This window comes from Micromonospora sp. WMMD1128 (assembly GCF_027497235.1).
Taxonomy (GTDB): Bacteria; Actinomycetota; Actinomycetes; order Mycobacteriales; family Micromonosporaceae; genus Micromonospora.
Map to the genome: position 1 here is coordinate 280,253 of NZ_CP114902.1, position 54,706 is coordinate 334,958.

General features: G+C 73.2%; 57 protein-coding genes and 2 pseudogenes (2 of these 59 cut by a window edge). 38 read left to right on the forward strand and 21 right to left on the reverse strand.

Translation table 11 applies throughout. From position 1 onward, the window contains the following. From O7602_RS01370 to O7602_RS01390, 5 genes are all read left to right on the forward strand, one after another. Positions 1-457: the 3' portion of an FABP family protein gene (locus O7602_RS01370; RefSeq protein WP_281586438.1), read on the forward strand. The gene continues 134 nt to the left of window position 1, outside the view; 457 of the gene's 591 nt are visible here — the last part of the coding sequence; its start codon lies beyond the left edge, outside the window; the stop codon is at positions 455-457. A 57-nt stretch (positions 458-514) separates the two neighbouring features. Beyond that, complete coding sequence (locus O7602_RS01375; RefSeq protein WP_281586439.1) at positions 515-946, forward strand: Fur family transcriptional regulator; 432 nt, start codon at positions 515-517, stop codon at positions 944-946. Continuing rightward, positions 943-2,052: a folate-binding protein gene (locus O7602_RS01380; RefSeq protein ID WP_281586440.1), complete on the forward strand. Its 1,110-nt coding sequence runs from the start codon at positions 943-945 to the stop codon at positions 2,050-2,052. Before O7602_RS01375 ends, O7602_RS01380 begins: the two co-directional genes overlap by 4 nt. A 91-nt stretch (positions 2,053-2,143) precedes the next feature. After that, positions 2,144-2,971 (forward strand): 3-keto-5-aminohexanoate cleavage protein, encoded by an 828-nt coding sequence (locus tag O7602_RS01385; RefSeq protein ID WP_281586441.1) that lies wholly within the window; start codon positions 2,144-2,146, stop codon positions 2,969-2,971. A 94-nt stretch (positions 2,972-3,065) separates the two neighbouring features. Then, the gene (locus O7602_RS01390) at positions 3,066-4,025 is read left to right on the forward strand and encodes an asparaginase (protein WP_281586442.1); all 960 of its coding nucleotides are present in this window, start codon (positions 3,066-3,068) and stop codon (positions 4,023-4,025) included. 47 nt (positions 4,026-4,072) lie between these two features. Here O7602_RS01390 and O7602_RS01395 read toward each other — a convergent pair whose 3' ends face one another. After that, on the reverse strand, positions 4,073-4,870 hold the full coding sequence (locus O7602_RS01395; protein ID WP_281586443.1) for an alpha/beta hydrolase: 798 nt from the start codon (positions 4,868-4,870) through the stop codon (positions 4,073-4,075). 111 nt (positions 4,871-4,981) lie between these two features. Between O7602_RS01395 and O7602_RS01400 the strand changes: the two genes are divergently transcribed. The 6 genes from O7602_RS01400 (at position 4,982) to O7602_RS01425 (ending at position 9,191) form a co-directional block, all read left to right on the forward strand. Beyond that, on the forward strand, positions 4,982-5,581 hold the full coding sequence (locus O7602_RS01400; RefSeq protein ID WP_281586444.1) for a helix-turn-helix transcriptional regulator: 600 nt from the start codon (positions 4,982-4,984) through the stop codon (positions 5,579-5,581). Then, on the forward strand, positions 5,578-6,198 hold the full coding sequence (locus O7602_RS01405) for a hypothetical protein (RefSeq protein ID WP_281586445.1): 621 nt from the start codon (positions 5,578-5,580) through the stop codon (positions 6,196-6,198). The genes O7602_RS01400 and O7602_RS01405 overlap by 4 nt, the downstream gene beginning before the upstream one ends. 72 nt (positions 6,199-6,270) lie before the next feature. After that, positions 6,271-6,585, forward strand: a complete 315-nt coding sequence (locus O7602_RS01410; RefSeq protein ID WP_281586446.1) for a DUF2516 family protein — start codon at positions 6,271-6,273, stop codon at positions 6,583-6,585. Next, positions 6,582-7,469, forward strand: coding sequence for an alpha/beta hydrolase (locus tag O7602_RS01415; RefSeq protein ID WP_281586447.1), 888 nt, complete (start codon positions 6,582-6,584; stop codon positions 7,467-7,469). Before O7602_RS01410 ends, O7602_RS01415 begins: the two co-directional genes overlap by 4 nt. An 11-nt stretch (positions 7,470-7,480) precedes the next feature. Beyond that, positions 7,481-8,218, forward strand: a complete 738-nt coding sequence (locus O7602_RS01420) for an alanyl-tRNA editing protein (protein WP_281586448.1) — start codon at positions 7,481-7,483, stop codon at positions 8,216-8,218. 58 nt (positions 8,219-8,276) lie between these two features. Beyond that, the gene (locus tag O7602_RS01425; protein ID WP_281586449.1) at positions 8,277-9,191 is read left to right on the forward strand and encodes an SDR family oxidoreductase; all 915 of its coding nucleotides are present in this window, start codon (positions 8,277-8,279) and stop codon (positions 9,189-9,191) included. Here O7602_RS01425 and O7602_RS01430 read toward each other — a convergent pair. Then, entirely contained in the window at positions 9,182-10,180 is a 999-nt protein-coding gene (locus O7602_RS01430) for a WYL domain-containing protein (RefSeq protein ID WP_281586450.1), read from the reverse strand. The genes O7602_RS01425 and O7602_RS01430 overlap by 10 nt on opposite strands. Positions 10,181-10,288: 108 nt before the next feature. Here O7602_RS01430 and O7602_RS01435 point away from each other — a divergent pair, with 108 nt between their 5' ends. Both O7602_RS01435 and O7602_RS01440 read left to right on the forward strand, forming a co-directional pair. Next, positions 10,289-11,080 carry an EI24 domain-containing protein gene (locus O7602_RS01435; protein WP_281586451.1) on the forward strand — a complete coding sequence of 264 codons (792 nt, stop codon included), beginning with the start codon at positions 10,289-10,291 and terminating at the stop codon, positions 11,078-11,080. Position 11,081: 1 nt separating this feature from the next. Continuing rightward, positions 11,082-11,600 (forward strand): O-acetyl-ADP-ribose deacetylase, encoded by a 519-nt coding sequence (locus tag O7602_RS01440; RefSeq protein ID WP_281586452.1) that lies wholly within the window; start codon positions 11,082-11,084, stop codon positions 11,598-11,600. On the opposite strand, the gene O7602_RS01445 is transcribed toward O7602_RS01440, so the two are convergent. The 7 genes from O7602_RS01445 to O7602_RS01475 form a co-directional block, all read right to left on the reverse strand. Further along, entirely contained in the window at positions 11,593-12,498 is a 906-nt protein-coding gene (locus O7602_RS01445) for a GNAT family N-acetyltransferase (RefSeq protein WP_281586453.1), read from the reverse strand. The two genes, O7602_RS01440 and O7602_RS01445, sit on opposite strands and share 8 nt — an antisense overlap. Positions 12,499-12,591: 93 nt before the next feature. Continuing rightward, on the reverse strand, positions 12,592-13,599 hold the full coding sequence (locus O7602_RS01450; RefSeq protein ID WP_281586454.1) for a LacI family DNA-binding transcriptional regulator: 1,008 nt from the start codon (positions 13,597-13,599) through the stop codon (positions 12,592-12,594). 19 nt (positions 13,600-13,618) lie between these two features. Beyond that, positions 13,619-14,986: a GH1 family beta-glucosidase gene (locus O7602_RS01455; RefSeq protein WP_281586455.1), complete on the reverse strand. Its 1,368-nt coding sequence runs from the start codon at positions 14,984-14,986 to the stop codon at positions 13,619-13,621. Continuing rightward, complete coding sequence (locus tag O7602_RS01460) at positions 14,983-15,816, reverse strand: carbohydrate ABC transporter permease (RefSeq protein WP_281586456.1); 834 nt, start codon at positions 15,814-15,816, stop codon at positions 14,983-14,985. Before O7602_RS01460 ends, O7602_RS01455 begins: the two co-directional genes overlap by 4 nt. Next, positions 15,813-16,802, reverse strand: coding sequence for a sugar ABC transporter permease (locus O7602_RS01465; RefSeq protein WP_281586457.1), 990 nt, complete (start codon positions 16,800-16,802; stop codon positions 15,813-15,815). Before O7602_RS01465 ends, O7602_RS01460 begins: the two co-directional genes overlap by 4 nt. Positions 16,803-16,871: 69 nt before the next feature. Further along, entirely contained in the window at positions 16,872-18,179 is a 1,308-nt protein-coding gene (locus tag O7602_RS01470; protein ID WP_281586458.1) for an extracellular solute-binding protein, read from the reverse strand. Positions 18,180-18,355: 176 nt separating this feature from the next. Then, a complete protein-coding gene (locus O7602_RS01475) occupies positions 18,356-19,111 on the reverse strand; it encodes a maleylpyruvate isomerase family mycothiol-dependent enzyme (protein ID WP_281586459.1) in 756 nt (251 codons plus the stop codon). Positions 19,112-19,238: 127 nt separating this feature from the next. Here O7602_RS01475 and O7602_RS01480 point away from each other — a divergent pair, with 127 nt between their 5' ends. Further along, positions 19,239-20,273: a UDP-N-acetylmuramate dehydrogenase gene (locus O7602_RS01480; protein WP_281590056.1), complete on the forward strand. Its 1,035-nt coding sequence runs from the start codon at positions 19,239-19,241 to the stop codon at positions 20,271-20,273. 306 nt (positions 20,274-20,579) lie between these two features. Here the strand turns inward: O7602_RS01480 and O7602_RS01485 are convergent, their stop codons facing one another. Beyond that, complete coding sequence (locus tag O7602_RS01485) at positions 20,580-21,359, reverse strand: class I SAM-dependent methyltransferase (RefSeq protein WP_281586460.1); 780 nt, start codon at positions 21,357-21,359, stop codon at positions 20,580-20,582. After that, positions 21,359-22,123, reverse strand: a complete 765-nt coding sequence (locus O7602_RS01490; RefSeq protein ID WP_281586461.1) for an SDR family oxidoreductase — start codon at positions 22,121-22,123, stop codon at positions 21,359-21,361. The genes O7602_RS01485 and O7602_RS01490 overlap by 1 nt, the downstream gene beginning before the upstream one ends. Positions 22,124-22,294: 171 nt before the next feature. Here O7602_RS01490 and mshA point away from each other — a divergent pair, with 171 nt between their 5' ends. From mshA to O7602_RS01505, 3 genes are all read left to right on the forward strand, one after another. After that, the gene (mshA, locus tag O7602_RS01495; protein WP_281586462.1) at positions 22,295-23,656 is read left to right on the forward strand and encodes a D-inositol-3-phosphate glycosyltransferase; all 1,362 of its coding nucleotides are present in this window, start codon (positions 22,295-22,297) and stop codon (positions 23,654-23,656) included. A 49-nt stretch (positions 23,657-23,705) separates the two neighbouring features. Continuing rightward, complete coding sequence (locus O7602_RS01500) at positions 23,706-24,239, forward strand: YbjN domain-containing protein (RefSeq protein WP_281586463.1); 534 nt, start codon at positions 23,706-23,708, stop codon at positions 24,237-24,239. A gap of 77 nt (positions 24,240-24,316) precedes the next feature. Beyond that, the gene (locus tag O7602_RS01505; protein WP_281586464.1) at positions 24,317-25,189 is read left to right on the forward strand and encodes a hypothetical protein; all 873 of its coding nucleotides are present in this window, start codon (positions 24,317-24,319) and stop codon (positions 25,187-25,189) included. Between the two features lie 371 nt (positions 25,190-25,560). Here the strand turns inward: O7602_RS01505 and O7602_RS01510 are convergent, their stop codons facing one another. Both O7602_RS01510 and O7602_RS01515 read right to left on the reverse strand, forming a co-directional pair. Next, entirely contained in the window at positions 25,561-26,808 is a 1,248-nt protein-coding gene (locus tag O7602_RS01510) for an MFS transporter (protein ID WP_281586465.1), read from the reverse strand. A gap of 58 nt (positions 26,809-26,866) precedes the next feature. Beyond that, the gene (locus O7602_RS01515; RefSeq protein WP_281586466.1) at positions 26,867-28,192 is read right to left on the reverse strand and encodes an MFS transporter; all 1,326 of its coding nucleotides are present in this window, start codon (positions 28,190-28,192) and stop codon (positions 26,867-26,869) included. A 150-nt stretch (positions 28,193-28,342) separates the two neighbouring features. Here O7602_RS01515 and O7602_RS01520 point away from each other — a divergent pair, with 150 nt between their 5' ends. Then, positions 28,343-29,110, forward strand: coding sequence for a phosphoglyceromutase (locus O7602_RS01520; RefSeq protein ID WP_181570547.1), 768 nt, complete (start codon positions 28,343-28,345; stop codon positions 29,108-29,110). A gap of 96 nt (positions 29,111-29,206) precedes the next feature. On the opposite strand, the gene phoU is transcribed toward O7602_RS01520, so the two are convergent. Next, positions 29,207-29,851: a phosphate signaling complex protein PhoU gene (gene phoU, locus O7602_RS01525; protein ID WP_281586467.1), complete on the reverse strand. Its 645-nt coding sequence runs from the start codon at positions 29,849-29,851 to the stop codon at positions 29,207-29,209. Positions 29,852-30,130: 279 nt separating this feature from the next. Here phoU and O7602_RS01530 point away from each other — a divergent pair, with 279 nt between their 5' ends. The 3 genes from O7602_RS01530 (at position 30,131) to O7602_RS01540 (ending at position 33,262) form a co-directional block, all read left to right on the forward strand. Then, the gene (locus O7602_RS01530) at positions 30,131-31,345 is read left to right on the forward strand and encodes an ATP-binding protein (RefSeq protein ID WP_281590058.1); all 1,215 of its coding nucleotides are present in this window, start codon (positions 30,131-30,133) and stop codon (positions 31,343-31,345) included. 20 nt (positions 31,346-31,365) lie between these two features. Continuing rightward, on the forward strand, positions 31,366-32,049 hold the full coding sequence (locus O7602_RS01535) for a response regulator transcription factor (protein ID WP_281586468.1): 684 nt from the start codon (positions 31,366-31,368) through the stop codon (positions 32,047-32,049). Positions 32,050-32,707: 658 nt separating this feature from the next. Beyond that, the gene (locus O7602_RS01540; RefSeq protein ID WP_281586469.1) at positions 32,708-33,262 is read left to right on the forward strand and encodes a hypothetical protein; all 555 of its coding nucleotides are present in this window, start codon (positions 32,708-32,710) and stop codon (positions 33,260-33,262) included. A gap of 43 nt (positions 33,263-33,305) precedes the next feature. Here O7602_RS01540 and O7602_RS01545 read toward each other — a convergent pair whose 3' ends face one another. After that, positions 33,306-33,959, reverse strand: coding sequence for an NAD(P)-binding domain-containing protein (locus tag O7602_RS01545; protein WP_281586470.1), 654 nt, complete (start codon positions 33,957-33,959; stop codon positions 33,306-33,308). Between the two features lie 125 nt (positions 33,960-34,084). Between O7602_RS01545 and O7602_RS01550 the strand changes: the two genes are divergently transcribed. Then, positions 34,085-34,663 (forward strand): TetR/AcrR family transcriptional regulator, encoded by a 579-nt coding sequence (locus O7602_RS01550; RefSeq protein WP_281586471.1) that lies wholly within the window; start codon positions 34,085-34,087, stop codon positions 34,661-34,663. 45 nt (positions 34,664-34,708) lie between these two features. On the opposite strand, the gene O7602_RS01555 is transcribed toward O7602_RS01550, so the two are convergent. Further along, the gene (locus O7602_RS01555; RefSeq protein ID WP_281586472.1) at positions 34,709-35,515 is read right to left on the reverse strand and encodes a hypothetical protein; all 807 of its coding nucleotides are present in this window, start codon (positions 35,513-35,515) and stop codon (positions 34,709-34,711) included. Between the two features lie 73 nt (positions 35,516-35,588). Between O7602_RS01555 and O7602_RS01560 the strand changes: the two genes are divergently transcribed. After that, the gene (locus O7602_RS01560) at positions 35,589-36,533 is read left to right on the forward strand and encodes a Ppx/GppA phosphatase family protein (RefSeq protein WP_281586473.1); all 945 of its coding nucleotides are present in this window, start codon (positions 35,589-35,591) and stop codon (positions 36,531-36,533) included. 76 nt (positions 36,534-36,609) lie between these two features. Further along, positions 36,610-37,416, forward strand: coding sequence for a sugar phosphate isomerase/epimerase (locus O7602_RS01565; protein ID WP_281586474.1), 807 nt, complete (start codon positions 36,610-36,612; stop codon positions 37,414-37,416). A gap of 64 nt (positions 37,417-37,480) precedes the next feature. Here O7602_RS01565 and O7602_RS01570 read toward each other — a convergent pair whose 3' ends face one another. Further along, complete coding sequence (locus O7602_RS01570) at positions 37,481-38,047, reverse strand: CGNR zinc finger domain-containing protein (RefSeq protein WP_281586475.1); 567 nt, start codon at positions 38,045-38,047, stop codon at positions 37,481-37,483. A 138-nt stretch (positions 38,048-38,185) separates the two neighbouring features. Between O7602_RS01570 and O7602_RS01575 the strand changes: the two genes are divergently transcribed. Next, a complete protein-coding gene (locus O7602_RS01575) occupies positions 38,186-39,106 on the forward strand; it encodes a proline dehydrogenase family protein (RefSeq protein ID WP_281586476.1) in 921 nt (306 codons plus the stop codon). Position 39,107: 1 nt separating this feature from the next. Here O7602_RS01575 and O7602_RS30940 read toward each other — a convergent pair. After that, a pseudogene (locus O7602_RS30940) lies at positions 39,108-39,565 on the reverse strand (VOC family protein). Positions 39,566-39,641: 76 nt separating this feature from the next. On the opposite strand from O7602_RS30940, the gene O7602_RS01580 reads away from it, so the two are divergent. The 11 genes and pseudogenes from O7602_RS01580 (at position 39,642) to O7602_RS01630 (ending at position 50,356) form a co-directional block, all read left to right on the forward strand. Then, positions 39,642-40,436 carry an alpha/beta hydrolase gene (locus O7602_RS01580; RefSeq protein WP_281586477.1) on the forward strand — a complete coding sequence of 265 codons (795 nt, stop codon included), beginning with the start codon at positions 39,642-39,644 and terminating at the stop codon, positions 40,434-40,436. After that, on the forward strand, positions 40,429-40,998 hold the full coding sequence (locus tag O7602_RS01585; protein WP_281586478.1) for a TetR/AcrR family transcriptional regulator: 570 nt from the start codon (positions 40,429-40,431) through the stop codon (positions 40,996-40,998). The genes O7602_RS01580 and O7602_RS01585 overlap by 8 nt, the downstream gene beginning before the upstream one ends. A 44-nt stretch (positions 40,999-41,042) precedes the next feature. Continuing rightward, positions 41,043-41,363 carry a YrdB family protein gene (locus tag O7602_RS01590; RefSeq protein ID WP_281586479.1) on the forward strand — a complete coding sequence of 107 codons (321 nt, stop codon included), beginning with the start codon at positions 41,043-41,045 and terminating at the stop codon, positions 41,361-41,363. A gap of 506 nt (positions 41,364-41,869) precedes the next feature. Continuing rightward, complete coding sequence (locus O7602_RS01595; protein WP_281586480.1) at positions 41,870-43,762, forward strand: hypothetical protein; 1,893 nt, start codon at positions 41,870-41,872, stop codon at positions 43,760-43,762. A 42-nt stretch (positions 43,763-43,804) separates the two neighbouring features. Further along, entirely contained in the window at positions 43,805-45,202 is a 1,398-nt protein-coding gene (locus O7602_RS01600; RefSeq protein ID WP_281586481.1) for an HlyD family efflux transporter periplasmic adaptor subunit, read from the forward strand. Further along, positions 45,199-46,023 (forward strand): annotated as a pseudogene (locus tag O7602_RS01605) (ABC transporter ATP-binding protein); the annotation flags it as partial. The gene O7602_RS01600 and the pseudogene O7602_RS01605, both read left to right, overlap by 4 nt. 140 nt (positions 46,024-46,163) lie before the next feature. Then, entirely contained in the window at positions 46,164-47,348 is a 1,185-nt protein-coding gene (locus O7602_RS01610) for an ABC transporter permease (protein ID WP_281586482.1), read from the forward strand. A 192-nt stretch (positions 47,349-47,540) separates the two neighbouring features. Next, positions 47,541-47,750: a helix-turn-helix domain-containing protein gene (locus O7602_RS01615; protein ID WP_013288759.1), complete on the forward strand. Its 210-nt coding sequence runs from the start codon at positions 47,541-47,543 to the stop codon at positions 47,748-47,750. Between the two features lie 220 nt (positions 47,751-47,970). Next, entirely contained in the window at positions 47,971-48,072 is a 102-nt protein-coding gene (locus O7602_RS01620) for an AURKAIP1/COX24 domain-containing protein (protein ID WP_007465623.1), read from the forward strand. Between the two features lie 119 nt (positions 48,073-48,191). Beyond that, positions 48,192-49,265, forward strand: a complete 1,074-nt coding sequence (locus tag O7602_RS01625; protein ID WP_281586483.1) for an NAD-dependent epimerase/dehydratase family protein — start codon at positions 48,192-48,194, stop codon at positions 49,263-49,265. A 209-nt stretch (positions 49,266-49,474) separates the two neighbouring features. Then, positions 49,475-50,356, forward strand: a complete 882-nt coding sequence (locus O7602_RS01630) for a lysophospholipid acyltransferase family protein (RefSeq protein WP_281590060.1) — start codon at positions 49,475-49,477, stop codon at positions 50,354-50,356. A 27-nt stretch (positions 50,357-50,383) separates the two neighbouring features. Here O7602_RS01630 and O7602_RS01635 read toward each other — a convergent pair whose 3' ends face one another. From O7602_RS01635 to O7602_RS01645, 3 genes are all read right to left on the reverse strand, one after another. Then, on the reverse strand, positions 50,384-51,259 hold the full coding sequence (locus O7602_RS01635; RefSeq protein ID WP_281586484.1) for an HAD-IB family hydrolase: 876 nt from the start codon (positions 51,257-51,259) through the stop codon (positions 50,384-50,386). A gap of 98 nt (positions 51,260-51,357) precedes the next feature. Continuing rightward, positions 51,358-52,212: a DUF5667 domain-containing protein gene (locus O7602_RS01640; RefSeq protein WP_281586485.1), complete on the reverse strand. Its 855-nt coding sequence runs from the start codon at positions 52,210-52,212 to the stop codon at positions 51,358-51,360. 290 nt (positions 52,213-52,502) lie between these two features. After that, positions 52,503-53,471 (reverse strand): ECF subfamily RNA polymerase sigma factor, BldN family, encoded by a 969-nt coding sequence (locus O7602_RS01645; protein ID WP_281586486.1) that lies wholly within the window; start codon positions 53,469-53,471, stop codon positions 52,503-52,505. Positions 53,472-54,059: 588 nt separating this feature from the next. Here O7602_RS01645 and O7602_RS01650 point away from each other — a divergent pair. Both O7602_RS01650 and O7602_RS01655 read left to right on the forward strand, forming a co-directional pair. Continuing rightward, positions 54,060-54,314 carry a glutaredoxin family protein gene (locus O7602_RS01650; protein WP_281586487.1) on the forward strand — a complete coding sequence of 85 codons (255 nt, stop codon included), beginning with the start codon at positions 54,060-54,062 and terminating at the stop codon, positions 54,312-54,314. A gap of 14 nt (positions 54,315-54,328) precedes the next feature. After that, positions 54,329-54,706: the 5' portion of an HAD hydrolase-like protein gene (locus O7602_RS01655; RefSeq protein WP_281586488.1), read on the forward strand. It continues 273 nt past the right edge of the window; the window shows 378 of its 651 coding nt (coding positions 1-378); the start codon lies at positions 54,329-54,331; its stop codon lies off the right edge, out of view.

Genomic DNA, 54,706 nt, shown 5'->3' on the forward strand with positions numbered 1-54,706 from the left:
CGGGGTGTGGCGCGGCCGGGGTCGCGGCGGCTTCCCGACGATCGAGGACTTCGACTTCGCCCAGGAGATCCGGATCAGCCACGACGGCCGACCGTTCCTGCTCTACGAGTCCCGCGCGTGGATCCTGGACGAGCAGAGCCGCCCGGTCCGCCCGGCCGGTCGCGAGGTGGGCTGGTGGCGTCCGGTGCTCGACGGCGACCGGGTCACCGACGAGATCGAGGCGCTGATGAGCGTGCCGACCGGCGTGATGGAACTGCACATCGGCAAGCGCAGGGGCACCCAGATCGAGTTCGCCACCGACGCGGTCGTCCGTACCGCCACGGCGAAGGAGGTCACGGCCGGCGCCCGCCTGTTCGGCATCGTCGAGGGCGCCCTGCTGTACGCCCAGGAGATGGCTGCCATGGGCCACCCCCTGAGCCCGCACCTCTCCGCCCGCCTGACCCGCGTAGCCGGCTGACCCACCCGGCCCGCCACGGGCGCAGGGCAACTGCGGCGGCCGAACTATGATCGGAGGGTGTCCGAATCCTCCCTCGCGGAACTGCTCCGCTCGCGCGGGCTGCGGCTGACGGCGCAGCGGCAGTTGGTCCTCCAGGCTGTCCTGGATCTCGGGCACGCCACCCCGGAGCAGGTGCACACGGCGGTCCGTGAGGTGGCGGCCGGGGTCAACATCACCACCATCTACCGCACGCTGGAGCTGCTGGAGCGGCTCGGCCTGGTGACGCACACCCACCTGTCGCACGGCTCGCCGACCTACCACGCGGCGGGCGAGCACCAGCACGTGCACCTGGTGTGCCGGGAGTGCGGGGCGATCGACGAGATCTCCCCGGAGATGCTCCGGCCGCTCGCCGACCAACTGGCACGGCAGCGCGGATTCCAGGTCGACATCGGGCACGTCGCGCTCTTCGGGGTCTGCGGCAGGTGCGTACAGGACGAGGAACAGAGATGATCGACATCGCGGGCGCGGTCGCCGCCGACGCCATCGACGAGCAGACCCGGGACCAGCCCGAGCCGGCCCACCGGGCGGCCGGGGTCGCCCCGGTGGCCGCGCACTACGGCGACCCGATGCGCGAACAGCGGACGCTCGCCACCGGCGTGGGCCTGGTCGACCGGTCGCACCGGGGCGTGCTCGCGGTCCCCGGCGAGGAACGGATCGCCTGGCTGCACACGCTGACCAGCCAGCACCTGGCCGGGTTGGCGCCCTGGCAGGGCACCGAGCTGCTGGTGCTCTCCCCGAACGGGCACGTGGAGCAGCACGCGCTCGTCACCGAGGACGGCGAGACCACGTGGCTGGACACCGAGCCGGGGATGACCGGCGGACTGCTGTCGTACCTGGAGAAGATGCGCTTCTTCAGCAAGGTCGACCCGCGCGACGTCACCGCCGACCACGCGTTGCTCTCGCTTGTCGGGCCGGACGCCGCCGGCGCGCTCGACACCCTGGGCGTCACCGGGCTGGCCGCGCCCGACCTGGTCGGGGTGCCGGGTCCGAAGTTCCGCTCCGGCGAGCTGCCCGCACGACCCTCCGTGGTGTACGACGTCAAGCCGCTGCCGACCGGCGGCTGGGCCCGGCGGGTGGCGCTCGGCGTCGACCTGCTGGTGCCGCGCCCGGCCATGGCGGGCGTGGTGGCCGAGCTGCGGGACGCCGGCGTGCCGGTGGCCGGGCTGTGGGCGTACGAGGCGGTCCGGGTGGCCGCCCGACGGGCCCGGGCCGGGGTGGACACCGACCATCGCACCATTCCCGCCGAGGTGGACCTGATCGCCCCGGCCGTCCACCTGGACAAGGGTTGCTATCGGGGGCAGGAGACGGTGGCCCGGGTGCACAACCTGGGCAAGCCTCCGCGCCGGCTGGCGTTGCTGCACCTGGACGGCGTGGCGAGCGACCAGCCGCCGGCCGCCGGCACGCCGGTGACGCTCGACGGTCGTACCGTCGGTTTCGTCGGCACCGCCGTGCACCACTACGAGCTGGGTCAGATCGCGCTCGCCGTGCTCAAGCGCAACACCCCCGACGACGCCCGCCTGATGGTGGGCGACTCCGCCGCCGCCGTCGACAGTTAAGGCGGGGCCCCCGCTTAACGCCTCCGGTATAGGCGGGGCCCCCGCTTAACACCTGCGGGGCGGTGCGACGGCGGCCGTCTAGGATCCGGGCATGACGACAGGGACGTTGATCACGGTTGCCCCCACCGGCGCGGAGTCGGCCAAGGCGGAGATGCCGGCGCTGCCGGTGACGCTCGACGAACTGCTGCTGACCGCCAAGGAGTGCGAGGCGCTCGGCGCGGCCGTGATCCACGTCCACATCCGCGACGACGAGGCGCGGCCGACGCTCGACCAGGGCCGGCTGCGGGAGACCGTCTCCGCGTTGCGGGAGAGCACCGACCTGATCGTGCAGCTCTCCTCCGGCGGCGCGGTGACCGATCCGGAGGCCCACCGGCTCGCCGTGCTGGACGCCGCGCCGGACATGGCCTCCTGCACCATGGGCACGGTCAACTTCGGGGACGACGTGTTCCTCAACCGCTGGGAGTTCATCGTCGACCTGCACACCCGGATGCAGGAGCGGGGCGTCGTCCCCGAGTACGAGATCTTCGAGCTGGGTCACCTCACCGCGTTGCAGCGGCTGCTCGGCAAGTACGGCCTGCCGCACGGCGGGCACGTCCATGTCGACTTCGTGATGGGTGTGCCGGGCGGCATGCCGGGCACCACGGCCACCCTGGTCGCCGCCGCGCAGATGCTCCGCGACCTGCCCGCGGGCACCACGTTCTCGGCCACCGGCATCGGACGCAGCACCATCCCGGTGATGCTGGCCTCGCTGTCGGCCGGCGGTCACCTGCGGGTCGGTATGGAGGACACGGTCACCTACGCGAAGGGCCGCCCGGTGGAGTCCAACATGCAGCTCGTCGCCCGGGCGGTCGGCTTCGCGCAGCTCGCCCAGCGTCCGCCGCTCACCACCGCCGAGGCGCGCGCCCTGCTCGGCGTGTAAGCGGCAGGCAAGCTCACGCCCCTGTACGGGCAGGGTCGACGTCGCAGGTCACCCCGCTGCGGAACCGCCGCGCCCCGTCGGTACCGTCCATCCTGTGGGAAAGACGTACGAGGGCGGCGTGCCGCTCGCCGAGGTGGTCCGGTCCGGGTTCGTGGAGGGCGTCCACCGGGGTTCCGTGGTGGTGCTCGACGCCGCCGGCTCACCGGTCGCCGGTGCGGGTGACGTCACCTCGCCGATCTTTCCCCGCTCGTCCAACAAGCCATTGCAGGCGGTCGGCATGCTCCGGGCCGGGCTGCCGCTGACCGACCCGGCCGACGTGGCGCTCGTCGCCGCCAGCCACGCGGGCGAGGAGTTCCACGTCGAGCGGGTCACCGCGCTGCTCCGGGGCGCCGGCCTGGGCGAGGACGCGTTGCACTGCCCGGCGGACCTGCCGTTCGGCGAGACCGCCCGGGAGGCGGTGCTGCGGGCCGGCGGCGGTCCGTCCCGGGTGCTGATGAACTGCTCGGGCAAGCACGCCGGCATGCTGCTCACCTGCCTGGCCGCCGGTTGGCCGCTGGACGGTTACTGGCGGCCCGAGCATCCGCTCCAGCAGCGGGTGACCGCCACCGTCGAGGAGTTCACCGGCGAGCCGGTGGCGGCGGTCGGGGTGGACGGTTGCGGCGCGCCGGTGCACGCGGTGTCGTTGACCGGGCTGGCGCGGGCCTTCCGGCGGCTGGTCACCGCCGAGCCGGGCACGGTGGAGCGGGGTGTCGCGGACGCGATGCGGGCGTACCCGGAGATGGTCGGCGGCACCGTGGCCGACGACACCCGGCTGATGCTCGGCGTACCCGGATTGCTGGCCAAGATCGGCGCGGAGGGTGTGATGGCGGCGGCGGTCCCGGGGGTCGGCGCGGTCGCCCTGAAGATCGACGACGGCGCGGCCCGCCCCCGGATGCCGGTGCTGACCTCGGCCCTGACCCGGCTCGGGCTGGGCGCGCCCGTCCTCACCGAGTATGCCGAGTTTCCCCTGTTGGGCGGTGGTCTCCCGGTCGGCGCGGTCCGCCCGGTCTGGTAGCCGGTCGCCCGCCCGCCGGGGCGACGAGCGCGCGACCGCGACCGCGATCAGGGCAGGAAGTCGAGCAGGGCGGCGTTGACCGGCTCGGGGCGCTCCAGGGGGACCAGGTGGGCCGCGTCGGGGACGTTCGGCAGGCGGGTGCCGTGCGGTGCCTCGGCGGCGATCCGGTCGGCCAGGCGGTGGACGTCGGGCAGGTCGTGGGCGCCGGCGGCGGCCAGCACCGGCATCCGCAGATCGCCCAGCCGGTCAACGGCCGGCGGGTCCAGCTCGCCCACCTCGATCGCGCTGAGCGCCTGCTCGGCGGCGAGCGCCCAGCGGTCCATCTCCTCGGCGAACCGGATCAGCTCGGGGTCGACGTCCGTCGGCCGGCGGGTCGGGCCGACCACCCAGAACCGCACCTCGCCGGCGGCGGTGGCGGTGAAGTCCTCCGGGTCCACGTCGCCGACCAGCTCCTCCCAGAGCTGTTCGGTCTCCTCGGACCACTCGTGGCCGGAGACCGGGGCGCCGAACAGCGCGAGCGCCGAGATCCGCTCCGGGTGGGCCAGCGCGGTGTCCACCGCGACCCGGCCGCCGAACGAGCAGCCGACGAGCGCGGCCCGCTCGACGCCGAGCGCGTCGAGCAGCCCGAGCACGTCGTCGTGGTGGGCGAACGGGGTGGGCGGCAGCTCGGACTCGCCGTAGCCGCGCAGGTCCGGAACGATCACCCGGTGCCGGGCGGCGAGCGCCGGCACCTGCTCGCGCCACATCCGCCGGTCCGCGATGCCGGCATGCAACAGCACCACGACGCTGCCGCTGCCGGCCTCGTCGTACGTGAGCTGGGCGCCGTTGATCTCGATCTTGGTCACGATGGAACGGTACGGACCGCTCGAAGGGGCCGCAACCGCCTTCGAGTGACCTCGCTAACTGTGGCTAGCGTTTTGCTTGCAGCAGCTAGCAGGGCGCGTTACGGTGGAGTCATGGCCACCAGCAAGGACCTTCCCGATGTCGGCGGGTTCATTCGCGACCTGCGGCGCAATGCGAAGATCTCGCTGCGTCAGCTCGCCGAACAGGCGGGCGTCAGCAACCCCTACCTGAGCCAGATCGAGCGTGGGCTGCGCAAGCCGAGCGCCGAGGTGCTCCAGCAGCTCGCCAGTGCGCTGCGCGTCTCCACCCCGGCCATGTACCTGCGGGCCGGGCTGCTCGACGACAAGGAGGGACAGGGTGTGCTCGCGGCCATCGCGGTCGATCCCGAGCTGACCATGGCCCAGAAGCAGTCACTCACCCAGATCTACGAGACGTTCCGCCGGGAGAACGCGCGTCTGGCCGAGGCGACCGGCACCGCCGGCCCGACCGAGGCCGCCGAGCCGGCCGCCGCGCCGCAGGCCCCGGCCACCGTCGCGCCGGCCGCTACCGGCCCCGTGACGCCCGACGGCACCCCGACCGAGGCGGTCCTCGAATCGGTAGCCGTCACCGAGGCGGGCACCGCGCCCGCGCCGACCACCGCCGCCCGCGAACGCACGACCGCCCGCCGGGCGGCCCGGAAGGCCGCCGGAGCGGCCGAAGAGGAGCAGTCATGACCCAGTCGAAGACCAACCGCATCCCCGCCCCCCTCTACGCCGCCGCCGGCGCCGGCGAGCTGGCCCTGGAGCAGCTCCGCAAGCTGCCCACCGTGGTCAGCGGCCTCGGCACCCGGGTCGTCACCGACCTCGGCGGCAAGGCCGTCGGCACCGGCTACGAGCTGCGCCAGAAGGCCGACCTCGACCAGCTCCGCGAGGCCGCCAACCTGGAGAAGCTCCGCGAGGCCGCCAACCTGGACAAGCTCCGCGAGGCCGCCACCCGCAACGCCGCCGCCGTGGTGTCCGGCGCGTACGTCGCGCAGCAGCGCGCCCTGGCCGCGTACGCCGAACTGGTCGCCCGTGGTGAGCGGGTCGTCGGCGCCGGGGTGCTGGAGGCCGCCGACACGGTCAACGCCGACATCGCGGCGACCGAGGAGACCGTCCCGGCCGCCGTGGCCCCGAAGGCCGACGCCCCGAAGACCGAGGCGCCCAGCCCGACCGAGGTCGCCGAGGCGGTGGCCGCCAAGCCGGCCGCCGTGAAGCGGACCCGGGCCACCAAGGCGACCACCGCCAGGGCCGCCGCCGCCAAGCCGGTCACCCCGAAGGCCACGAAGCGGACCCGCCCGGCCGCCGAGTGACCCCACCGTCCATCGAGACCCCGGACGGCGTCCTGTCGGACGTTTCCGGGGTCTCGGCCTAAGCTTGCCGACATGGTCTACGCCGCGCCGATCTTCGCGTTCGAAGTCCGCTCCGTGATTCAGCTGATCCTGCTCGTCTTCGCGCTTGTCATCCAGGGCGTGGCGCTCGTGCACGCACTCACCCAGCGCGGCGACGGCTTTGCCGCCATCGGCACGCTGCCCAAGGGCGGCTGGATCGCCATCCTGGCGGTCTGCCTGCTGCTGACCCTGCTGGGCTTCGGCCCGATCAGCCTCTTCGGGCTGGTCGGCATCGCGGCCGGTCTGATCTACATGCTCGACGTGCGCCCCGGCCTGCGGGATCTGCACGACGGCCGAGGGTCCTGGTGAGAAGTTTCCGCTGGCCCCCGCCGCCCGACGGCGGCCCCCGCACCTGGGGCCCCGGCCCCGGTGGGCCGCGTACCGGCCGCCCGGCGCTGCCCGAGCCGGAGACGGAACTGGTCGCCACCCCGCACGGGGTGCGCCTGGAACGCCTGGTCACCGGCGTCGGCGACCCGGTCACCGTGTTCGCGCACGGGCTGGGCAACGGCATCGCCACCACCCGGCCGTTCGGCAGCGGCGTGACCGGGCGGCGGATCTTCTTCCAGTTCCGGGGGCACGGCCGGTCCGACTCCCCACCCGGGCCGTGGACCTACCTGGACCTCGCCCGTGACCTGCGGTCCGTCGCCGACCTGGGCGGCGCCACCCGCGCGTTCGGCGCCAGCCTCGGCGCGGGCGCGCTGTGCCGGGTGCTCGCCGAGAGCCCGGAACGCTTCGAGAAGCTCGTCTTCTTCCTTCCCGCCGTGCTGGACACGCCACGTGGCGAGGCGGCCCGGGTACGCCTCACCGGCCTGCTCGACGCGGTGGCCGACGGTGACGCGCACGCGCTCGCCGAGGTGGTGTCGCTGGAGCTGCCGCCGTCGGTCCGCAACACCCCGGCCGGCTGGTCCTACCTGCGGCAACGGCTCGACCAACTGCTGCGTGACGGGCTCGCGCCCGGCCTGGCCGGCCTGCCCGAGCAGGCCGCGCTCGACGACGCCGGCGCGCTCGCCGCGGTCACCGCGCCGGCCCTGGTGATCGCGTGCGCGGACGACGACCTGCATCCGGTGCCCGTCGCCGAGCGGCTGGCCGCCGCGCTGCCGGCGGCCACCCTGCACGTGTACGACCGGCCCGGCGTGCTCTGGACCGAACGCGCCGACCTGCGCGGGCGCATCTCGTCGTTCCTCAACGAGTAACGTCACCGCCCATGGGCGTCACACACCACGGCCGTACGCACCGACTCGACCTCGCCGACCCCACGCTGCGTGAGTGGACGTGCCGGGTGCTCGCGGCCGATCCCGAACAGGGCATCGTGCTGGACCGGTCCGCGTTCTACCCGGGCGGCGGCGGCCAACCGCCGGACCACGGGGTGCTGCTCTGGCAGGGTGTGCAGACCCGCGTCGTCGGCACCCGCAAGGGCGACGACCTCTGGCTCATCCCGGCCGAGGGCGACCCGCTGCCGCCGGTCGGCACCGACGTCACAGGCGCGGTGGAGGACGGCCGGCGGACCATGCTGATGCGCACCCACTCCGGGCTGCACGTGCTGTGCGGCGTGGTGTTCCGCGACTTCGGCGCGCTCGTCACCGGCGGCAACATGGAACCCGGCGAGGCCCGGATGGACTTCAACCTCCCCGAGGTGCCGCCGGATTTCAAGGCCCGCATCGAGGAGCTGGTCAACGCCGAGGTGGCCGCCGACCGGTCGGTCGCCGTCCGGGTGCTGCCGCGCGCCGACGCGCTCGCCCTGCCGGACATCATCCGCACCCAGTCCAACCTGATCCCGCCGACCGAGCAGGAGGTGCGGATCGTCGACATCGTCGGGCTGGACATGCAGGCCGACGGCGGCACCCACGTCGCCTCCACCGCCCAGATCGGCAAGGTCCAGGTGGTCAAGGTGGAGAGCAAGGGCCGGGCCAACCGCCGGGTCCGGGTACGCCTGGCGGACTGACCCGGACCGTCCGGGAAACCGGACGTCGGGTGTCAGGTATCGGTGACACGGTGAACCCATGAACTCACCACTCACCGGAAAGGTCGCGCTCGTGGCGGGCGCGACCCGGGGCGCCGGCCGGCAGATCGCCGTCCAGCTCGGCGCTGCCGGAGCCACCGTCTACGCCACCGGCCGCACCACCCGGGAGCGCCGCTCCGAGATGGATCGGCCGGAGACCATCGAGGAGACCGCCGAGCTGGTCACCGCCGCCGGGGGCACCGGCATCGCCGTCGCGGTCGACCACCTCGACCCCGAGCGGGTACGCGGGCTGGTCGAGCGGATCGATGCCGAGCAGGGCCGCCTCGACGTGCTGGTCAACGACATCTGGGGCGCCGATCCGCTGATCACCTGGGAGAAGCCGGTCTGGGAGCAGCCGCTCGACGCCGGCTTCCACACGCTCCGGCTGGCCGTCGACACCCACATCATCACCAGCCACTTCGCGCTGCCGTTGCTGATCCGCAACCCGGGCGGGCTGGTCGTCGAGATCGGCGACGGCACGAAGGCGTACAACGACGCCACCTACCGCCTGTCCGTCTTCTACGACCTGGCGAAGGTGTCGGTGAACCGGCTCGGCTTCACCCAGGCGCACGAGCTGGCCCCGTACGGCTGCACGGCCGTCGCGCTCACCCCCGGCTGGCTGCGCTCCGAGGCGATGCTTGAGCACTTCGGCGTCACGGAGGCCACCTGGCGCGACGGCGCAAAGACCGACCCGCACTTCGTGATGTCCGAGACGCCGGCGTTCGTCGGGCGGGCGGTGGCCGCGCTCGCCGCCGACCCGGACCGGGCCCGCTGGAACGGCCGGTCGCTCGACAGCGGCGGTCTGGCCCAGGTGTACGGCTTCACCGACCTGGACGGCACCCGCCCGCACTGGGCCCGTTACCACGACGAGGTGGTTGCGACCGGCAAGCCGGCCGACGACACCGGCTACCGCTGACCGGTCGGGTCCTCCGGCGGCCCGGCGTAGAGCGCCGCCGCGCGGCGGGCCGCCTCGGCGAACCGGTCCCGCAGCTCCGGCGGCGCCAGCACCTCCACCTCCGGGCCGAGCGCCAGCAGTTGGCCGTACGCCACGTCGACCGACTCGACGGGCAGCCGGAGCACCAGTCGGCCCCGCCCGTCGGGCCGGTCGGCCGCGGCGACCGCCTCCTCGTAGACGAACGGCGCGTCCACCAGGTGCCGCAGCAGCCGGAGGCCGGCCGGTCCGAGCCGTACCGTCACCCGCTCCCGGAGCAGATCCCGCAGGAACGCGCCGGCCTGTTCCCGCCAGTACGCCCCGAGGTCGAACCCCTCGTCCCGGTCGAAGCCGGCCGCACCCACCTCGACGTCGACCACCCGGTCCACCCGGTACGTCCGCCACGCCGCACCGACACGACCGACCAGATACCAGACCCCGTTCTTCAGCACCAGCCCGTACGGCGCGAGCGCGCGGGTCACCTCCCGGTCGCCGCGCCGGTAACGCAGCTCGACCATCCGGTCTCCCCAGACCGCCCCGGCCAGCTCGGCCAGCCGGGGCGGCGGCGCGGACTCCCGGAACCAGCCCGGCACGTCCAGGTGGAACCGCTGCCCGGTGCGCGCGGGCGCGTCCCGCAGGCTCGGCGGCAACGCGGCCAGCACCTTCAGCTCGGCGGCGGCCACCGCGTCGGCCAGCCCCATGTCGCCGGCCGGCCCCGGCAGCCCGGCCAGGAACAGCGCCTCCGCCTCGTCCCGGCTCAGCCCGGTCAGCCGGGTCCGGTAGCCGCCGAGCAGCCGGTAACCGCCGGCCCGCCCCCGGTCGGCGTAGACCGGGACGCCGGCGGCGGAGAGCGCCAGCACGTCCCGGTAGACGGTGCGTTCGGAGACTTCCAGCTCGTGCGCCAGTTCGGCCGCCGTCATCGTCTCCCGGGACTGGAGCAGCAGCACCAACGAGATCAGTCGCGAGGCACGCACCCACCCATTGTGTAAGGCGGGGCCCCCGCTTAACGCATTCGGTATAGGCGGGGGCCCCGCCTAACACCTCCGGCGGCGGCGTGCGCGAGCCCACTAGGCTGTGCCGTCGTGAACGCCTCCCGTACCGTCGCGCCCGTCACCGGCGCGGTCACCCGCTTCCTCGGCGGCGCCGGCCTGCTGCTGCGCGGGCTCGGCATGTACGTCCGCAGCCCGAAGCTGATGCTGCTCGGGATCGTGCCGGCGCTGATCTCCGGCGTGCTCTACCTGGCCGTCTTCGCCGCCCTGCTCTACTTCGTGGACGACCTGGCGGCCTGGCTGACCCCGTTCGCCGACGACTGGTCGTCGACCGCACGTGGGCTGCTGCGGGTCGCCGCCGGGCTGGCCGTCGTCGGGGTGGCCGCGCTGCTCGGGGTGCTCACCTTCACCGCGGTCACACTCGCCGTCGGCGACCCGTTCTACGAGGCCATCTCGGAGCGGGTCGAGGACCGCCTCGGCGGCACCCCGGGCAAGGTGGACGTGCCGTTCTGGGCCTCGCTGCGGCGCAGCGTCGTCGACTCGTTGCGCCTGGTGGCCATCTCCGCGCTGATCGGCGTACCCCTCTTCGCGGCCGGTTTCATCCCGGTGGTGGGTCAGACGGTGGTGCCTGTGGTCGGAGCCCTGGTGGGTGGTTGGTTTTTGGCGCTGGAGCTGGTCGGCGCGCCGTTCTACCGGCGCGGGATGCGGCTGCCGGACCGGCGGTCGAGGCTGCGGGCCGACCGGCCGACCGCGCTCGGCTTCGGGGTGGCGGTCTTCCTGTGTTTCCTGATCCCGCTCGGCGCGGTGCTGGTCATGCCGGCCGCCGTCGCCGGGGCCGCCCTGCTGGCCCGCCGGTCGCTCGGCCAACACACCGAGGAGCAGTGAGATGGACACCGTGCTGATCCAGGGCGACCTCACCGCGCAGCGGGTCGACGTGATCGTCAACGCGGCGAACTCGTCGCTGCTCGGCGGCGGGGGAGTGGACGGCGCGATCCACCGGCGCGGCGGCCCGGCGATCCTGGCGGAGTGCCGGGCGTTGCGCGCCGCCCGCTACGGGCGGGGGCTGCCGACCGGGCAGGCGGTCGCCACCACCGCCGGCGACCTGCCGGCACGCTGGGTGGTGCACACCGTCGGGCCGGTGTATGCGTCGCGCGAGGACCGGTCGGCGCTCCTGCGCGACTGCTACGCCAACAGCCTGCGCGTCGCCGACGAGCTGGGCGCGCTGTCCGTGGCCTTTCCGCTCATCTCCGCCGGGATCTACGGCTGGCCGGTCGAGGACGCGGTCACCCAGGCGTTGACCGTGCTGCACGCGGCCACCCCGGCGCACCTGGTCGAGGCCCGGCTGGTGCTGTTCGGCGCGGACACGTACGCGACGGCGGCGCGGGTCGCCGCCGGGCTCAGCTGAGCGTGCGGCGGCACGCCACCAGGCTCTCCACCCGCCGGTAGCCGAGCCGCGCGTTGATCGCCAGCATCGGCGCGTTCGCCTCGTCGTTCGAGGTGTACGCGGTCCGCACCCCGCGCGCCGCGGCGGTGTGCAGCGCGGCCAGCTTGGTCAGCCGGGCCAACCCCCGGCCCCGGTACGCGGGCAGCGTGCCGGTGAAGTCCGACCACATCCGCTCGCCGTCGCGCTTGACCAGGCTCAACGCGACCAGCTCGCCGTCCACCTCGGCAACGGTGCTGGCCTCCCGATCGAGCCCGAGGTTCTCCCAGCACTCGTGGCGCCAGAGGTCGTAGTCGAGCGCGTCGACGGGCACGTCGCTGGGCTCGTCCCGGGACGCCTCGGCGTCGACGCGGTGGACCCGGCGCGGGTCGAGCCCGGCGGTCGGCAGCAGCCGTACGTCCGGCGGTGGCTCCGGCATCGGCGGGGCGGGCCGCAGGTCGAGCGCGGCGTAGTGCAGCTCGCGGGTGGGCTCGAAACCGTGCCGCCGCGCGAACGGCAGCGACTCGGCGCGGGTGTGGGCGCGCACCTGGGTCGAGCCGAGCGCCCGGACGTGGCCGAAGGCGTGGTCGAACAGTGCGGTGCCGAGGCCCCGGCGGCGATGGTCCGGGTGCACGTGCAGGGTGGCGATCTCACCCACCCCGGGCGTCGAGGTCTGCGTGTTGCGGTACGCGGACACCCAGCCGACGACCTGCCCGTCCGCCTCGGCGACCCAGGCCGCCCAGCCCTCGCCCGGCGGCGGCTCGGCGATCATCCGGCGGGTCGACTCGACGCCGCGCACCAGGTAGGGAAAGACCAGCTTGCGCAGCGCCACCACGCCGTCGGCGTCGTCGGCACGGGCGGGACGGATCAGGGCTTCACTCATCCGCGCGACGCTAGCCACCCGGCCCGCGCGCCGCGAGCGGTTTGTTAAGCGGGGCCCCCGCCTATACCGAATGCGTTAAGCGGGGCCCCCGCCTTACGCGGAATCGCGGAGGATGAGCTGCGTGGGGAGCAGCAGGGCCTGCTCGACCTCCTCACCGGCGGCGATGCGCAGGAGCTGGCGGGTCATCGCCCGGCCCAGCTCCACGATCGGCTGCCGGACTGTGGTCAGCGGCGGCTCGGTGTACGCGGCCGTCTCGATGTCGTCGAACCCGATCACCGCGACGTCGTCGGGCACCCGCCGCCCGGCCTCGCGCAGCGCGCGTAACGCCGCGTGCGCCATCAGGTCGGAGGCGGCGAACACGGCGTCCAGCGTGGGGTCGGCGGCGAGCAGTTCGCGCATCGCGGCGGTGCCGGACTCCCGGGTGAAGTCGCCGTACGCGACCAGTTCCGGCAGCCCGGCGGCGGTGACCGCGGCCCGGTAGCCGAGCAGCCGTTCGATGCCGGCGACCATGTCCTGCGGCCCGGCGATGGTGGCGACGCGCCGCCGTCCGGCGGCGATCAGGTGCTCCACCGCCGTGGTCACGCCGCCGGTGTGGTCCACGTCGACGTAGGGCACGTCGGCGCCGTCGAGTGGCCGGCCGCTGCACACCACCGGGATGCCGAGCCGGGCCAGCCGGCCGGGCAGCGGGTCCTCCCCGTGCAGCGAGGCGAAGAGCACGCCGTCGACGTGCCGCCCGGTGGTGTACCGCTCGACCCGTTCGTGCCCGGCCGGCGAGCCGGCGAGCATCAGCACGAGCTGCTTGTCCGCGGCCTCCAGCTCCTGGGCCGCGCCGCGGATGATGCCGGGGAAGACCTGGTCGTCGGAGAAGACCCGGGTGGCCGCCTCGGGCAGCACCAGCGCGACCGAGTCGGTGCGCTGGGTGACCAGGCTGCGGGCGGCGAGGTTCGGGACGTACCCGAGTTCCTCGACCGCCCGCCGGACCGCCTGCTGGATCGGCTCGGCGACGGTGGTCGAGCCGTTCACCACCCGGGAGACCGTGGCTCGGGACACGCCGGCCCGCCGGGCCACCGCCTCCAGGGTCGGCCGCTGTGCCGTCGTCATCCCCGTAACCACCACCTCGTCACAGCCCGTTCCGGGCGATCACCTCCTGGTACCAGCGGGCGCTCTGCTTGGGTGTGCGCCGCTGGGTCAGGTAGTCGACGTGGACGATCCCGAACCGCTTCCGGTATCCCTCGGCCCATTCGAAGTTGTCCAGCAACGACCATACGAGATAGCCGCGCAGGTCGACCCCGCGGGCGATGGCCTCGTGCGCGGCGCGCAGGTGCCCGTCGAGGTAGGCGGTCCGGTCGGCGTCGGCCACCCGGCCCGATTCGTCCCGGGTGGCGTCCGGGAACGCGCCGCCGTTCTCGGTGATCATCAGCGGCAGGCCGGGGTGGTCGGCGGCCACCCGGGCCAGCAGCCGGGTCAGCCCGGCCGGCTCGATCGACCAGCCCATGTCGGTGACCGGACCGGTCGCCGGCAGGAACTCGACCGCGCCGGCGGTGCCCGGGTACGCGTCGCTGCCCCCGCCGTCCGGCCGCCCCGCCACGTAGGTGGGCGAGTAGTAGTTCAGGCCGAGCAGGTCCAGCGGCGCGGCGATGATCTTCTCGTCCCCGTCCCGGACGAAGTCCGGCGCGACGATCCGGCTCACGTGCGCCAGCACGTCCGCCGGGTAGCCGGCGCCGGTCAGCGGGTCCAGGAAGATCCGGTTGTGCAGGCCGTCGACGAGCCGCACCGCCTCGGCGTCCGCCGCGCTGCCGGCGTCCGCCGGCTGCACGTCGGCCGGGTTGAGCGTGATCCCGATCGTCTCCGCGCCGGCCGCGCGCAGCGCTCGCGCGGCCAGGCCGTGGCCGAGCAGCAGATGGTGTACGGCCCGGAAGGCGTCCCCCGGGTCGCGTCGGCCGGGCGCGTGCACCCCGGCGCCGTACCCGAGGTACGCCGAGCACCACGGTTCGTTGAGCGTGGTCCAGGTGCGGACCCGGTCGCCGAGGCGACGGTGTACGACGACCGCGTACTCGGCGAAGTGCTCGGCGGTCTCCCGGACGGTCCAGCCGCCCCGGTCCTCGAGCACCTGCGGCAGATCCCAGTGGTAGAGCGTGACGATCGGGTCGATGCCCCGGGCCAGCAGCGCGTCGGTCAGCCGGTCGTAGAAGTCCAGCCCGCGCGGCTCGACCGGGCCGGTGCCGTCCGGCCGGATCCGGGGCCAGGACACCGAGAACCGGTACGCCCGCAGCCCCAGCTCGGCCATCAGTGCCACGTCCTCGGCGTACCTGTGGTAGTGGTCACAGGCCACGTCGCCGGTGTGGCCCTGGGCCACCGCGCCCGGCGTACGGCTGAAGGTGTCCCAGATCGACGGGCCGCGACCGTCCTCGCGGGCGGCGCCCTCGATCTGGTACGCGGCGGTGGCCGCGCCCCAGACGAAGCCCTCGGGGAAACGGAGTTCCGTCATGCCTTCACCGCACCTTCCATGATCCCGCCGATGATCTGACGGCCGAACAGGACGAACACCAGCAGCAGGGGCAGCGTAGCGATGGCCGTGCCGGTGAACACCTGCGACATGTCCTGGTAGTACCCGTCGGAGAGGGCCCGCAGCGACAGCTGGACGGTCGGGTTCTCCGGGTCGTTGAGCACCGCGTACGGCCAGAGGAAGTCGTTCCAGGTGGTCATGAACGTGAGCAGGCCGAGCACGGCGGCGGCCGGGCGCAGCGCGGGCAGCACCACGTTCCAGTAGATCCGGGCGGTGTTGCACCCGTCCATCCGGGCCGCCTCGATCAGCTCGGTGCTGACCGCCTGGCCGGCGTACTGGCGCATCATGAACACGCCGAAGCCGGTGACGAGCGCCGGCACGATGACGGCGGGCAGCCGGTCGTTCCAGTTCAGCTTCGTCATCAGCAGGTAGAGCGGGATCACGCCGAGCTGGGTGGGGACCATCATGGTGGCGACGATGGTCAGCAGCAGCGCGTTGCGCCCGCGGAACCGCAGCTTCGCGAACGCGAACCCGGCCAGCGTGGAGAAGAACACCACCGAGATCGTCACGGTGGTGGCCACGATCGCCGAGTTGATCAGGCCGGTGAGGAAGTAGGCGTCGGTGTTGTCGAACAGCCGGGCGATGTTGGCGCCGAGGTTGCCGCCGGGGGTGAGCGGGGGTGGGACCTGGCCCATCGCGTCGCTGGTGCGGCTGGCCACCACGAACATCCAGTAGATCGGGAAGACCGACAGCGCGGCTGAGAGCACCAACGCCAGGTAGGTGAGCCGGCTGGCCGACCAGAGGCGGGTCATCGGGAGACCTCCTTGCGGGAACCGCCGCCGAGCCGGCGCAGGAGCAGGACGTTTATCGCCGCGACCACCGCGATCAGCGCGAAGAGCAGCCAGGCGACGGCCGAGCCGTAGCCGAAGTTGTAGTGCGGCGCGAACGCGTTCTCGAACATGTACATGGTCACCGTCTGTGACTCGCGCAGCGGCCCGCCGCGGATCGCGTTGGTGCCGGAGTTGAACATCCGCGGCTCGGTGAAGAGTTGGAGGCCGCCGATGGTGGAGATGATGACCGCGAAGACGATCGTCGGCTTGAGCAGCGGCACGGTGATGGACCAGAACTGCCGGGCCCGGCCGGCGCCGTCGATCGCCGCCGACTCGTACAGGTCGCGGGGGATGGCCTGCATGGCGGCCAGGAAGATCAGCGCGTTGTAGCCGGTCCACCGCCAGTCGACCATGGTGGAGATGGCGACCCAGGCGGCGAACCTGTTGGCCTTCCAGTCGATCGCGTTCACCCCGACGTGGTCGAGCACCCAGTTGATCATCCCGAAGTCGCGGCCGAACAGCACCGCGAACACGATCGCCACCGCCGCGGTCGAGGTGACGTTCGGGACCAGCACCGCCATCCGCCAGGTGGTACGGGCGCGGAGCTGGCGGTTGAGCAGGTTGGCCAGCCAGAGCGCGGCCAGCAGCTGTGGGACGGTGGAGATGACGAAGATGCCGAGCGTGTTGACCACGGAGTGCCAGAAATCCGGGTCCGCAAGCAACTGGCTGTAGTTGTCGAACCCGATGAACGGGTGGTCGGCGCCGAGCAGGTCCCAGTCGTGCAGGGAGACCCAGAACGTGTACGCCAGCGGGTAGGCCCCGAAGACGCCGAAGAGCAGGAAGAACGGGGCGACGAAGAGGTAGGGCGAGTATCTGGTGTCGAGCCGGCTGAGCCGGGGGCCCCGGTCGGTGCGGGTGGTGCGGGGGGCCGGTGCGACCGGCGGGCGGGCGTCGAGCTGGACGGCCATGACCTGAGAACTCCTTTCCGCCGTGCGGGCGGCACCCGTCGCCGGGGCCGCCCGCACGCGCTGCTCGGGTTACTTGGCGGCGGCCTTCTCGGCGTTCGACACCGCGTCGGTCCAGCCCTGCTCCGGGGAGCGTTTGCCCAACTCCACGGTGCGTACGGCGTTCTCCACCTCGGTGCGTACGGCCTGGTTCTTCGGTCCCATGTAGACCGGCTTCAGGTTCTTGGCGCCCTCGGCGAAGATCTTGCCGACCGGGGCCTCGGAGAAGTAGGCGTTCGTCGAGTCGACGATCGCCGGATCGGCGAGCGCCTGCGGCGACGACGGCAGTGGGCCCTTCGCCTTGAACGCGCCGATCTGGCCCTTGGCGCTGGTCAGGAACTTGGCCAGCTCGATCGCCTCGGCCTGGTGCTTGCTCTGCTTCGGCACGGCGAGGAAGGAGCCACCCCAGTTGCCGCCGTCACCGGGGATCTGGGCGATGTCCCACTTGCCCTTGGCGCCGGGGCCGGCGTTGCCCTCGATCACGCCGGTCATCCAGGCCGGGCAGGCGATGGTGGCGAACTTCGACTGCTTGAACGCGGAGACCCACTCCTCCGACCAGGAGCCGTACTTCCCGGAGAGGCCGGAGTCGATGATGTCCATCGTCGTGTCGTACGCCTGCCGTACCGCCGGGTTGCTGCCCACGACCAGGTTGTTGTCGGTGTCGTAGTAGCTGTAGCCGCTGGTGTTGCCGGCGGTCTGGAGCAGGATGGTGTTGAACGTGTTGGTCGCGGCGTCCAGGAACGCGGCGCCGGTCTTCTTCGCGGTGAACTGTTCGCCGACCTTGACGTAGTCGGTCCAGGTGGGCCAGAGCTTCGACACGGCCTCCCGGTCGGTGGGCAGGCCGGCCTTGGCGAACAGGTCGGTGCGGTAGCACATGGCCATGCCGCCGACGTCGGTGCCGAGGCCGATGAGTTGCTTGCCGTCGGCGGTGAGCCCCTGGTTCCACTTCCAGTCGAGGAAGTCGCCCTTCAGGTCGGCCGCGCCGTGGTCGAGCAGGTTGACGAAGTTCTGCGGGTTGGCCTTGTACTCGACCAGCAGCCCTTCCTCGATGGCGACGATGTCGCCGGCGCCCTTGCCGGCGGCGAGCCACTGGGTGAGCTTCGGCGAGTATTCGTCGAGGTTGCTGCCGGTGCCCCGCTCGACGATCTTCACGCCGGGGTGGCTGGCCATGTACTCCTGGTAGAGATCCGCGTAGCCGAACTGGCCGAAGACGTCGACGGTGAGCGTGACCGGCCCGTCGGCGGCGGCCTCGTCGTCGCCGCCGCAGCCGGTGGTGCCGAGCAGCGCGGTGGCGGCGACCAGGGCCACCGCCGCCAGTCGACGGCGCGTGAAGGTGAGCATGCTGTCCTGACCTCTCGGGGTCGTAACGGGTGGTGGAAGGCGGTTCCGGTACTAAGAGAGCGCTCTCTCGACAGCCTGGTGGGTGGTCCGGGACCGTGTCAAGAGAGCGCTCTCAGAGCGTCCGAAAAAAGCGGAGAGGGGCGGTCATCGCCCCTCTCCGCCCAAATTCGACGCGGTCAGCCCGTGCGCAGGCCGTCCAACAGACCGCGGTCGCCCGCCACGCCGAGCGTGTCGAAGCTGATCCGGCCCATCAACGCCAGTAGCAGGTCGCTCGCCGTGCCGGTCACCTGCGCCCGGGCCCGGTGGTCGTCGTGGTCCAGGATCGTCGCGGTGTCCAGCAACGCGACCCCCTCACCGCGCAGGCGCAGATACCACTCCTGGGCGGCGTCCGTCGCGGTCAACTGGACCACCCCGTGCCACGGACCCGAGCCGCGCCGCCGGCCCGCCGGCAGCCAGGTGTCCAACACCTCGCTCACCCCGTCGGCCGCGAGCTTGGACTCGATCGGGTCACCCGCGCCGATGGCGAGCTGGGCGTCCCAGCGGTGCACCGCGGTCTCGTGCGCCATCCGGCGCGGCCAGAAACCCGCCCGCTTCGGCTGCGGCGCGAAGTTCCAGGCCGGCGCCTCCGGGTCCAACCCGTCGAAGATCCCGGTCAGACGCTCGTACTCCTGGGCATACCACTGGGCCGGGGTGAGACCGGCCGGCGGCTCCGGCTCGTGCCGCTCCGGCCGGCTGGTCGAGCCGGCCGCCAACACCGTGCCCGCCCACACGTAGATCCGGGTCAGGTGGTGGGCGAGATCGGTGACCGTCCAGCCGGGACAGGACAGCACCGGTGTCTCGGGAGGGGCCTCCGCCACCGCCGCGGCGAACGCGGGACCCTCCGTCCGCAACGCGCCGATCCAGAAGTCCTTCGTGTGGTGCAGTCTGCTCATCGCCATCCTCCCGGGGGTGACCGGGCCACCAGTGGGTGCCGCGGCTCCCCCTCAGCCTAGGGTGAAAGGCGTGTCAGACGTCTACGCCGAACCGACGACCGCCACCGGACCGACAGATCCGGGCACCCTGGCGCGCTACACCACCCTACGCCTCGGCGGCCCCGCCGGCCGACTGGAGATCGCCACCGACGCCACCGGGATCGTCCGCCGGGTACGCGAGGCCGAGGCCCGCGACGAGGAAGTGCTGGTCCTGGCCGGCGGCAGCAACGTGGTGATCGGCGATCAGGGCTTCCCCGGCACCGTCGTGCTCGTCCGCTCCCGGGGGTTCCAGGTCGTCGCCACCGACGCCGACACCGTCACGGTACGGGTGGCCGCCGGCGAGCCGTGGGACGACCTGGTCGCCGCCACCGTCGAACGCGGCTGGGCGGGACTGGAATGCCTCTCCGGCATCCCCGGCTCGGCCGGCGCGACCCCGATCCAGAACGTCGGCGCGTACGGCCAGGAGGTGGCCGAGACGATCGTCGCCGTCGAGGCGTACGACCGCACGCGCCGCGAGGTGGTCCGGATCGCGGCGGCGGACTGCGGATTCGCCTACCGGGGCAGCATCATCAAGTACAGCGACCGCTGGGTGGTGCTCTCGGTCGACTTCCACCTCACCCGCTCGCCGCTCTCCGCCCCGGTCCGCTACGCCGAACTGGCCCGCACGCTCGGCGTCGAGGTCGGCGACCGGGTGCCGCTGGCCGACGCCCGGGCCGCCGTGCGGCGGCTGCGCGCCGGCAAGGGCATGGTGCTCGACCCGGCCGACCCGGACACCAGGTCGGTGGGTTCGTTCTTCACCAACCCGGTGCTGGACCGCGAGGCGTACGAGCTGCTCCGGGAGCGCGCGGCCGACCTGGGCGAGCCGCCGCACTGGCCGGGCCCCGGTGACGTGGTGAAGGTCAGCGCGGCCTGGCTGATCGACAAGGCCGGCTTCGGCAAGGGCTACGCCGGCCCGGAGGGCGTCGCCATCTCGACCAAGCACACGCTGGCGCTCACCAACCGGTCCGGCGCGGCAAGCACCGCCGCCCTGGTGACCCTGGCCCGGGAGATCCGCGACGGCGTGCACGCCCGCTTCGGCGTCCCCCTCCACCCCGAGCCCGTCCTGATCAACTGCACCATCTGACCCCTCGGCGTCGCCTGCCCCGCCCGGCCGTCGCTCTCTCGCCTCGGTGTCCGCCCGGCCTGGCACCCGCACCGCGCGGATCCGGCGGGCCCGCCGCGCCGGTCGCCGCAGCCATCCGCCGCTTTCAGATTGAGAGATGAGCGTTCCGCATGTCGGGAAGGATGAAGATCTTGGTAGGAAAAGGCCCCCAGAGGGGCCATTTGATACCAAGATCTCGGAGCCGCGAGCCGCGAGCCGCGAGCCGCGAGCCGCGAGCCGCGAGCCGCGAGCCGCGAGCCGCGAGCCGCGAGCCGCGAGCCGCGAGGATCAGGGGGCTACGGCGGGCCAAGGGAGGGTCAGGTAGCCGTGGCGCCAGGCGGCCGGGCGGTCCTGGACCGGCCAGCCCGACTCCTTGACCGTCGCCACCGTGCGCAGCCAGCGCTGGCGTGGGCCGAACGGGGCGTAGCCGGCGGCGGAGCGCCAGGCGTGCTCCAGCGCGTCGAGCAGGTCGTGCACGCGCTCACCGGGGACGTTGCGGTGGATCAGCGCCTTCGGTAACCGCTCGGCAAGCGACGCCGGGCTCGCCAGCGTGGTCAGCTTCGCGGCCAGGGTGAGCGTGCGCGGGCCGGCGGCGTCGAGCAGCACCCAGGCGCCGAGTCGCCCCAACTCGTCGCAGGTCCCCTCCACCAGCAGCCCGCCTGGCGCCAGCCGGTCGGTGACCGTGCGCCAAGCGTCGGCCACCTCGCCCTCGTCGTACTGGCGCAGCACGTTGAACGCCCGCACCAGCGCGGGACGCAGCCCGGCCAACTCGAAGCCGCCCCGGGCGAACGTGAGGCCGGGCGGGTCGGCGGCCGGCTGGGCGGCGGCCACGCGTACCGGATCGATCTCCAGGCCGACCACCCGCACGTCCGGGCGGACCCGGGTGGCGAGCCGGGCCCGCAGCTCGACCGCGGTGACCGGGGTGGCGCCGTACCCCAGATCCACCACGAGCGGGTCGGCGGCGGCGCGGAGCGGATCGCCGCCGACCGCGGCGATCCAGTTGTCCACCCGCCGGAGCCGGTTCGGGTTCGTCGTGCCCCGGGTGACGACGCCGAGCGGCCGTTCCATCAGAATTTCCGGTGCACCTTGTGCTGGGCGGCCTGGGCCAGCGGACGGACCACGAGCTGGTCCACGTTGACGTGGTGCGGGCGGGTGGCGCACCAGGCGACGCAGTCGGCCACGTCGTCGGCGACCAGCGGCTCGGCCACCCCGGCATAGACCGCCTCGGCGCGGTCGGCGTCACCGCCGAAGCGGACCAGGCCGAACTCCTCGGTCCGCACCATGCCGGGGTCGATCTCGACCACCCGGACCGGCCGCCCGGACAGTTCCAGCCGGAGCGTGCCGGCGATCGCGGTCTGCGCGTGCTTGGCCGCCGTGTAGCCGCCGCCACCCTCGTAGACGACGTGACCGGCGGTCGAGCTGACGATCACCACGGTCCCCGCGCCGGAGCGCTCCAGCGCGGGGAGCAGCGCCTTGGTGACCCGCAGCGTGCCGAGCACGTTGACGTCGTACATCCACTGCCAGTCGCCCACGTCGGCGGTCTCGACCGGGTCCACGCCGCGGGCCCCGCCGGCGTTGTTCACCAGCAGGGTGACCGGCCCGGGCGCGGCGTCCGCCGCGGCGGCCAGGCCGGCGACGGACCCGTCCGAGGTCACGTCGCAGGCCACCGCGGTGGCCGCGCCGCCGGCCGCCTCGATCTCCGCGACGAGCGCGGCCAACCGGTCGGTACGCCGCGCGGCGGCGAGCACGTGGAAACCCTCGGCGGCCAGCCGGCGGGCGGTGGCCGCGCCGATCCCGCTCGATGCTCCGGTGACGATGGCAACAGAGGTCATCCGGCCATTCTCTCCCGCCGCCCCGGCCCGTGCCGCGATGAGGTCCGTCACGCCCGGGAGCCCGCGTCAGGTATTTCCGAACCCCGATGGGGAAGATGACATCCGGCGTACGGGTTGACCGAGAAGCGCCGGTCGTGCGGGACGGCATCAACCGTGACAGAGGGAGCGGACGTGGCGGAGTTGCACACCGGTGTCGGTCGTCAGCGTGGTGCGTTGCCGTGGCCCCGGCCCCGCCGTATCGCCACTCTCTCGGTGCACACCTCGCCGCTGCACCAACCCGGCACCGGTGACGCGGGCGGCATGAACGTCTACATCCTGGAGGTCGCCCGCCGGTTGGCCGCGGCCGACGTCGAGGTGGAGATCTTCACCCGGGCTACCTCCGGCGACCTGCCTCCGGTGGTGGAGATGGCCCCCGGGGTGACCGTCCGGCACGTCACGGCCGGGCCGCTGGAGGGGCTGACCAAGGAGGAACTGCCGGGTCAGCTCTGTGCCTTCACCGCAGGCGTGCTGCGCGCCGAGGCGGCCCGCCCACCGGGTCACTACGACCTGATCCACTCGCACTACTGGCTCTCCGGGCAGGTGGGTTGGCTGGCGAAGGAGCGGTGGGGCGTTCCGCTGGCGCACACCGCGCACACCCTCGCCAAGGTCAAGAACGCCCGGCTCGCCGTCGGGGACCGGCCCGAGCCGAAAGCCCGGGTGATCGGCGAGGAGCAGGTGGTCGCCGAGGCGGACCGCCTGATCGCCAACACCCGGGTCGAGGCCCGCGACCTGCTCGACCGGTACGCGGCCGACCCCGACCGGGTGGCCGTGGTGGAGCCGGGCGTGGACCTGGACCGGTTCCGCCCCGCCCCGGGCGACCGGGAGGCCGTGGCCCGCGCCGCCCGCCGCCGTCTCGGCCTGCCGGTGGACGGGTACGTGGTCGCGTTCGTCGGCCGGATCCAGCCACTCAAGGCCCCGGACGTGCTGATCCGCGCGATCGCCGCGCTGCGGGAACGGGAGCCCGCGCTCGCCCGCGAGCTGACCGTGGTGATCTGCGGCGGTCCGAGTGGCAGCGGGCTGGACCGGCCCACCGCGCTGATCGAGCTGTCCCACTCGCTCGGCGTGGCCGACCGGGTGCGTTTCCTGCCGCCGCGGATCGGCGAGGACCTGCCCGCCCTCTACCGGGCCGCCGACCTGGTCGCCGTACCGTCGCACAACGAGTCGTTCGGGCTGGTCGCGCTGGAGGCCCAGGCGTGTGGCACGCCGGTGCTGGCCGCCGCCGTGGGCGGCCTCGTCACCGCGGTACGCGACGGCGTCAGCGGGATGCTCATCGACGGGCACGACCCGGTCGACTGGGCGCGTGCCCTGGCCCGCCTGCTGCCCGAGCGGAGGCGTCGGGCCGCACTGGCCCGCGGGGCGGAGCGGCACGCCCGCGACTTCTCCTGGGACCGGACCGTCTCCGGCCTGCTCACGGTCTACGGGGAGGCGATCACCGAGCACCGGGCCCGGCTGGCCGGCCGGCTCGGCGATCCGGCCCTCGCCTGCTCCTGGTGACCGCGCCGCCACCCGGCGACCGCCGCCCGGCGACCGTAGAGTGGGTGCGATGAGCCGCACGAGTGAGGTCGCCGCCCTGATCGAGGCCGTCTGCGCGGAGCGCGAGCTGGAGTGGGAGTCGACCGGCGAGACGTCGTACGCGGTGACCCTGCCGGGCACGCACAAGCTCAAGACGATCTGCAACCTGATCGTCGGCGAGCACGCGCTGCGGATCGAGGCGTTCGTGATGCGCCAGCCCGACGAGCGCCGCGAGGAGCTGTGGGCCTGGCTGCTCCAACGCAACGCGCGGATGTACGGCGTCTCGTTCTCCATCGATGCGGTCGGCGACGTCTACCTGACCGGCCGGGTCAACCTGGCCGGCGTCGACGCGGACGAGCTGGACCGTCTGTTCGGCTCCGTGCTCACCTACGCCGACGAGTCGTTCGACAGCATGCTGGAGATCGGGTTCGGCACCGCCATCCGCCGGGAGTGGGAGTGGCGGGTCAAGCGGGGCGAGTCGACCGCCAACCTGGCCGCGTTCGCCCACCTCTTCGAGCCCTCGGCCCCGGCCGGTTCGGCCGCCGGAGGTTCGGAGCCCTCCTGACGGGTATGCCGCACCGCGCGGTGCGGAGCACTGGGACCCACCGCGGGCCGAGGACGGACTGTCGAGGAGCGTGTCCCATGGCTCAGCGCAACAGCTCAGGTCGCGGCGCGACCGCGACCCGCACCAAGCGGCAAACCGGTAACCGGACCCCGAACACCCCGATGGTGTCGGAGTCCGAGATCTCCCGGATGAAGGTCGACGACATCCGGGGCCAGCTCCGCCGTCGTGGGGTCTCCGGGACCTCCACGCTGCGCAAGCCGGAGCTGGTGAAGACACTCGCGCGGACCATGCGCGCGGAGGGGCGTGGCGGCGCGGCCCGGCGGAGCACCGGCCCGGCCGGCCGGCCCTCAGCCACCCGCAGGGCAGGCGCCGCGAAGAAGACCACCGCGGCGAGGAAGAGCACCACGGCGTCGCGCCGCGCGGCGACGCCGGCCAAGTCCGCCCCGGCCGCCCGGGCGACCGGGGCCAGGGCCAAGGCGACGGGTACGCGCAAGGCGGCGCCCGCTCGCGCGAAGGCGACGTCGTCGCGGGCGAAGGCGGCCCCGGCGCGGAAGGCGGCGTCGGCTCGTGCGCAGGCCGCGCCGACGCGCGGGCCCGCGTCCAGTAGGTCGATCGGGTCCTCGCAGCTCATCATGTCGCTCGCCGATCGTCCGGAGCGTCCCGGTCGCAGCCTGGTGACCCGCAACCACGAGGTGATCCAGCGTTGGGCCCGGGCCCGGGGCGCGAAGCCGGCCACCATCGCCGGCACGGAGCGGGGCGACCGGCCCGGGGTGCTGACCTTCAACATTCCGGGTTACCGGGAGAGCAGCCGGATCCGGGAAATCGCCTGGGACGACTGGTTCCGGACATTCGACTCGCGGCGGCTGAACCTGATCTATCAGGAGCAGATGCGGGACGGCCGGCAGAGCAACTTCTTCCGCACGGAGAACCCGAATCGCGAGGACGGTTGAGGGTTTACGGGAATGGTCGCCGGGAACTCCGTGTTGGCGATGGTCGGAGGCCGGAGCAGGGACGGGCGGATTTCCGACATCGGTGCTGTGACGGGTAAGACAGCGATGCGGGTTGAATCCGGAATCTGCGCGAACTAGCTTTATTGCACCGCGTTGCGCTTGTTTTCGTTCGGGGGAGCGGCGGATCGATCAGATCCGCGCAAGCGATGCGCGATGATCGGGTGGAGCACACCGTTGGGGGACGGTGCCGCCCGTGGAAACCGGCGGCGCGAGCGGGCGACGCTTACGGGGGTGAGTGTCGCCCGCCGCCGCCGGGCGTACGGTCAGAGCGCCCATCCCGACGGGGGTCGGGATGGGCGCTCTGCCGTTGTTCAGCGGCGGACCTTCTCCGGCTCCCGGGCGGCGGCCCGCAACGCGGCGACCCGGCGTTCCCGAGGGCCGCCGGCGAGCAGGTGCCCGGCCGCGGCGCACAGGCCCAGCCCGCCCACCACCAGCCAGTGCCGCTCGCCGAGATGCTCCAGGCTGAGGCCGCCGAGCGCGGGCGCCACGAAGGACGCCGCCGGGAACGTCAGGTAGAAGACCGACTGGTAGCGGGCCCGCAGTCGGGGCGGGGCCAGGTCGGCGTTGATCTGGGCGTTCGGCGGGGCGGCGAGCATCTGCCCGACCGTCCAGACCACGGCCGCGCCGAGATACAGCGGCAGCCCGTCGGCGACTGTCAACGTGCCGAACCCGAGCGCCATCAGCCCGGTGGAGACGGCCAGCACGGTCGAGGAGCGGTGCGCCTCGATCAGCCGGGGCACGAACAACTGCCCGACCACGATCAGCGCCCCGCCGAGCGCCACCACCAGCCCGTACGCGCTCGGGCGCAGTCCGTCCGCGCGCATCGCCAGCGGCATGATCGTCGACGTCTGCATGGTCAGCACGGCCAGCAGGAAGGTCAGCCCGACGAACGCGAGGAAGGTGCGGTCGGTGAGCGCGGTGTGCAGCCCGGGTCGCCGGCCCGTCACGGCCCGCGGGGTCACCGCCTGGCGGGCCAACGTCTCGGGCACCGTGAGCGCGATGACCACGGCCGCGGCCAGCGTGGCCCCGGCATCCACCAGGAACAGCGCCAGGAAGCTCGCCTCGGCGAGCACACCGGCCAGCAGCGACGCCACCGCCATGCCCAGGTTGAACGCCCAGAACTGGAGGTTGAACGCCCGGGATCGGGCCGCCTGCGGCACCACGTCCACGATCGCGGCCACGAACGCCGGACCCGGCATCGAGTGCGCCACCCCGACGAGCGCGGCCAGCACGGCGATCACCGCCAGGTGCCGGCTGAACGCCAGCGCCGCCATCAGCCCGGCCGCGGCCAGGTGGGCGGCGAGCAGCGTGGCCCGCCGGCCCCACCGGTCGGCCAGGACACCGCCGAGCAGCGTGCCGGCCGCGCCGCCGATGCCGTACGCGCCGACGACCAGCCCGGCCAGCGACGGGGAGGCGTCCCGCGCGGAGGTGAGATAGAGCGACAGGAACAGCAGCGCGAACGCGCCGGCCCGGTTGATCAGCAGCCCGGTCCAGAGGTACCAGAAGGTGGCGGGCAGTCCACCGGCCGTGTCGTCCCACCAGCGCCGCAGGCCGTGCACCAGTCCTCCAGGAAGGTTTCCTTACCGATACGCCCAGGTACCGTACCCAGCGGCGTACTCAGGAACCGACCTGGACCGGCGCGGCGGGTGACGTGGCCGCGGCCTCGGCCGCCTCGGGCGCCGGGGTGCGGGCCAGGGTGACCGGCGCGACGGCCGTCCCGGCGGCGCGGAGCCGGGTGGCGCGGCGCTCCCGGGCCGGGCCGGAGACCAGGTGCGCGACCGCCGCCACGGCGCCGATCCCGGCGCAGGCCAGCCAGAGCGCGGTGTTACCGGCCTGCTCCCGGAGCAGGCCGCCGAGGATCGGCGCGCTGGCGCCGGCGAGCTGCCAGGAGAGCGAGAAGACGCCCTGGTAGCGACCGCGCAGCGCGGCCGGCGACAACTCCGCGATCAGGGTGGCGTTGGAGGGCGAGTTGAGCATCTCGCCGAGCGTCCAGATCAGCACCGTGAGCCCGTAGAGCCAGACCGTGTCGGCGAGTGCGGTGAGCCCGAACCCGACGCCCATGATCAGTGCGGCGAGCGCCAGTACGTGCGACCGGCTCCGGCCGGCGATGAGCCGGGGCACGAAGAGCTGCCCGATCACGATGAGCACGCCGTTGAGCGCGATCACCGAGCCGTAGGTGGCGGGGCTGAGCCCGGAGTCGGCCATGGCGATCGGGAGCATCGAGATGTGCTGGAGGAAGACGAGCGCGGCGAACAGGTTGAGCGCCACGAAACCGAGGAAGACCCGGTCGCGCAGGATGGTGCGCAGCGCACCCGCCGGGGCCGGCTGGCTCCTGCCGACCGGACCGGCCGGCGCGGTCCGGGTCTCGCCCACCCGGGTGAAGATGATCAGCGCGGTGACGAGCATGGTGGTCGCGTCCACCAGGAAGAGCAGCAGGTAACCGGCCTCGGCGGCGAGTCCGGCCAGGACCGCGGCGCAGGCGAAGCCGAGGTTGATCGCCCAGTAGTTGAGCGAGAACGCGCGGAGCCGGTCCTTCTCCGGCACCACGTCGATCATCATCGCGCCGAAGGCCGGGCGGGCCGCCTCCGCGAACATGCCGAGCAGCAGCGCGCCCACCGCCACCGCCCAGAGCGGCCGGGCCAGGCCGAGCGCGACCATCATGGTGGCGGCGCCGAGGTGCGCGGTGAGCAGCGTGGGCCGCCGGCCCCAGCGGTCGGTCAGGGTGCCGCCGACGGTGGTGCCAACGGCGCCGCCGGCGCCCCAGAGCCCGATCACCAGACCGGCCTGCGCGGCCGAGAAGCCCCGCTGCTGGGTCAGGTAGATGGCGAGGAAGACCAGGACGAACGAGCCGAGCCGGTTGATCAGGGTGCCGGTCCAGAGGTACCAGAAGGAACGCGGCAACCCGCCCGCCGTGTCCCGGAACCAACCCCGCACCGTCCGCATCCCCGTGCCCCCGAATGGTAATGACCGATCTATCTCAGATGCCTTACAACCTAGTCCCGCGCCGGAACGCCGGTCATCCGCATTTCCACGTGGTGGTCGTCACCACAGGTCCCCGCGTGTCCGCCCGGCCGGTACGGCAGGATGATCCGCATGACTGCGAGCGAAGGACCCACCGTCGGGACGCTGGTCCTGCTGCGGCACGGCGAGAGCGACTGGAACGCCAAGAACCTCTTCACCGGGTGGGTCGACGTCGACCTGACCGCCAAGGGCGAGACCGAGGCGCGGCGTGGCGGCGAGCTGCTCCGCGAGCACGACCTGCTGCCGGACGTGGTGCACACGAGCGTGATGCGCCGGGCGATCCGCACCGCCGAGCTGGCGCTGAACGCCGCCGACCGGCACTGGATCGCGGTACGCCGGTCGTGGCGGCTCAACGAGCGCCACTACGGCGCCCTCCAGGGCAAGAACAAGAAGCAGACCCTGGACGAGTACGGCGAGGAGCAGTTCATGCTCTGGCGCCGGTCGTACGACACGCCGCCGCCGCCGATCGACGACAACGACGAGTGGTCGCAGGTCGGCGACCCCCGGTACGCGCTGCTGCCGACCGAGCTGATGCCGCGCACCGAGTGCCTGAAGGACGTCGTCGAGCGGATGCTGCCCTACTGGTACGACTCGATCGTGCCGGACATCCTGGCCGGTCGGACGGTGCTGGTGGCCGCGCACGGCAACTCGCTGCGCGCGTTGGTCAAGCACCTCGACCAGATCTCCGACGAGGCGATCGCCAAGCTGAACATCCCCACCGGCATCCCGCTGCGCTACGACCTGGACGCCGACCTGCGTCCGCAGGTGCTCGGCGGCACCTACCTCGACCCCGAGGCCGCCAAGGCAGCCGCCGCCGCGGTAGCCAACCAGGGCCGCTGATGTAAGGCGGGGGCCCCTTTTAACGCCTCTGGTAGAGGAAGGGGCCCTTCTTAACACTCCCCTGTTAAGAAGGGCCCCTTCCTTGCTCCTCGGTGGTCAGGCCGACGGGGCGCCGGTGATCAGGTAGACCACGTGCTCGCCGGCGTTCACCGCGTGGTCGGCGAAGCGCTCGTAGAAGCGGCCCAGCAGGGTCGCGTCGATCGCCGTCTCCACCCCGTACGGCCAGTCGTCGCCGAGCAGCACGCCGAACAGACTCTTGTGCAGGTCGTCCATGGCGTCGTCGTCCCGGTCCAGCTCGGCGGCGACATCGGCGTCGGGCTTGGCCAGCACCGCGCCGATCTTCTCGGCCATCCGGTCGGCGATGCCGGCCATGTCGGTGAAGACCGGCCGCAGCTCGGCCGGCACCGCCGGGGAGGGGTGCCGGCGCAGCGCCGTCTTGGCCACGTGGTCGGCCAGGTCACCCATCCGCTCCAGGTCGGCGGCCACGTGCAGAGCGGTGATCATGGCTCGCAGGTCGGAGGCGACCGGGGCCTGCCGGGCCAGCAGGTCGCAGACCCGCTCCTCCACGTGCCGGTAGAGCTCGTCGATCTCGGCGTCCCGCGCGATCACCGTCTCGGCCGCGCCGCGGTCGGCGGTGAGAAGCGCCTTGGTGGCCTGCCGCATGGCCGCGCGCACCGCCTCGGCCATGTCCACCAGCAGTTGGCTGACAATCTGCAGGTCGGCCCGGAACTCGTCGCGCATCGTCACTTCCTGGGGTCGGGGGCCGCGGCCCGAGGCGGGTACGGCGTGAGCAGGTGCGCGCCCCACGGTAGGCCGGACGGCCGGCACCAGGGTGAACGCGGATGAACGACGCGGGACCCATGGGTGAACATTCTCGGAAGCGAGAGTGATTCGTCCCTTTGTGCCCGTTCCTTGGGTTAACAATGACCCTACGATCGCCGGGTGGAATGGGCAGTGGCCATCGCGGTGGCCGTGGCGTTGGTGGCCGGACTGGTCGCCGGATCGACGCTGTCCGGTTCCGTGACGGAATGGCGGCGCCGGTGGGCGTCGCGGGGCGGCGGGACCTCCCGCCGTGACGCAGGGAGGCCGACGATTCCGGACGAAGCGCAGGGGGGCCTCTCCGGGCTCGGCCGCAAGACGATCGACTCGCTTCGAGCCGGCGTGGTGGTGCTCGACGCGGACGACACGCCGGTGCTGGTGAACCCGGCGGCCCGGGCGATGGGCCTGCTCCGGGCCGGGGCGACACCCGGGTCGATCGCGGCGCACCCGTTGATCCGTACCCTCGCCGGGCAGGTCCGGCGCACGGGCGTGCGTCGCGAGATCGAGCTCGACCTGCCGCGGGGTCGCGACAGCGCCGGCGACAACCCGCTCGGCGTGCACCTGCGGGCCATGGGGCTGGGCGCCGGCTACATCTCGATCGAGGCGGTCGACGTCACCGAGTCGCACCGCCTGGCCCGGGTGCGCCGGGACTTCGTGGCGAACGTGAGCCACGAGCTGAAGACCCCGATCGGCGCCCTCCAACTGCTGGCCGAGGCGCTCGTCGACGCCACCGAGCCGGCCGGCGACGGCGCGCCCGACCTGTCCGAGGACCTGGTCGCCGCGCGGCGGTTCGCCGAACGGATCCAGCACGAGTCGACCCGGCTCGGCCGGTTGGTGCAGGAGTTGCTGGAACTCACCCGGCTCCAGGGCGCCGAGCCGCAGCCGGCGCCCGAACCGGTCTCCGTGGACTGGGTGCTCGCGGAGGTGATCGACCGGACCCGCACCCCGGCCACCGCCCGCCGGGTGGAGATCGTCGTGGGCGGGCAGCGGGGCCTGACCGTGTACGGGAGCGACAGCCAACTCGCCACGGCGGTGGCGAACCTGGTGGAGAACGCGGTCAACTACTCGGCCGAGGACACCACGGTCCGGATGACCGTGCGGGGCACCGACGAGCACGTCGAGATCGCGGTCGCCGACCAGGGCATCGGCATCGCCCCGAACGAGGTCGACCGGATCTTCGAGCGCTTCTACCGCGCCGACCAGGCCCGATCGCGCTCGACCGGCGGCACCGGCCTGGGACTGGCCATCGTCAAACACATCGCCAGCAACCATGGCGGCCGGGTGGATGTGTCGAGCACTCTTGGTGGGGGTTCGACGTTCACCCTCCGGCTGCCTGCCCGCCCCCCGGACGACCTGGAGGCGACACTCGCCTCCGCTGGGATCGAGGCCGGCCCGGCCGAGCTCCGGCAGGTCTGACCACAGGAAAGGAACACCCGTTGAGCCGCGTACTGGTGGTCGAGGACGAAGAGTCGTTCTCCGACGCCCTGTCCTACATGCTCCGCAAGGAGGGGTTCGAGGTCTCCGTCGCGGCGACGGGCACCTCCGCCCTCACCGAGTTCGACCGGACCGGCGCGGACATCGTGCTGCTCGACCTGATGCTGCCGGAGATGTCGGGCACCGAGGTCTGCCGTCAGCTCCGCCAGCGGTCGCACGTACCGATCATCATGGTCACCGCCCGGGACAGCGAGATCGACAAGGTGGTCGGCCTGGAGATCGGCGCCGACGACTACGTGACGAAGCCCTACTCGCCGCGTGAGCTGGTCGCCCGGATCCGGGCGGTGCTGCGCCGGCAGACCGCCGAGGCCAACGAGACGGGAGCGCCGACGCTTGCCGCCGGCCCGGTTCGGATGGACATCGAGCGCCACGTGGTGACCGTGGACGGGGCCGGCGTGCAACTGCCGCTCAAGGAGTTCGAGCTGCTGGAGCTGCTGCTGCGCAACGCCGGCCGGGTGCTCACCCGAGGGCAGCTCATCGACCGCGTCTGGGGGGCCGACTACGTGGGCGACACCAAGACGCTCGACGTGCACGTGAAGCGGTTGCGGTCGAAGATCGAGCCGGAGCCGTCCACGCCGCGCTACATCGTCACGGTGCGGGGTCTGGGCTACAAGTTCGAGCCGTGACCGCCCCGGCGGGCGTGGGTCTGCCCCGGGCAGATGCCCGTCTCGTGGGCGCGCCGGATTCCGTCCTTTCGTCGGGGGGGTCGAGCGACGAAGCCCGCCGGTCCGGATCTCCACGGGCGCGCGGATGGGAAGTGCGTTGATCATGAAGTTGGCGGTGCCGGGGAGCGCTCTCCCGGCGGTCAACTTCATGATCAACTGGACGAGGTGGGGATCCATAGCGCTCCACTCGCGGCCTTGACAGCGCGCGGGTGGAGCGTCATGGACGTCTGCAGCGCGTGGAGACACCTCTGGCGTTCCGGTCGTGGGCGTGGTGGCGCCTGGGTGGAACGGTGTGGGTGTCTTCGTGTGCGGGTGGGTGGGGTGTCGGGTTCGGGGGTGGTGGGTGGCACTCTGGCGGCGGAATCGTCGCGGGGGTGGGGGCGTTGTAACCCGGTGAACGACCGAGGAAGGCCGGCGCGCCCATGCCGCGCGGCCGACCCTGCCCCCGGGAATGACGGTGGGTAGCCGGTCGTTACACAGTCACTCCGGCCCACCCGCGTTGAGGCCCCGCCCCGCGAAGGCCGCCGGAACCCCCGAACTTTGAGCGCCTGACGGTGCTCGCCCGCGCGCCGACCACCCCCGCTCGGCGTGTGTGTCGACCCCCGGAATGGAGCCCCCCATGAACACGATTCTGCGTAAGAGTGTCCTGGGTATCGCTGGTCTGGCGTTCACCGGTGGTGTGTTCGCCGGTCCGATCGCCGCTCACGCCGACACCCCCCACACCGCCAAGCCCGCCGCCGCCGCGGCCGTGGCGCAGGCCGAGGGCAAGCAGTCGACCATCACGCTCAACGGTGAGCAGACCGCCAACGTCAAGGCGATCATCGCCGCGACGAAGAAGGCGGGCCTGCCCGAGCGGGCGGCGGTCATCTCCATCGCCACCAGCTTGCAGGAGTCGAAGCTGGAGAACCTGGGCCACCTGGGCGACACCAACGACCACGACTCCCTGGGTCTGTTCCAGCAGCGCCCGTCGAGCGGTTGGGGTAGCCCGGAGCAGATCACCGACCCCGAATACTCGACGCTGGCGTTCCTGAAGGGCCTGAAGCAGGTCGACGGCTGGCAGGACATGCCCCTGACCAAGGCCGCCCAGACCGTCCAGGTGAGCGCCTACCCCGACGCCTACGCCCAGTGGGAGAACCAGGCCACCGACCTCGTCACCAAGCACTGGAACAAGTAAGCACGCACGAAGGCCGGCACCCGCAACAACGGGTGCCGGCCTTTCAGCGTACGACCTTGACGTTGAACAACGGGGTGCCCAGTCGGCCGTAGAGACGCAGCCAGATCGGCATCAGCATCTCGGTGCCCCGTGCCGTGGTGATGTCGCCAAGGTCGATCACGTCGGTGTGGCCGAAGCTGATGAGCAGCTCGGCGACCGTCTTCTTGGCCTCGGCGTCGTCGCCGGACACGAAGACGCTGTGGTCCCCGCCGCCGAGTTGCCGGGGGTGTGTCATCAGGTCGGCGGTGAGCGTGTTGAGCGCCTTCACCACCCGGGTACGGGGAAACGTCCGCTGGATCCGTTCGGCGAGTGAGTCGTCGTTGAGCACCGACAGGGTGGGCGGAAAGCCCCGGCTGAAGTCGAGCGGATTGGCGATGTCGAGCAGGACCTTGCCGGCCAGGTTCTCCGCGCCCGCCGCGTGGAGTGTGGGGAGGGAGCCGTCGCCGCTTGTTGCGTTCACCACCAGGTCGGCGCCGGCGGTGGCGTCGGCGTGGACGGCGAGGGCGACTCCGGGGTGGCCGGTGGCCCAGTCGCCCCAGTCTGCGTCCCGGGTGGCGGCGACGTCACGGGTGCCGACGACGACTTCGTGGCCCAGTTCGGTCGTGCGAGCGGCGATCGCCCGTCCGACCACGCCGGTGCCCAGCACTGCGATACGCATGTGGAATCCGTCCTCCGATATTGCGCGACGCCGATGCGTCGCTCGGTGCGACCGAGACTAACAGACAGGTCTGTCTACTTGAAGGGTGTGAACAGATAGGCTTCGACCGACACCGAGGAGGACCCATGGCCCGCACTCCCGCCGGCGCCGCCCGGGAGCGCATCCTGGCGACCGCGTTCCGGCTGTTCTACACGTACGGGCCGCGTGGCGTCGGGGTGGATACGGTGATCGCCGAGTCCGGCGTCGCGAAGGCGACGCTCTACAAGCACTTCCCGAGCAAGGACGACCTCGTCCTAGCGTACCTGGAGAAGGTCGACCGGGCCTGGTCCGGCGCGTTGCGGGACGCGGCCCGGGCGGCCGGCGACGATCCCCGGGCCCAGCTCGTCGGGATGTTCGACGCGCTCACCGGGGCCTGCCGTCGGGAGGGCTATCACGGCTGCGCGTTCATCAACACCGCGGCCGAGTCGCCCGCTGGCGGCCCGGTGCACGCCCGTACGGTCGAGCACAAGAACGCGGTGCGGGCCTGGGTGACCGACCTGGCCCGGCAGGCCGGGGCGGCCGAGCCGGAGCTGTTGGCCCGGCAGCTCACCCTGGTGCTCGACGGCGGTCTTGCCGGGGGTGTGCTCGACGCCGACCCGGCGGTCGCCGAGGCGGCCCGGCGTAGTGCCCAGGCGCTCGTCGACGCGGCGTTCCCCAAGCGTTAAGCGGGGCCCCTTCCTCTACCGGAAGCGTTAATAGGGGCCCCTTCCTTACTCGCTGGCGGGGTGCGGGGCGATCTGGCCCTGACGGTGGCGGGCGGCGCACAGTTCGGCCAGCTTCGCGTACGCAGGCGCACCGATCAGCGCGGTCAGCTCCGGGCCGTAGGAGACGTACATCGGCTCGGCGCCGACGTGCGCGTCGGTGGAGGAGGTGCACCACCAGTCCAGGTCGTGGCCGCCGGCGCCCCAGCCGCGCCGGTCGAACTCGGCCAGCGTGGAGATCAGGACCTTGGTGTTGTCCGGCCGCTTGTGCCACTCCTGGTCGCGGCGGACCGGCAGTTGCCAGCAGACGTCCGGCTTGTATTCCAGCGGGTGCACGCCGTCGCGCAGCGCCTGGGCGTGCAGGGCGCAGCCACCGCCGGCGGGGAAGTCGGCGTCGTTGAGGAACACGCACGGCGCGTCCACCGCCCGGGTGGCGGTGCGCCGGGCCGGCGTCTTGCCGTCAACCGTGTCGTTCTCGGTCCAGTTCTTGAAGCCGCGACGGAAGTGCTGCCAGGTCTCCGGCGTGAGCCGCTTGACCGCAGCCCGGACCCGCTTCTCGTCGTCGGAGTCGGTGAAGAACGCGCCGTGCGAGCAGCACCCGTCGGCGGCCCGCCCGGCGACGATGCCGTGGCAGCCCCGGCCGAAGATGCACGTCCAGCGGGAGAGCAGCCAGGTCAGGTCGGCCCGGACGACGTGCTTCGGGTCGGCCGGGTCGACGAACTCGATCCACTCCCGCGGAAAGTCCAGCCCGACCTCGCGGCTACGCGGGTCGTCCGGGTCGTCCACCAGCACGTGAAGCTCGATCTGCCCTGTCACCCGACCAGCGTACGCGCGGTCACCTCGACCGGCCGGTGAGCCGACGAAACGTGTTGGCCCTAGGGTGCTTCCCATGCGACTGGGTGTCCTCGACGTCGGTTCCAACACGGTGCACCTGTTGGTGGTCGACGCCCACCACGGCGCGCATCCCTGGCCGGCCCACTCGGAGAAGGTGGTGCTGCGGCTGGCCGAGCAGATCGGCCCCGACGGCGCGTTGACCGACGCCGGCGCCGACGGGCTGGTCGAGGCCGTCGGCATGGCGCGGGCGGCGGCGGACGGGCTGGGCGCCGAGGACCTGTTGGCGTTCGCCACGAGCGCGGTCCGCGACGCCACGAACGCCGGCGAGGTGCTGGCCCGGGTCCGCGACGAGACCGGCGTACGTCTGGGGGTGCTCTCCGGCGCGGACGAGGCGCGGATGACGTTCCTCGCGGTGCGGCGGTGGTTCGGTTGGTCCGCCGGGCGGTTGCTGGCGCTCGACATCGGCGGTGGCTCGCTGGAGCTTGCCGCCGGCATCGACGAGCATCCGGACGTGGCGGTCTCGTTGCCGCTCGGCGCGGGCCGGCTCAGCCGGGAGCGGCTGGCGATCGACCCGGCCGGGCTGACGCCGCCACCCGCCCGGGCCGTGGAGGACCTGCGGGAGTACGTGGACGCGCAGCTCGACCCGGTGGTGAAGCAGCTGACCGAGGTGGGCTGGGAGCGTCCGGTGGCCACCTCCAAGACGTTCCGCTCGCTGGCGAGGTTGGCCGGCGCCGCGCCGTCCGGCGCCGGTCTCTGGGCGCGGCGCAGCCTGACCCGCACCGGCTTGCGGCAGGTGCTCGGGTTCGTCCGGCACATTCCGCCGGCTCACCTGCCGGAGCTGGAGGGCGTCAGCGCGCAGCGGGCGCACCAGCTCCTGGCCGGCGCGGTGGTGGCCGAGGCGGTGATGCGCCGGCTCGACGTCGACAGCGTGGACATCTGCCCCTGGGCGTTGCGCGAAGGGGTCATCCTACGCCGGCTGGATCAGCTTGCACCGATGTGATTCGAGCGGTCGCTCTGGGTGATTTTGCGGCTGCTCGTCCCGATGCCTCCTGGCGGGTGCGGCTACCCTAAGGGGTGTGACTTCCCGCGTCCCGGTGCTCCTGTCCACGTCCTCGGTCTTTCCCGAACGGACCGCGGCGGCGTTCCAGCTCGCCTCCGCGCTCGGCTACGACGGCGTCGAGGTGATGGTCTGGACCGACCCGGTGAGCCAGGACGCGGGCGCGCTGCGCGGCCTGTCCGAGCACTACGACATTCCGGTGCTGTCGGTGCACGCGCCCTGCCTGCTGGTCACCCAGCGGGTGTGGAGCCCCGACCCGTGGGAGCGGCTGCGCCGCGCCGCTGAGCTGGCCGAGACGCTGGAGTCGCCGACCGTGGTGGTGCATCCGCCGTTCACCTGGCAGCGTGACTACGCGCGTACGTTCACCGACGGCCTGGACGCCATCGCCGGGCAGTTCGGTGGGCTCCGCTTCGCGGTGGAGAACATGTTCCCGGTGCGGATGGCCGGCCGGCAGTTCGTGCCGTACGTCCCGGGCTGGGACCCGACCGACGCCGGTTACGCCGCCTACACGCTCGACCTGTCGCACTGCGCGGCCTCGCACACGGACGCGCTGGCGATGGCCGACCGGATGGGCAGCCGGCTCGCGCACGTGCACCTGGGCGACGGCACCGGCGAGGGGCGGGACGAGCACCTGGTGCCGGGCCGGGGCGGTCAGCCCTGCGCGGAGCTGCTCCGCTCGCTGGCCGGGCGCGGCTTCACCGGCTCGGTGGCGGTGGAGGTGACCACCCGGGGCGCGAAGAGCCGCGCGGTCCGGGAGGCGGACCTGCGCGAGTCGCTGGCGTTCGCCCGGGCCAACCTGACCGCGCCCTCACCCGTCGACGCCTGACCGCGCCGCCGAGACGCCTGGCCGCGCCGCCGACGGCCGGCGGGCCGGGTGAACACCGCAGCGGTCAGCTGACCGGGGCGAGCGGCTGGGCCGGCACCGCCTGCTCGCCGACCGCGGCACGCTTGCGGGCGCGGTGCGCCGCCACGTGCGAGCGGGTGGCGCACCGCTCGGAGCAGAACCGCCGGCAGCAGTTCGACGAGGTGTCCAGGTAGACGTTGCCGCAGCGCTCGTCCGCGCAGACCCCGAACCGGGCGCTGCCGTACTCGCAGAGCCAGACCGACAGCCCCCAGACCGCCCCGGCCAGGTATTCGGAGGAGACCGAGGCGCCCCGGCTGGTCACGTGCATGTGCCAGTCCGAGGAGTCGTGGCCGGAGATGCGGGGCTGCACCGGGAACGCCTCCAGCAGCGCGTTCAGCTCCGTCACGGCGTCGGCATCCCGGCCCGAGGTGCCGTACTCGAAGACGTCCCGCAGGCGTTTCTGTGCTCGCCGGAAGATGGCGAGGTCCCGCTCCGCGACCTCGTCGCGCATCCAGGCGTTCTCGTCCGGGAAGAGGGCCCGCAGGCCGTCGAGGTCGTCCAGCCGGGCGTTGACGAGCTCGACCCCGGTCCGGGCGTACGCGTCGAAGTTCACGCCCCAACGGTAGACGACTCGGCGCGGACATGGCGCGGTGCGTTTGGCGGGGGCCCTTCTTATCGCCAGGCTGATAACAAGGGCCCCCGCCTAACACGTGCCCGGCGCGGGTGCCGGGGTGGGCGTTAGGCTCGGCCCATGCTCCGTTCCGTCATCCTCGCCGCCTCCCGGTCATCCCAGGTGGAGCGGCTCGTCGCGACGGCCCCGTTCACCCGGGACGTCGTCCGCCGGTTCGTCGCCGGCGCCGGCACCGACGACGCGCTGCGCGCGACCCGCGCACTCGTCGCCGACGGCCAAGCGGTCACCCTCGACTACCTGGGCGAGGACACCACCACCGGTGAGCAGGCGAACGCCACCCGGGACGAATACGTGAAACTGCTGCGCCTGCTCGGTGCCGCCGGGCTCACCCCGGCCGCCGAGGTCAGCGTGAAGCTCTCCGCGCTCGGCCAGATGTTCGACGAGCAGCTCGCGTACGAGAACGTGCGGGCGATCTGCGCGGCGGCCGACGCGGCGGGCACCACGGTCACGCTGGACATGGAAGATCACACCACCACCGACTCGACGCTCGACGTCCTGACCAAGCTGCGCAAGGACCACCCGTCGACGGGCGCGGTGCTCCAGGCGTACCTGCGACGGACCGAGTCGGACTGCCGCGAGCTGGCCTCCGCCGGGTCCCGGGTGCGGCTGTGCAAGGGGGCCTACCGGGAGCCGGAGTCGGTGGCCTACCAGTCCGCCCGCGAGGTGGACAAGTCATACGTGCGCTGCATGAACGTGCTGATGGCGGGCGACGGCTACCCGATGCTCGCCACCCACGACCCGCGCCTGATCGCGATCGGCGAGGACCGGGCGCGCTGGTTCGACCGCGACCCGGGCCGGTTCGAGTTCCAGATGCTCTACGGCATCCGCCCGGACGAGCAGAAGCGTCTGGTCGGCGAGGGCTACACGGTGCGTACCTACGTTCCCTACGGCGACCAGTGGTACGGCTACCTGATGCGCCGACTGGCCGAGCGCCCGGCCAACCTGGCGTTCTTCGGCCGCGCGGTGATGTCGACGACGTGAGTCAGCCGTTCGACCAGGTCCGGGTGCACAGCACGAGGCGGTAGCCGTCCGGGTCGGCGAACGCGATCCCCCACCCGACGGCTCCAGGTCGTGGCGCGGCGTCAGACGCGCCGAGCTGGAGTTGTCGTCGTCCCAGTAGGGGCCGGCGGAGACCCTGGTCCCGCCGGCCCCTTCCAGTCTCGCCACCAGCCCGTCCTCGACCGGCCCGTCCAGGTAGAGCACGAACAGGTCCGCCTCGGTGGGGCGCGGGTCGACGGTCAGCGCCGCGCCGCCCACCAGCTCCAGGTGCCAGCCCGCGCCGGGTCGGCCGAGCATCACCAGGTCGTGTTCGCCCGGGCCGTCGGCCGCGTCCCGGTAGAGCACGTCCAGGCCCAGGCCGTCGGCATAGAACCGTTCGGCTGCGGGCAGGTCGCGGCTGGGCCGGGCGAGGCGTACGTGGGTGTCGGCGGAGATCGGCATGCGGTGATCGTGCGACCTCAGGTCGGGTTGAGGTCAACACTTGACGCTAAAAGCTAATGACATTAGCTTTGCGGCTATGACAGTTAGCCAGGTGTCGCGGGACGGTGGGACGATCGCCTACGAGGTGCACGGCACGGGGCCGCTCGTGGTGCTGTCGCACGGCATGGGGGAGAACCGGGCGGCCTTCCGGCACATGGTGCCGCTGCTGGTGGCGGCCGGCTACCGGGTCGCCGCCGTGGACGTACGCGGCCACGGCGACTCCAGCCCGCGCTGGCCCACGTACGCCCCGGCGGCGGTCGGCAGTGACCTGCTGGCCGTGGTGCGGACGCTGGGTGGCGGGCCGGCCACCCTGGTCGGCAGCTCGTCCAGCGGTGCGGCCGTGGTCTTCGCCGCCGCCGAGGACCCGGCGCTGGTAGGCGGCATCGTGCAGGTCAGCCCGTTCGTCAAGGTGCCGGGGCCGAACCCGCTGATGCGGGCCGCCCAAGCCGCCGTGCTGCGCAGCCCGCGGCTGTTCGGGCTGTTCCACCGCACGCTCTTCCCGTGCGGGCGGCCGGCCGACGACGCCGCGTACCGCAGGGAGATGGTCGCCAAGCTGCGCGGCCGGATGGCCGCGGTGCGCGGCGTGGTCGCGCCGGTGGAGCCGCACTGGACCGCACGGGCACGCGAGGTGCGGCAGCCGGTGCTGATCCTGATGGGTACGAAGGACCCGGACTTCCCCGACCCGGGCGCCGAGGCGCGGGCCGCCCGCCGGCAGTTCGCCGTCGCCGAAGCCCGCATGATCGCCGACTCCGGCCACTATCCGCACGCCGACCAGCCCGACGCCACCGCCGCCGACCTGGTCGAGTTCCTGCGAGCGACCGCGCGTGCCTAGGGCCGGCCTGACTCCGGTGACGGTGGTCCGGGAGGCGGCCGTGCTCGCCGACGAGGTCGGACACGACCGGCTGACCCTGGCCGCGCTGGCCGGCCGGCTCGGCGTCGCGCTGCCCAGCCTCTACAAGCATGTGCGCGGTGCGGACGCCCTGCGTCAGAAGCTCGCCGTGCTGGCCGCCACCGAGATGGCCGACGTGCTGACAAGCGCCGCCGCGGGCCGGGCCGGCGGCGACGCGTTGCGCGCCGTCGCCACCGCCTACCGGGGGTACGCGCACCGGCACCCCGGCCGCTACCCGGCCTCCCAGCGGGCGCCCGACCCGACCGACCCGGAGCACCTGGCCGCCGCCGAACGCGCCGTCGGCGCGATCTTCGCGATCCTGCACGGGTACGGCATCGACGGCGACGCGGCCGTCGACGCGACCCGGATGTTCCGGTCCACCGTGCACGGCTTCGTCACCCTGGAGGCGGCCGGTGGGTTCGGGCTGCCCCGCGACGTCGACCGCTCCTTTGAGCAGATGATCGACGGACTCGACGTCGCATACCGTGGCTGGCGGTCCCGCTGAACGCCGGGCCGTCGTCTCCGGGCGGCACGACGAAGGGCGCGTTGGTGGGGCTCATCTTCCTGCTGGAGTTGGCGCTGCTGGCCGCCGCCGGGTTCTGGGGCTTCACGCTCGACACCGGCTGGCCGGTGCGGCTGCTCGCCGAACTGGGCGCGCCGCTGGCACTCGCCGTGACCTGGGGAGTGTTCTGCTCGCCCCGGGCCGCCGTGCCGCTGCCCGCCCCGGTCAAGCTCGGCATCCAGGCCGCCTGCTTCCTCACCGGCGGCCTGCTGCTCGCCCTTGCCGGCCACCCCGTCCCCGGCACGGTGCTGGTGCTCCTCTGGGCCGTGGACAAGGCCCTCCTGACCCACGCCGGCGCCCCCGTCTGACGCGCGTCCCCGCTCCCGCCGGCTCCCGCCGGCTGCTTCGCGAGCGTTGGCGGCAGATCTTGGTACGAATCCTTCCCCGGAGGGGCGTCCCCGTACCAAGATCTCACCGTCGTCGGTAGATCTTGGAAGCGGAGGGCCCCTCTGGGGGCCATTTTCCTCCAAGTCACCTGGTCTCGTCGGGACGCCGCGCAGGCGTGAAAACGGGCAACCGGCCGCACGGTGGCCTGCTCTCCGGCCGGGTCTCGTGCGAGGAAGCGTGGGCGGTGATCGTTTGGCCATGATCAACACCAGTTCGGTGAAGTGGGGGCATCGCCGGTGGTCGGATACCGCCACATCACCGAACTGGCGTCCGGCCTACCGACGTCTCCCGAGCACCGGGGGCATCAAGACGGCCAAACGGGTGCAAGCTGAGTCTGTTTACCGGTCAGATCTGCCCACGGGGCCTGGGGCAGGGACTACTCGCCGGGCACTTTCCCGGAACGCCCGATTGGTCGTACCCTTCGCCCGTGACCGACGGCGACGAGCAGCCTCCCGGCCGGGCAGCCGACGGCGAGCAGCCTCCCGGCCGGGCAGCCGACGGCGAGCAGCCTCCCGGCCGGGCGGCCGACGGCGAGCAGCCTCTCGGCCGGGCAGCCGACGACGACGAACCCGGCCTCGGCTCGGGTGCGGGCGACGCGCGGCACCAGGGTGAGGGCTCGCCGGTCGACGATGTCGTGGCGACCACCGGTCCGACCAGCCGCTCTGCTCCCACAGCCGCGGACAGCACGGCACGCCCGACTGGGGGCGCTTCCGTCCCGGTGCCGGCGGCCGAGCCCGTCTCCGCGCCGGGCGGTGGTTCCGCCCTACGGTCGGTCGGCAATTCCGCTGTGGAGGCGACGCCGGAGCTGGCCGGACCCGAGCTGGCCGGACCCGAGCTGGCCGGACCCGAGCTGGCCGGACCCGGGCTGGTCGCAAGCAGAGCTGTCACACCGGAGCCGGTCGCATCCGCGCCGACACCGTCCGCGCCGACACCGGTCGCGTCCGCGCCGACCGCGTCGACCGGACCGACCGCGTCGACCGCGTCCGAGCCGAGCACCGTCGTGTTCGCCGTGCCACCTTCGACGTCAGCTCCGCCCGCCGGGGTGCCGCAGGCAGCCGTACCCGCGCCGACCCCGGCGGCGGGGAAGCGGCGGCGGTGGCCGTTGTGGACGGCGCTCGGGCTGGTGCTCGGGCTGGTCGCGGGCGCGGTTCCCGGCGTACTCCTTCGGGAGCCGGACGCGGCCGGGCGGCCGGCGGCGGGCGCGGCGGACCGGGGTACGGCGGCGCAGCGGCAGCTCGCCGAGCGGATGGTCGGGCAGCTCGACCGGCAGGCCGGGGCACTGCTCGGCGGTGACCGGGCCGGCTTCCTCGCGGTGGCGGAGCCGGCCGCCCGGCCGGCGCTGACCCGGCGGTACGCGGCGTTGCGCGCGCTGCGGGTCACGGTGTGGCGTCCGGCGGCGGACGGGGTGCCGGTGGCGGTGGACGGGCGGCCCGGGGAGTGGCGGCTCACGGTGACGGTGGGCTACTGCTTCGTGGAGCCCGGCTGCGCGCCGAGCACGGCGGGGATGGGCACGCGGTGGCGGCTGGTGGGTGAGCAGCCGCGGCTGCTCGCCGTGGAGCGGTCCTTGACGGACCCGGCGGGCGTGCGTCCATGGGAGGTGAGCGAGCTGGCCGTGGCGGTCGGGAAGCGGGCGCTTGTGGCCACCACGCCGGCCCAGCGGGCGAAGCTGCCCGGGCTGCTCGGGCAGGCCGAGGCCGCCGCCCGGACCGCCGACCGGTACGCGGTGGGCCCGCCGCCGGACCGGTACCTGGTCTACTACGCCGGCAAGGCTGAGTGGAAGCGCTGGTACGGCGGTGGCCGCCCGAAGTGGACCGCCGGTTACGCGGTCGGCGTCGGGGGTGGACGGCACGACGTGGTGCTCAACGCGCAGAGCCTCTCCCCGGCCGGCGTCGACGACCTGCTCCGGCACGAGTTGACCCACGCCGCCTCGCTGCCCGAGCAGGGGTACGCGGACCACGCGGACTGGTGGCTGGTGGAGGGACTGGCGGAGTACGCCGGCGCCGACGGGCAGCCGGTCGACCGCTACGAGGGGCTGGCCGAGGTGCGCAAGCTGATCCGCGGCGGATGGTCCGGCCGGCTCGACTCGGTGGCCCCGGACGACGACGCGACCGACGACCGGGTCGGCGGCGCGTACGGCCTCGGCTATCTGGCCGTTCGTCACCTGGTCGACAGGTACGGCGAGCAGCGGGTGCTGGACTTCTTCCGGGCGGTGGTGCACAAGCGCCGGTCCCCGGCGGAGGCCGCCGACGAGGTCTTCGGCGACCCGTGGCCGGAGCTGCACGACGACTGCGTCGCGTACGCCCGGGCGGTCGCCGGCTGAGCACCGACGCGACGGGTCGCTGCGACGCCGACGGGTCGTAGCATGGGCCGGGTGGCCCGCACCCTCTCGCCGCGGCTGCCCGCGGCCCGCCGCCCCCGTCTCGTCACCGCACTCCTCGCCGTCGTCGCGCTGACCGGCACCACGGCCGCCAGTTGCGGCGACGACGACCCGGCGGTCACCGTCGCCCCGGTGGGTCGCGCGCTGGTCACCGAGGTCATCGACGCGCCCGCCACGGTGACCGCGCGGGCCGCCGCGACGCTCACCGCTCCCGCCGACGGCACCCTCGCCGCCCTGCGCGTCCAACCCGGCCAGCGGGTCACCAAGGGGCAGGTGCTCGCCGTGGTCGACTCGCCGGCCGCGCGGGACCGCCTGGCCCAGGCGCGGGACGCGCTGCGCGCGGCGAAGCGGGCCGGCCGGGGTGTCGGCGCCGGCGACCTGGGCGGCCACCGCCGCGGCACCGACCGGGCCGCCGACGAGGCGTTCGCCGCCGCCCGCGCCGCCGCCGGCAAGGTCGGCGACCCGCGGGTACGCGCCGCGTTGCTGCTCCAGGTCGAGTCGGCGCAGCGGCAGTACGTCTCGGCCGCCCGCGCCGCCGACCGCGCGGTCACCGCCGTGCAGCGCGGCGTGGCGGGCCTGAACAGCGCCGTCAGCGCGCTGTCGGCCGCGCAGCGACTTCAGGCCCAGCAGGCGTACGACCTGGCGAAGGCGACTGTCGATGCGCCGACGCTGCGGGCCCCGATCGCCGGTGTGGTGCAGCCGGGTGGCACCCGGGCGGCGGCGCCGACCGACCTGGCCGGGCTGTTCGGCGCGACCGGTGGCGCGTCGGTGCCCGGCCTCGACCCGTCGGCGGTGGGCGGGGCCGGTTCGGGCGGCCCGCCGGCCGGCGTCGACGACGCGGTGCCGGCCGGTGGCCGGGTCACCGCCGGCACGCCTGTGCTCACCGTGGTGGACACCGGCCGGCTGGGCCTGCTCGCCGAGGTGGACGAGACCGACGTGCTGCTGGTCCGCGCCGGGGTGCCCGCCTCGGTCGAGCTGGACGCGGTGACCGGCGCGACGTACGACGCGACCGTGCGTTCGGTGGACGTGCTCCCCACCAGCTCGGCCCGGGGCGGGGTCACCTACCGGGTCCGGCTCGACCTGGGCGCCGGCCGGCTCGGCGAGGCGGAGGCCGCACCCGTGCCCCGCCCCGGCATGAACGCGGTGGTGCGGCTGCGGGTGCGGGAGGCGGCCGACGCGGTGGCGGTGCCGGCCTCGGCGGTCTTCTCCGCGGACGGGCGGGACGCGGTCTGGGTGCTGCGCGACGGCCGGGCGGACCGGGTCCCGGTGACCGTCGGCGTGCAGGGGCCGGACCTGGTGCAGATCGTGGACGGGGTGCGGGCCGGCGACCGGGTGGTGGTGCGCGGCGCCGACCAGGTCCGCGACGGCCAGGAACTGCCGTGACGGTCGCCGCGATCGAGGCGGTCGACGTGTCGCGCACGTACGAGCTGGACGGGGTGTCGGTGTCCGCGCTGCGCGGCGTGTCGCTCACCATCGACCAGGGCGAGTACGTGGCGGTGATCGGCCCGTCTGGTTCGGGCAAGTCCACGCTCATGCACCTGCTCGGCGGGTTGGACCGGCCCAGCGGCGGCAAGCTGGTGATCGGCGGCCGGGACGTCGCCACGCTCACCGCGCCCGAGTTGGCGACGCTGCGCAACGAGACGATCGGTTTCGTCTTCCAGGCGTTCCACCTGCTGGCCCGGACGTCCGCGGTGGACAACGTCGCGCTGCCGCTCGTCTATCGGGGCGTCGGGGCGCGGCAGCGGCGGGAACGGGCGGCGGCGATGCTCGGGCGGGTCGGGTTGGGGCACCGCCTGCACCACCGTCCCAACCAGCTCTCCGGCGGCGAGCAGCAACGGGTGGCGATCGCCCGTGCGCTTGTCACCGAGCCGGCGGTGCTGCTGGCCGACGAGCCCACCGGCAACCTGGACAGCGCCACCGGCGAGGCGGTGCTGGAGCTGTTGGAGCGACTGAACGCCGAGTCCGGGGTGGCCCTGGTGATGGTGACCCACGACCAGGAGGTGGCGGCTCGCGCGCGCCGGCGGATCGCCGTCCGGGACGGGCTGATCAGGTCGGACACCGGTCATGATCGACCGGCGTCGGGCGACGTCGGCGGACCTGCGACACTTGGTCGCGCTCCCAGCGCGGAGCCCCGGTCCGCGTCCGGAAGCGGTCCGGGGCACCCGTCCGGTGGCCCCGGTGGCGCCGCCGGGGCCACCGGACGCCTTCCGCGCGACGCCGGACGCCTTCCGCGCGACGCCGGACGCCTTCCGCGCGACGCCGGACGCCTTCCGCGCGACGCCGGACGCCTTCCGCGCGACGCCGGACGCCTTCCGCGCGACGCCGGGGACGGCGGGGTCGCCGGATGAGGGTGGCCGAGGCCTGGCGGGTGGCGCTGGACGCGCTGCGGGCCAACCGGCTGCGCAGCCTGCTGACCATGCTCGGCGTGATCATCGGGGTCGCCTCGGTGGTGATCCTGGTGGCCATCGGCACCGGCACCAAGCAGCAGGTCGAGCAGCAGGTGGAGGGGCTCGGCTCGAACCTGCTCCTGGTGGTGCCGGGGAGGATCGAGGTGGGCACCGCGCCGGTGGTGTCCCCGCTGGACCTCCGGGACGTCGACGCCGTGTCCCGGGTCGTCGGCGATCCCGGGCGGGTGGCCGTCACGGTGGCCTCCGGCGCGACCGCGCGGGCCGGCAACCGGTCCGACTTCACCACCGTGCAGGGCGTGCTGGAGACCACCCCGTCGGTGTTCACCAGGTCGCTTCAGCGGGGCCGCTACCTGACCGGGGCCGACGTGGACACCAGCCGGCGGGTGGCGGTGCTGGGGGCCTCGGTGGCCCGGGCGCTCTTCCCCGACCGTGACCCGCTCGGCCAGCAGGTGACGCTGGCCGGCGTGCGGTTCCGGGTGATCGGCGTCTTCGCGCCGCTCGGGCAGAGCCTCGGCGTGGACCGGGACGACGAGGTGCACATCCCGGTCACCGCCGCGCAGCGGCTGTGGGGCACCCAGCGGATCGACGGCATCGCGGTGAAGGCGCCCGACCGGGAGCGGATCGACCAGCTCGGCGAGCGGATCGTCGCGGAGTTGTCCCGCCGGCATCCGGACACCGAGTTCAGCGCCGTCACCCAGCAGCAGATCCTCGGCGTGCTCGGCGACATCCTGGGCGTGCTCACCGGCGTGCTGGCCGCCATCGCCGGCATCTCGTTGCTCGTCGGCGGCGTGGGCGTCTCCAACATCATGTTGGTCTCGGTGCGCGAGCGGACCCGGGAGATCGGCCTGCGCAAGGCGGTCGGCGCCCGCCCCCGGGACATCGGCGTGCAGTTCCTGCTGGAGGCGGTGCTGCTCACCTCGATCGGCGGCCTGACCGGAATGGCGCTCGGGGTGGGCACCGCGCTGCTCGTCGACGTGTTCTCGCCGATCCCGGCCGCGATCACCTGGTGGTCGCTGGCGCTCGCCTTCGGCGTCTCGGCGGCGGTGGGCATCGTCTTCGGGGTGGTGCCGGCGCAGCGGGCCGGGCGGCTCGATCCGGTGGTGGCCCTGCGCGCCGAGTAGGTGGATTCGGACGAGCCACCCGTCCGGGCGAAAAAGCCCTGGTGAACGCTCGTCCCACGGTGGTCAAAGGTGGGAAGGGATCGCGCAGGTCACAGCCGTCCCGCTACCGTACTGGTTACACGCGCGTCGCTCGTCGAGGCGGGAGCACCTGCCCGGTGGCACGCGCCGGGCACGGGAATGGGTCGGTGAGCCATGGCCGGGTCGCAGTCCGACGCACGGCTGTCGGATGTCAGGTTCCTGACCGTCGCCGAGGTGGCGACGGTCATGCGGGTCTCCAAGATGACGGTCTACCGTCTCGTGCACAGCGGTGAGTTGACCGCGGTGCGGGTCGGCCGCTCGTTCCGGGTGCCCGAGCACGCCGTGCACGAATACCTCCGGGGCGCCTTCCAGGAGTCCGCCTGACGCAGCCGGCGACCGCCCGCCGAGTGTGACGAAAAGGGGCAGCGACGGGGGCGCGTTGGTCCGACTGACGCGCTGCGGCTACCCTGGAGCCCGACCGAGATCGCACCCTGGTGTGCCCTGCCCACCTCGCTGGTCCGGTCCGTTGTCCGCAAGCGGGCACGGCGCCACCGGCGGTGGCGTCTCCCGGTCCGCCCCGCACGTTGCATCGAAAGGCTGTCGTATGGGCTCGGTGGTCAAGAAGCGCCGCAAGCGCATGGCTAAGAAGAAGCACCGCAAGCTGCTGCGCAAGACCCGCGTCCAGCGTCGCCGTCTCGGCAAGTGACCGGCGCCGGGCGTTGACCCGGCACCGGCACCACTTGCCAACTGTCGACCCTCGGAGGCTCAGGTGATCAGGCCGCGGACGTCCCGGCTCGATCCTGCCGGCCGCGTAAGGCGCACGACATGACCCTCGGCGGCACCTCAGGTGCCCCGGGGGTCGTCGTCGTCACCGGGGTCGGTCGCTTCCTCGGCGCGAACGTGGCCGCCCGGCTCGCCGCCGATCCGCGCATCGAGCGGGTCATCGGGGTCGATCCGGCCCCGCCCAACCCCGAGTTGGCCGATCTGCTCTCCGACGTCGAGTTGGTCCGCCTCGACCTCGACTCGCTCGGCGGTCTCCTGACCGACCTCGACGTCGACGCCGTGGCGCACCTGGCGCTCGTCACCGCCCCCGACGGGCAGCACGGCGGCCGGGCGGCGATGAAGGAACAGAACGTCATCGGCACCATGCAGTTGCTCGCCGCCTGTCAGCGGGCACCCCGGCTGCGCCGGCTGGTGGTCCGCTCGTCGACCGCCGCGTACGGGGTGTCGTTCCGCGACCCGGCCGTCTTCACCGAGGACACCGAGCCGCGTGAGGTGCCGCGCGGCGGGTTCGGCCGGGACATCCTCGACATCGAGGGATACGTACGCGGATTCCGCCGCCGTCGGCCCGACGTCACCGCGACCGTGCTGCGCTTCGCTCCGTTCATCGGCTACACCGCCGACACCACGCTCACCCGCTACTTCGCGCAGCCGGTGGTGCCCACCATCTTCGGACGCGATCCGCGCCTGCAGTTCCTGCACATCGACGACGCGCTGTCCGTGCTGCACCGGTCGGTCGCCGAGGAACACCCAGGGACGTTCAACGTCGCCGGGCCGGGGGTGCTGTCGCTGTCGCAGGCCATCCGCCGGGCCGGCCGGGTGGCCGTGCCGGTGCTGGAGCCGGGCCTGGCCGGGGTGGCCGCGGTCGCCCGCACCCTGGGCTTCGGCCGCTACGGTTTGGATCAGGTCGACCTCTTCGTGCACGGTCGGGTGGTGGACACCACCCGACTGGAGCACGAGTTCGGCTTCACTCCCCGCTCGACCGCCGCCGCCTTCGACGACTTCATCCGCGCCCACCTCGGCGGGGTGGTGGTGACGCGGGATCAGCTCGCCGCCGCCGAGCACCTGGTGCTGGAGAGCATCCGCCAGGTCCGCTCGACCGTCCGGGAGCGCTCGTGAGCAGCCCGGAGGAGCGGCGCGACGTACCGCTGACCGTGCCCGAGCCCGGCGCGGAGCCGGCGCGGCGCAACGGGCACCGGCCGGTCACCGAGCCTGCCGCCCCGACGGTTGGTCGACCGGTCGCCAAGAAGGCCGTCGCGAAGAAGGCGGTCGCGAAGAAGGTCGTGGCCGGGCGGGCGGGGGCCGGCGAGGTGTCGGGACCCGCCGGGATCGCGACGCCGCCCGGGCCGGCGGTGGCCGACCGGCCGGGGGACCAGTGGGACCGACGGGTCGCGCGGGGGCTCGCGTTCCTGCGGCGCCGGCTCGCCGGTGACTACGAGGTGGACGAGTTCGGCTTCGACCCCGAACTCACCGACGCGGTCTTCCACCCGCTGGTCCGGCTGCTCTACCGGGACTGGTTCCGCACCGAGGTCGGTGGCATGGAACACGTGCCGGCCGAGGGCGCCGGCCTGGTGGTGGGCAACCACTCCGGCACCGTGGCGCTGGACGCGTTGATCCTCTCCACCGCGCTGCACGACCAGCACCCGGGGCGCCGCTACCTGCGCCTGCTCGGCGCCGACCTGGTCTTCCGGATGCCCGTCGTCTCCGAGCTGGCCCGCAAGACCGGTGGCACGGTGGCCTGCAACCCGGACGCCGAACGGTTGCTCGGCAACGGCGAGCTGGTCGGCGTGTTCCCGGAGGGCTTCAAGGGGATCGGGAAGCTCTACTCCGACCGCTACAAACTCCAGCGGTTCGGCCGCGGCGGTTTCGTCTCCGCCGCGTTGCGCACCGGTACGCCGATCGTGCCGGTGGCGATCGTCGGCGGCGAGGAGATCTATCCGATGCTCGCCGACATCAAGCCGCTCGCCCGGCTGCTCAAGCTGCCGTATTTCCCGGTAACGCCGACCTTCCCCTGGCTGGGGCCGCTGGGCATGGTGCCGCTGCCGAGCAAGTGGTTGATCGAGTTCTGCCCGCCGATTCCCACGGCGCACCTGCGTGACTCGGCGGACGACCCGCTCGTCGTGTTCAACCTCGCCGACCAGGTGCGGGAGACCATCCAGCAGACGTTGCACAAGCTGCTCGAACGCCGCCCGGACCCGTTCGGTCCCTGATCGGCGGGGCCGGCGCCCGGCCCGTGCTCAGGCGCGCTGGCGGCGGCGGTGCAGCGCCAGCCCGGCGGTGACCGCGCCGGCGAGCAGCCCGGCCGCGGCGGTCGAGTGTCCGGCGATGCGCGCGGCCCGGCGCCCGGTGCGGAAGTCCCGGACGTCCCAACCCCGTTCGCGGGCCCGCCGCAGCAGCGCCGGATCGGGGTTGACCGCCACCGCGCGGCCCACCGCGGAGAGCATCGGCAGGTCGTTCGCGGAGTCGCTGTAGGCCGTGCAGCGGGCCAGGTCCAGCCCTTCCACCGTGGCCAGTTGGGTGACCGCCTCGGCCTTCGCCGGCCCGTGCATCAGGTCGCCGACCAGCCGGCCGGTGTACGCGCCGTCGACCACCTCGGCCACCGTGCCGATCGCACCGGTCAGGCCGAGCCGGGCCGCGATCACCCGGCCGATCTCCACCGGGGCAGCGCTGACCAGCCACACCCGCTCACCCGCGTCGAGGTGACGCTGGGCCAGTCGGCGGGTGCCGGCCCAGATGCGGGGCGCCATCAGCTCGTCGAAGATCTCCTCGGTGAGGCGTTCCACGTCGTCGACCCGCCAGCCCCGCACGAATGCGAGCGCGGCCTCCTTGGCCTGCGACACGGTGCCGGCGTGCTCGGTGGCGAGCAGCCGGAACCGGGCCTGCTGCCAGGCGAACCGGGCCAGGTCACCGGCGGTGAGGTAATTCCGGGCGGCCAGCCCGCGGGCCAACCAGTAGATCGACGCGCCCTGCATCATGGTGTTGTCGACGTCGAAGAACGCGGCGGCCGTCGGGTCCGGCGCGACCGGGGTCACGGTTGCCGCCGGGGTCGCCGCCCAGCCGGCGGTGTGACCGTGGACGTCGGTGCTGACCGTCACCTTGCGGGATTCGGTCACGGCACCTCCCTCGACGACCGCACGAACATTCCGGGTCGAGCGTATCCGGCTCGTCGTGACTGTCTGGTGGCCGCGAGCGGAAGTGTGGCCGCGTGCGCTCAGCGTTCGCCGGGGCAGATGGTGGGCGCGGGTCCGAGCGTGTCGGCGACCGACGGCGCGGGCAGCCCGCAGGCGATCGCCTCGCGCAGCGCGTCGGCGCGCCGGCCGGCCGCGTCGAGCAGGGCGAGCGAGCGGCGGGTCCGGTCCCGGTCGGCGTGGTCGGGCCGGTCGAGCAGGCCGCTGACCATCCGGCGCTGGCCGGCGAGGAAGGTGTCCACGGCGTCCAGCGCGGTCGGGTCGGAGCGCTGTGCGGCCACCGTGGTCAGCAGGCGTACGCCCTGTCGGGTGTCCGCGTCCATGTCGTCGAGAACGGCGCTGAAGCCGAGCCGGTCGTCGCGGACCGAGGCCGCCTCGTCGAGCCGGGTCCGGGCGAAGTCGAGGAAGAGCTGCCCGCGGCTGATGTCCGACTTGGCGAGCGCGAGCTGGGCGCGTTCGGTGGACCTCTTCATGCCGTAGAGGGCGTCGCCGGGAAGCGCGTTCTCGCTGGCGGCGGAGATGCCGGAGAGCGCGATCGCGCCGGCGGCCACGCCGACCAGGATCGCGCCGCGGGCACGGGCGCGGCGACCGGTGATGGCCGGCAGCAACGCGCCGCGCAGGCCGGCGGTGGCACCGGCGCCCGCGGTGACGCCCTCGCGTTCGGCGGTGGCCACGAGCATCGCCCGCAGGCTGGTGCGGAACTCGGAGTCGACCTCGACGGTGGGCCGCTCGACGGTGAGCCGCCGGCCCACCGCGACGAGCGCGGTGAGTTCGCCGTCGGCTCGGGACCGGACGTGGTGTCGGCGTCCGCCGTTGGCCTCGTCGAGGAGTTGCGCGAAGCGCTCGGCTCGCCGACCGGAGAAGAGGTCACTGTCCACCGCGGGCACCCCCTTCCGCTGGTCACGGCCGGGCGGCCGTCGTCGTCACCAGCGACCCGTGGCAGCGTGTGGCACAGTGCCGACCGGAACGGCCGACCTGACCCGCCGGACCGGGTGGCCCAGGGGACGCCGGGACAACCACTGGTCGCACCCGGAGAAACGGTTCGCGCCGGTCGCCGGTTACGGCCGGTTCGGGGGCGAAATCACCGGGTGTGATGGCGAACGCGGAGCGTGTCGGGCACACGTCACCCACCGGCGCCCGCGCCGGTGGGTGAGGGGATCTGCCGCTGTCAGCCCTGGAAGCCGTCGGGCAGCAGCCGGGCCAGGGCCCGCACCGCCCGGTATTGCAGGGCCTTGATGGCACCCTCGTTCTTGCCCATGGCACGGGCCGTCTCGGCCACCGAGAAGCCCTGCAGGAACCGGAGCACGATGCACTCCTGCTGTTCCGGGTTCAGTTGCTTGACGGCGGTGAGCAGGGCGACGTTGGTGATGTGCTCGACCACCGCCGCCTCCGGGCTGCCCTCCGGGCCGCGGTCCTCCCGGTCGGCGTCGAGGACGTCACCGGTGCTCACCTCCAGCCGGTAGCGCCCGGACTTGAAGTGGTCGGCGACCAGGTTGCGGGCGATGGTGACCAGCCAGGCGCCCAGGTCGCGACCCTGCCAGGTGAAGCTGCCGATCCGCTTGAGCGCCCGCAGGAACGTGTCGGAGGTGAGGTCCTCGGCGAGTTGGCGGTTGCCGACCCGGAAGTAGACGAACCGGAAGACGGTGTCGACGTACCTGTCGTAGAGCAGGCCGAACGCCTCGGCCTCGCCGGCCTGCGCCCGTTCCACGAGCGTCCATACCTCGGTGGCCGGGTCGGACGGGTCGGGGCGGCTCGGGAAGCCGGTGGCCGGCGTGGCGGTGGGGACGGCCGGCAGCACCGCGGTGTCGCCGGCGGCCACCGCGGGGAACACGGCGGTCTCGGCGGCCGAGGGCTCGGCGCTTGTCGCCGCGTCGCCGCGCCGGGCCTGGGTCGGCGGGACGGGGCGGGCCGGCGCGCCGAGGCGGCCGGCGGCGGGCTTCGCGTTGGCGCCGGGCAGCGCCGGGCGCACGGGTGCCTCGTTGCCGTGGTGCGCGCGGCTGCGCGTTCGTCGTCCCTCGCCGCGCACGGCGAGCAGGCCGTCGGGGCGTGGGGCGGGATCGGCGCGCTCGTTGAGCGGGTTCCGCTGGCTCGGGCCGACCACTCCGGCCGGCCGTTCCGCGTAACCGAACGTGGTCACCGTGCCTCCCCGGTCCAGGTGGGCAGCGACCGCGCCGGGCGCCCCGGCGTCGCCGCGGGGTCGGGTACGACCCGGTCGGGCGCGGCCGGTCCGGGACGTGCCGACGGGCGGCAGATCCCCTTGAGGTGCTGGTCCAATGCGCTCACGGGCACGGGGGCCTCCTCGGGCTGAGGGGTGTCGACTCACAGCAAATGGGGTGAGCCGACCCGAGTGATGATAGGCCCAACGTCACCCGCGCGTGGCAAGTCCGTTACACAGAGCGGAAGTATTTCCCGCCCGGTGGCACTGCCGGCGGACCGGCTGTCCGTCGCCCGTGGTTGACTTTCGCCTCCGAACCTGGTTTCGACGGAAGTCCAGGTCGGACCCAATTTTCTTTCCGCTCGGCGTGTCGTGGCGGCGACCCGGCCGGTCAGGTCCGGAACGCGCCCGGGTGGCCCGGGAAGATCGAGCTCCCATCGTCGGGATTCCCACCCACTGTTAGTTGCGTATGTGGCGCGGACCGCCGGCCCGTCGGTGTCGGCGCGTAATCTGAGCCGGTCCGCGCCCCACTCGCAGTCGACGCCGACCGAGCACCGCAGGAGGCACCAGATGTCAACCGACCCGCGGCTCATCCTGATCACCCGGCCCGGCTGCCACCTCTGCGAGGACGCCAAGGCCGCGCTCGACCGGGTGGTGGCGGTCACCGGCGATCGCTGGGTGGAGAAGGACGTGACAGGCGACGTCGAGATGGAGCGTGACTACGGCGACCGGCTGCCGGTGGTGCTGCTCGACGGCAAGGAGCACGGATACTGGCGGGTCGAGGAGGACCGGCTGCTGCGGGACCTGACCACCCCGCAGCTCTGAACTATGGTGCTGAGGTGACGAGGACGCGTCGCCACCTGGTGTGGGACTGGAACGGCACCCTGCTCGACGACCTCGACCTGGTGGTGCGGGCCACGAACGTGGCATTCGCCAGCGCCGGCGGCCGGGCGGTCAGCGCCGACGAGCACCGGGTGCGGTTCCGCCGGCCGATCGCCGACTACTACGCCGAGATGCTCGGCCGGGCCGTCGACGACGAGGCGTTCGGCGCGCTCGACCGGATCTTCCACGACGCCTACCGGGCCGGGTTGACCAGCTGCGCGCTGGCCGCCGACGCCACCGCCGCGATCGCCGCCTGGCCGGGCAGCCAGTCGTTGCTGTCCATGTGGTTCCACGACGAGTTGGTGCCCACCGTGCACACGTACGGGCTGACCCCG

What these genes read in the sequence shown, in the direction of transcription:
- O7602_RS01505 (WP_281586464.1), top strand. Translation starts at nt 24,317, where the DNA reads ATGGCTCAGCGCAACAGCTCAGGTCGCGGCGCGACCGCGACCCGCACC.
- O7602_RS01410 (WP_281586446.1), top strand. Translation starts at nt 6,271, where the DNA reads ATGGTCTACGCCGCGCCGATCTTCGCGTTCGAAGTCCGCTCCGTGATT.
- O7602_RS01450 (WP_281586454.1), bottom strand. Translation starts at nt 13,599, where the DNA reads ATGACGACGGCACAGCGGCCGACCCTGGAGGCGGTGGCCCGGCGGGCC.
- O7602_RS01540 (WP_281586469.1), top strand. Translation starts at nt 32,708, where the DNA reads ATGAACACGATTCTGCGTAAGAGTGTCCTGGGTATCGCTGGTCTGGCG.
- O7602_RS01500 (WP_281586463.1), top strand. Translation starts at nt 23,706, where the DNA reads ATGAGCCGCACGAGTGAGGTCGCCGCCCTGATCGAGGCCGTCTGCGCG.
- O7602_RS01490 (WP_281586461.1), bottom strand. Translation starts at nt 22,123, where the DNA reads ATGACCTCTGTTGCCATCGTCACCGGAGCATCGAGCGGGATCGGCGCG.
- O7602_RS01420 (WP_281586448.1), top strand. Translation starts at nt 7,481, where the DNA reads ATGGGCGTCACACACCACGGCCGTACGCACCGACTCGACCTCGCCGAC.
- O7602_RS01475 (WP_281586459.1), bottom strand. Translation starts at nt 19,111, where the DNA reads ATGAGCAGACTGCACCACACGAAGGACTTCTGGATCGGCGCGTTGCGG.
- O7602_RS01460 (WP_281586456.1), bottom strand. Translation starts at nt 15,816, where the DNA reads ATGACCCGCCTCTGGTCGGCCAGCCGGCTCACCTACCTGGCGTTGGTG.
- O7602_RS01515 (WP_281586466.1), bottom strand. Translation starts at nt 28,192, where the DNA reads ATGCGGACGGTGCGGGGTTGGTTCCGGGACACGGCGGGCGGGTTGCCG.
- O7602_RS01600 (WP_281586481.1), top strand. Translation starts at nt 43,805, where the DNA reads ATGGGCCGGGTGGCCCGCACCCTCTCGCCGCGGCTGCCCGCGGCCCGC.
- phoU (WP_281586467.1), bottom strand. Translation starts at nt 29,851, where the DNA reads ATGCGCGACGAGTTCCGGGCCGACCTGCAGATTGTCAGCCAACTGCTG.
- O7602_RS01625 (WP_281586483.1), top strand. Translation starts at nt 48,192, where the DNA reads ATGACCCTCGGCGGCACCTCAGGTGCCCCGGGGGTCGTCGTCGTCACC.
- O7602_RS01560 (WP_281586473.1), top strand. Translation starts at nt 35,589, where the DNA reads ATGCGACTGGGTGTCCTCGACGTCGGTTCCAACACGGTGCACCTGTTG.
- O7602_RS01620 (WP_007465623.1), top strand. Translation starts at nt 47,971, where the DNA reads ATGGGCTCGGTGGTCAAGAAGCGCCGCAAGCGCATGGCTAAGAAGAAG.
- O7602_RS01470 (WP_281586458.1), bottom strand. Translation starts at nt 18,179, where the DNA reads ATGCTCACCTTCACGCGCCGTCGACTGGCGGCGGTGGCCCTGGTCGCC.
- O7602_RS01380 (WP_281586440.1), top strand. Translation starts at nt 943, where the DNA reads ATGATCGACATCGCGGGCGCGGTCGCCGCCGACGCCATCGACGAGCAG.
- O7602_RS01455 (WP_281586455.1), bottom strand. Translation starts at nt 14,986, where the DNA reads ATGACGGAACTCCGTTTCCCCGAGGGCTTCGTCTGGGGCGCGGCCACC.
- O7602_RS01425 (WP_281586449.1), top strand. Translation starts at nt 8,277, where the DNA reads ATGAACTCACCACTCACCGGAAAGGTCGCGCTCGTGGCGGGCGCGACC.
- O7602_RS01610 (WP_281586482.1), top strand. Translation starts at nt 46,164, where the DNA reads ATGAGGGTGGCCGAGGCCTGGCGGGTGGCGCTGGACGCGCTGCGGGCC.
- O7602_RS01550 (WP_281586471.1), top strand. Translation starts at nt 34,085, where the DNA reads ATGGCCCGCACTCCCGCCGGCGCCGCCCGGGAGCGCATCCTGGCGACC.
- O7602_RS01545 (WP_281586470.1), bottom strand. Translation starts at nt 33,959, where the DNA reads ATGCGTATCGCAGTGCTGGGCACCGGCGTGGTCGGACGGGCGATCGCC.
- O7602_RS01400 (WP_281586444.1), top strand. Translation starts at nt 4,982, where the DNA reads ATGGCCACCAGCAAGGACCTTCCCGATGTCGGCGGGTTCATTCGCGAC.
- O7602_RS01405 (WP_281586445.1), top strand. Translation starts at nt 5,578, where the DNA reads ATGACCCAGTCGAAGACCAACCGCATCCCCGCCCCCCTCTACGCCGCC.
- O7602_RS01575 (WP_281586476.1), top strand. Translation starts at nt 38,186, where the DNA reads ATGCTCCGTTCCGTCATCCTCGCCGCCTCCCGGTCATCCCAGGTGGAG.
- O7602_RS01485 (WP_281586460.1), bottom strand. Translation starts at nt 21,359, where the DNA reads ATGGAACGGCCGCTCGGCGTCGTCACCCGGGGCACGACGAACCCGAAC.
- O7602_RS01520 (WP_181570547.1), top strand. Translation starts at nt 28,343, where the DNA reads ATGACTGCGAGCGAAGGACCCACCGTCGGGACGCTGGTCCTGCTGCGG.
- O7602_RS01465 (WP_281586457.1), bottom strand. Translation starts at nt 16,802, where the DNA reads ATGGCCGTCCAGCTCGACGCCCGCCCGCCGGTCGCACCGGCCCCCCGC.
- O7602_RS01440 (WP_281586452.1), top strand. Translation starts at nt 11,082, where the DNA reads ATGGACACCGTGCTGATCCAGGGCGACCTCACCGCGCAGCGGGTCGAC.
- O7602_RS01385 (WP_281586441.1), top strand. Translation starts at nt 2,144, where the DNA reads ATGACGACAGGGACGTTGATCACGGTTGCCCCCACCGGCGCGGAGTCG.
- O7602_RS01445 (WP_281586453.1), bottom strand. Translation starts at nt 12,498, where the DNA reads ATGAGTGAAGCCCTGATCCGTCCCGCCCGTGCCGACGACGCCGACGGC.
- O7602_RS01580 (WP_281586477.1), top strand. Translation starts at nt 39,642, where the DNA reads ATGACAGTTAGCCAGGTGTCGCGGGACGGTGGGACGATCGCCTACGAG.
- O7602_RS01615 (WP_013288759.1), top strand. Translation starts at nt 47,541, where the DNA reads ATGGCCGGGTCGCAGTCCGACGCACGGCTGTCGGATGTCAGGTTCCTG.
- O7602_RS01650 (WP_281586487.1), top strand. Translation starts at nt 54,060, where the DNA reads ATGTCAACCGACCCGCGGCTCATCCTGATCACCCGGCCCGGCTGCCAC.